Below are 57607 nucleotides of genomic sequence, written 5' to 3'. Positions count from 1 at the left end.
AACCAGCGGGGAGTCGACTGGCAGTTCACCACCGACGACGCACGCGTCAAACTCCGCCACCTATACCCCAAAGGTTAGATGCGACGGTCTACTAGTGCTGCGTCACGCAACCTTGGTCGGGTAATCGGTCCAGCTGCGGATGGGTGAGTCGGTGCCGAAGCCGGTCTTGGGTTGGGCTCGGGCGTTGCGCCAGCGGATGTAGGCGGCGATGGCGGCGTTCTGTTCGGCGTGGCTGTGGTGGTCGGTGCCGTTGAGGGTGAAGTAGCGCAGGGCGGTGAACTCGGCCTCGATCCAGTTCAGTCAGCTGGAGTAGGTCGGCAGGAACACCAGGTCGACATCATGGTCGGCGGCCCAGTCCCGGACGTCGGGGTGGCGGTGCGGCGAGAAGTTGTCGACCACGATGTGGAGTTTCTGTCCCGGCCACCTGGCGCGCAGGGACTTGAGGAGGTCGAGGAACCCGGCGTGTCGTTTGCGGCGCCGGATGCGGTAGTGGATCTTCCCGGTGGTCAGGTCGAGTGCGGCGAGCACCTCGGCGAAGCGTTGGACACCTCACGAGCCAGGCGCGTGGCGGGCGTCTGGTGGCAGTGATCAGCCACATGCGCGATGTCGCTGTTCACTTCGACGACATCCTGATGATCAACGCTACGCCGAGCGGCAGCACGGCGACCTGGCTCACCGCCGCCGAACGCGACGCGATGATCGAAGATGAAACGCGAGGGTTGCTCGTATAGCCGGTGCTGCTGTCATTAGCACGACGACCTTCGAGGTGCCGATCGGTCGGACGTGGCCGACGCGTGATCGTATCCCTCCATTGATGAGGGGCGACCGCGCCGACGCCCGTCACCCATGTCCGTACGACGGTGAGATCTGGACACAAGTGTTTGGCGGGATAACAGGTCGGGCGACTGTCATGCATCGCCGATGCGTCGCGCCCTGGGGTGTCCGGGTAACGATGGGGAGTGGTCTTCCGATCTTCTGGCTGTGGCTTCGGCCAAACGGTGGTGCACTTCTGAGCCGATCAGCTGGAACGGAACGGCGGTGCGGACCTATCGGCCCACGGCCGGACGTGCGGCTTGGAGGAGGTGCGGTTGAGCGAGATCGTCGGCGAACTGGCGCGTGTGCAGGATGCCCTTCACCGTCCGACACTGCGGCTCTTGGACGGGAAGTGGGCGGCATTCCGGGTTGCGGTCTTCCGTTGCTCCTTCTCCCGTGATCGGCGGTCGATCCAGGCCGACCGGCTCCACGTCCAGGTCGATGCGTTCCTTTCCGAGTTGCAGCGGGAAGGGGTAGAAGTGCCCCCGAACGTGAATGGTCGCGCGCTGTGCAACCAGTGGGTCGGCGACCAGTGGCTGTTCCGGGACAACGCCCCCGACAACAGCATCGTCTACTCGCTCACCTCATCGGCGCTGGAGGCGCTCGACCTCGTGCAGAACCTGTCCCGCGACCGTGTGCTCGTGTCGGAGTCGAGGTTGACCACGATCCTGGACACAGTCCGCAGATGGGCGCTGGAGGCCTCACCCGACGCGCAGGCCCGCATCGACCGGCTCACCGCGCAGATCCGGGAGTTGGAGGCCGAACGTGACCGGCTCGCGGCCGGCGGCGAGGTTGCCTCGGCGTCCGATGAACGGATGCTCGACGGCTACACCAACCTCATCGACTTGATCGGCCAACTGCCCTCGGACTTCAAGCGGGTCGAGGAGTCGGTGCTCGACATGCACCGCAAGATCCTCCGAGATCTCCGCGACGAGGAGCGTGCGGTCGTCGACGTGCTCGACGAGTACCTGGCCAAGCAGGACGAACTCGTGAAGGGCACTCCGGAAGGGCGCGCGTTCGACGGGGCCTTCGTCCTGTTGCGCGACGACGCGCTCCTGCTGGAGCTGCGGGAGAACGTCCAGGTCATCCTGGACCATCCGGCAGCTGCGGTGCTCGACGCCCGGGACGTACACGAGATCCGTGGCGCGGTCGCGGTCATCCGTCAGGGTATGAAGGACGTGCTCGCGCAGCGTCGACGGCTCACCGCCACCTTGAAGGAGCACATCGTCAACCACGACGCGCTACAGGAACGCGAACTCGACCGCGTGCTGCGCGCTATCGGGCGAGAGTTGGCGACGTGGATGGAGACGGCCGGGCCGCGCACCACCGTCCCGCTCGACCTGCTCCCTCCGACGCTGAAAGTCGGCCACTTCCGGGAACGGTTCTGGGATCCAGCCTCGGCCGCGCCACCACCGCCGCTTGAAGAGGTCGAGGACGACAGCCCGCAACCGCCGACGATCGAGGAGTTGCGGATGCGGGGCGGCCCGTCCCTGGACGAGTTGCGCACGGCACTCGTCGAGGCTTTCACGAGGGGTGACATCGACACGGTCGGCCGCTTGTTCAACAGGCTGCCCGTCGGACTGCGTCGCCCGGTCGAGATCCTTGGTCTGCTCCACCTCGCATCACGCGTCGACGCGCTTCGAGACGGCACCGGAACCGAGATCTTCGAAGCCATCCGCCCGGATGGCGAGCGCCGGGATTTCCTCGTCCCCACGGTGTCCCTCACCGCCGCCGAAGTGACCGCGCTCAAGGACGTCAGCCTCGAAGGAGCCGCTGATGACTGACAGCCGGCACGAAGACGAGCCCCTGTTCACGGACAGCGTCGCCGACGACGCCGATGACGAGGATTTCACCGGTGACCTCGACGACGCGTTCCCCGACGCCGACACCGACGATGGGGAGGGGGAGGGGGAGAGGGCGACGCTCGCGTTGTTCGAGGGCGACACCGGTGGCCTGTCGCTTGCCCAACGTCGCGCCTTGGTCGTCCTGCTGAAGAACAGATTCATCTCCGCCGCGCAGCACCCCGCGGAGTGGCGGGTCATCCGCGAGGACCCGGCGCCGATCAAATCGCGACTGAACGACATGTTCCTCGATCTGCACCTGGACCTGTCGTACGAGGTGGCGTTCAAACGGCAGGCGGCGTCCGAGAGTGGCGGGAGGGAATTCCCCACCCTGCTCCTCGATACCCCGTACACCCGCGAGGAGACCATCCTCCTGGTGTTCTTGCGGCACCGTTTCCAGAGCGAACGTGCATCGGGACACGAGGACGTCACCGTCGAGCGGGACGACCTGGTCGCGCACGTCGCTTCGTTCCGACCTGCCCATGCGACCAACCGGTCCGGCGACGAGTCCAGGGCGAACAACGCCGTCGACAACTTGGTCAAGGCAAAGGTCCTCAGCAAGACGAACGACGCCTCCCGGCTGCGGGTCTCCTCTGTCATTGCGGTTCTGTTGCCGTTGCAGCGGTTGCACGAACTGTGGGAGTGGCTCAAGCATCAGAACGGCGCCACGGACGACGAAGGGGCGGAAGCATGACAACGGGCGATGCAGACGCACCGCTGTTCTATCTCGCCGGGGCCACCGAGGGCACCACCCAGTGGAAGGTCGAAACGCTCCAACTCGTCAACTGGGGCGGCTTCCACGGACCCAGCACCGTGACCTTCGCACCCACCACGACACTGCTGTCCGGCGCGTCCGGGACCGGCAAGTCAACCCTGCTCGACGCGTATATCGCGTTGATGATGGACTCCAACGTCCCGTTCAACGGCGCGTCCAACGACGCCACCGTCGGGCGGGCCAGAAGTGCCGACCAACGCAGCCTCGTCTCCTACTTGCGCGGCAAAACGGACACCAGCCGGAACACCGAGGGCGACCTCGCCGACCAAGTGCTGCGCGGACAGAACTCCGCCACGTGGGGCGCCCTGGCCGCCACGTTCGTCGACGACAACGGACGTCGGTTCACCGTCGCACGGCTCTACTACGTCCCCCGTGCCGCCACCAAGGACAGCGACCTCACCCGCAAGCTGTGCACCGTCGACGGAACTGTCGACCTGCGCGACGTCGAGCCGTTCGCAGAAGGCAAGTTCGACAAACGGGCTGTCGAGGGTCGGTTTCCGAACCTGAAGATGTACAAGTCCTACGACGAGTTCTCCCAAGCGTTCTTCACCCGCCTGGGTATCGGGGCGAACGGCGACGGAGGGAAGGCGCTGCGCCTGCTCGCCCGCATCCAGGCCGGACACCAGGTCCGCACCGTCGATGACCTCTACAAGTCCATGGTCATCGAACTCCCCGGCACCTACGCCGCGGCTGACGACGCGGTCGACCACTTCAGGAACCTCGAAGACGCCTACAAGGCGATGGAAACCGAGCGAAAGAAAGCGGAGGTGCTCGCGCACATCCCGAAGCTGAACGACGACCGTGACAAGGCGTTGGCGGACGCCGCTCTCATCGACAGCCTGGGTATCCATCAGCCCGGGGACAGCCCACTGGCGTTATGGAAGCTGATCACCGAGGACGCCCTGCTGGAGGCCGCAGAGACAACCAACCGCTCACGGCGTGCCGAGGCCGAGAAGAAGAAGCTGGATGCCGAAGAACGACACACAGCCCTGGCCTCCCGGAAGAGCGCGGTCGAAGCGGCCCTCGGGGAGAACGAATCCCACGCGCTGCTCGCGAAGCTGGACGAAGCGATAACCAGGCTCGGGTTCGACCTCTCCTCGACCAGGACCCAGCGCGACAGTTTCGACCAGCTGACCGCCCGCCTCGATCTGGCGGTCACGAGCGCGGACGACTTCGCCTCGGCCCGGTCGCGGTCCCAGACGTTCATCAACGGCTTCGACGCCGCGCTCACGGACGTCAAGGAACGCGAGAACGCGCTTCGCGCCGCCATCTACGAGCCCAGCAAGGAGAAGAGCGAACTCGTCGGAGAACGCGCGTCCCTCGCCGAGCGCGAAGGACGCATGGAACGCGGCCTGCACGAGTCCCGTATGATCATCTCCAAGGCGACGGGTATCGCCCCAGGGGATCTGCCGTTCGTCGGTGAGCTCATAGACGTCCTCCCCGGGCAGAAGAAGTGGCGGAAGGCCATCGAGACGACACTTCTCGGCCTCGCCCGCGTACTGCTCATCGATGCCGACGACCTCGACCGCGTCTCCCGCGTCATAGACCCGCTCACACTCCCGCGTCGAATCAACTACGAGGGCGTCGACCTCACCCGGTTCAGTCCGCGCGACCTCAACCCGGACTACGTCTCCGGCAAACTGGCGTACAAGGACAGCCCGTTCACGACGTGGGTTCAAGAGCGTGTGTCCGCCGAGAACACAGACGCACTGTGTGTGGACTCTGCCCACGAACTCGGCGGCAGGGAACGCCGCGTGACCGTGAACGGCCAGACCCGCAAGGGAAGATCGGGCGCACACGGCGAGAGCAACGCGCCGTACGTCATCGGCTTCTCAAAAGAAGAGCGCCTCTCCGAGATCAACACCCGGATCGGCGAACTCGACGAGGTACTCCGCGATATCGACGCCCAGATCGAGGCACTGGACAGTGAGTTCAAGGAAATGCTCGCGAATAAAAGCGCCCACGAACACATCCTCGCAACACAGTGGCGCGACATCGACTCCAACGGCATCGAGGCCGAGATCGCCAGGTTGCAGAGCGAGCGAAAACTGATCCTCGACTCGGACGACTCGCTCCGGGAACTCCAGGAGGGCCTCGTCAAGCTCGCAGCGAACGTGAAGACAGCGGGCGGCGAGGTTTACACAGCGGAAACGGCTTTGAATAACACGCTCCAAGAGTTGGGTGAGATCGTCGACCGCAAAGACCGAGTCGTAGGCGAGATCCAGCGCATTGAGCGCGGTCAGGTCGTCACGCTCACCGAGGAGCAGTCAACCTACCTCGACCACGAGTTCCAGCAGGTCGCCACGGTAGGGGACCGCAAAGACTTCGCCGCAGGCACAAACCGGCTCAAGGCACGGCTCGTGGACAACGGCAAGCGCGCCCACAGCAAGGCCGAGGACATCAGACGCGAGCTGGAAGCGACGTTCCAGCGGTACCTCGACAATGACGATTGGGGCGACCCGAACCTGTCGGCGAAGGTCGAGAACTACCCATCCTTCCGGCGCATACTCGACACCATCCTCGCGACCGGCCTCCACGAACGCCGCCAGGAGTGGGCGAAGCGGCTCACCGACTGGTCCGGGCAGGACCTTGTGCCACTCGCGGGCGCGTTCAGCCACGCCATCGACGACATCCGCAACCGGCTCGACCCCGTCAACGCGATCCTCGCCCGGCTGCCGTTCGGTGCCCACCAACACCGACTCAAGATCGACCTACGCGAGTTGAACCGCGACGATATCGCGAAGTTCAAACGGGAGTTGAAGACGCTCTCCCGCGCCGACACCGACGACTTCTCCGACGAGCAGATCCAGAACTGGTTCAGGAGACTTCGCCGGTTCATGGCGAACATCCGCAAGGATGCCCCGGGCAAGAGCAACCGGGACTACTTCTTGGACGTGCGCAAGCATATCGAGATCACCGCGGTGTCCTACGACAGCGAGGGCCGTGAGCGGTCGACCTACGCGGCGCTCGGCGGGAAGTCAGGTGGAGAGACACAGGAGCTGGTTGCGTTCATCGTCGGTGCCGCCTTGCGGTTCCAGTTGGGCGACGAGGCCAACGAACGACCCCGGTTCGCGCCGGTGTTCCTCGACGAGGGTTTCGTCAAGGCGGACAGCGAGTTCGCGGGGCGCTCCTTGGCGGCCTGGAAGGGCCTGGGGTTCCAGCTCGTCATCGGGGCTCCGTATGGCCAGTTCACGGCTTTGGAACCGCACGCCGAGCACGTCCTGTACATGGCGAAGAGCAGCAAGGGCTTCTCGTCGGTGACCGCCCTCCCACCGGCCGACCGCGGTGCGGGCGCGTGGACCGAGGCCTCCGCGTGAAGACACCGGCCGATGTCCTCACCGACATCCGGCGGCGGCTCGACCGCACGTGGGCAGCCGACCTTGCGGGCGCGTCGACGTCGTGGCCACACCGGTTCCCGATCGGCACACCGAGGAAGTCGGAATTGGAAGCCGGCTGGGCCCGTACCTACCAGCCGCTGATCCGGCAGTGGCGCGACTGGGCGAAGATGCAGCCGGTTCAACTGCACACCGAACCCAAGCGGGTCTACACCACTACCCAGGACATTCCCGTACATGTCGAAGTCGCCGGACTCGACGCCGCGGCCCGGGTTGTCGGCGACGACTGGACGTTCCGACTGGCCCGGACACGGGACCGGCTCGGCTTGCTCGTACAGCGGTTCCCCGGCACACCGGAACTGGACCGCGTCGTCCGCGCGACCGACAAGTACTCCGATACCGACTTCGACCTGCTCCTCACCACCGCCGCCTGGTTCCAGGCCAATGACGCGACCGGGCTCACTCCCCGCCAGGTCCCCATCCCCGGCGTCCACGCCAAGTGGCTCAATACCCGCCAAAGCCTGATCATCGCACTCAGCGGGCGCGCGAACCTCGGCTTGCTCCCCAGACACCCCGCCCGCATCCACTTCACCTACCTCGACCCCGCCTACCGGGCCACAGGGGCACGTCACCACGATTCCGCCACCGTCGGCGACGCCTTCACCCCGCCCTACCGACCCGCAGTGGTCATCATCTCCGAGAATAAGGACACCGCCGTCCACTTTCCCCCGGTGGACGGCGGTGTCGCCGTCGAAGGCGATGGGTTCGGTGGGAAGACCGCAGCCGCCTTCCCTTGGCTCACCCAGGCACCCCATCTGTACTACTGGGGCGACATCGACACCCACGGCTACGAGATCCTCAACGGCTGGCGCGAGGACGGCGTCGCCGTACGCAGCATCCTCATGGACCCGGCCACCCACGAGACCTTCGAGCCCTACGGCACCAATACCGACCGGAACGGGATCTTGCTCCAACCCGGCACCCCCAAACCTCTGCCGCGCCTCACGCCCACGGAACGTGCGGTGTATGAGCGTTTGCTGGCCCCCGCGTGGCGCGGACACCGCCGCGTCGAACAGGAACGGATCCCACTGAGGTTCGCCGCCGAGACACTCACGGCCCACCTCTCATAGCGCCCGACACCCGGAGCGCTTCGCCCGCCGCCCCGGGCCACCCGAACCGCCCGACGTGGCCTGGAACCAACCTTGTACTAGCCGGCCTCAGACCGGTTCCGCCGCGAGAGTCACCCCGCCGTGCGGCCAGCCACTCACTTCAGTTGATCCGGGGTGGCCAATGGATGTGGTTCGCGGGTGTATGCCGCCAGTGCCCGGGCGACCTCGTGGGGTACGCCTTTGATGTAGGTCAGGGTGGAGCCGCCCTTGGTGTCGGTGTGGCCCGCATAGGCGCGTGCGACGGCGTAGCCGTAGCGGCGTTCCACCCAGGTCAGCGTGGTGTGTCGCAGCCAGTGCATGGACACGCCGAGCTTGGCCGCCCAGGGCAGGTTGTCCTTCACCCGCTTCCACAACAGGTCGTAGCGGCGCCCGGTCAGCGGTGTGCCGTCGGCGTGCCGCAGCAACTGCTCCTCCGGCTCTCGCACCCTGCGGGCCTCGGCGTGCTCGGCCAGGCTGGTCGCCAGTGTCGGGGTGATCGGTTGCCAGCGCTCGGTGCCGAACTTCTCGCGCAGCCGTACCGCACAGGACTCGATGTCGAGATCCGTCAACCGCAGACCCAGGGCCCCGGAGCGACGGCAGGCCGTCTCGGTGTGCAGCCGCAACAACAACGCGTTCAACACCGCGTCCCTGCTGGTGGCCACCACCACCTCGTTGATCGCCCGCATCTCCTTGCGTGTCAACGCCCGGCGCACGTTGGGCAGTCGACGCGGCAACTTCACCACCATGGCCGGATTGACGCCGTGCCGGAGCAGGCCGTCCGCGGCGGCCAGCCGGAAGAACATCCGCATCGCGCGGACCGCGCTCTCGCCCGCGTGCCGTCCCTTGCGGTGGTTGGAGCGCACCTCCGCCCCACGGATCGCCTGTTGCTGCAATGCCAGCACATCGGTCACGGTGACTTCGGCGAGCCGACGCCCGCCGAAGGCGACCACCGCACGACGCCAGTGTCGATGTCGTCGCGGCCGAACAGCTCCTCTTCCATCTCGCGGCGGAGCGTCGAGCCGATCTGGGCGTCGGCTCGGTAGTCGGTCAGCGGTTGGTGGAAGCCTTTGGGGATCACGGCCAGGCGGCGTGCGGCGTTGATGACGTGGCCTGAGCGTTCCTGGACGAGCAGGAGGTAGTCCGCTTCGCCGCGGAAGGGGTCGGCGGGACGTGCGATTGCGGTCAGGGCGAGGGTGCCACCCGCGCACATGCGGCCGGAGACGTCGAGGACCGAGGGAAGGTCGGGTAGGTAGGCGTCGCGGAGGGGGAGGGTTCCGGGACTGATCGGCTGGCCGGTGGTGAGCGCGTCGACCAGCTCGCCTTCGAGTAGGTCCATCGTTACCACGTACCCCACGAAGTTCGTCACGCCGACGCTGCCGCCGAGCTGGTGCCGCTGCACGCCCACGTCGAGCAGTCGATACAGCGGCATGTTGACCATGCGGTTGCCGAGGGCCAGGGCTTCGGCCAGCCGCTGGGCCGCGCGTCCGGCGCTCTCCTCGTTCATCGGCTGATGATCGTCCGGGGTTACGGTCGACAGCATAAGCCGGTCGTGGGCGGGGACGAGCGGGCAGTCGAGGTCGAGCCAGTCCGGGTGCGTGAACACGGTCGTGGACGCGCGGGTGGTGGAGCCGAAGCGGGCGGCGTAGCGGCCGTGACCGGTCGTGGCTGTGCCGTAGTAGTCGGCGAGTGCGCGGGCGGTGTCGCGTTGGTTCACCCGGCCTCGGCGGACGCCTCGGTCCTGAAGTGCGCGGACGTCGAGGCGGACGAGGCGCGCGGCGACGTCGCGCCGGGCGGTTCCCGGCTCCTAGCCCGCGTGCTGGTCGAGCCAGTCCAGCGCGGCGACGATGTTCGGGTCGGAGCTGAGCCGTAGTTCGGCGTCGGCTGCCGCGCCGTCCGGGAGATCGAGCTTCGGTTCGGCGATCAGCGCGGCGAACCTGGCCTTGACCGCTGCGTCGGCCTGGTCGTGGGCGGTGTCGAGGAGCTGTTGCATCTCGGACTTCGGTTTGAGGTCCGGTTTCTGGTGCCAGCCGGCGACCGTGCGGACGGCGATTCCCAGGTGCTCGGCGAACGCTTCGTTGGTGAGGCGCATTGCCGCCTGGAGTGCGCTGGCGGTCCGACCGGTCCAGCCCTCGTGCAGGCTCATCTTCTCGCTGTCCCCCCGGAGCGATGTGCACTGGTTGTGCAGTGGACGTGCATCGGTGATGCATGGGGCCGAAGGCGCTTCCGCAGTGGAATTGAGCCATGGAAAACAGCTCGCTCCACCAGCGGAAATGCATCGGGCTAGCGGCGGTCGCGGACGTGTTCGATCACGGTCGAGAGGTCCGACTTGAGGTCGTCCAAGCGGTCCGTGATGTCGTTGAGCCGCTGCTCGAAACCGTCCAAACGGGACCACAGGCTGTCGGCCGGGTTGGTGATCGGCTCGTCGGCCTCTGGTGGCCTACGCCCGTGCAGCACGGCGTCCAGGTGCTGCGGGTGCCAGCCGAGGGTTGTCGACAGGGACTCCAGCGTCCGCGGGCTGCGGCGGCGCTCGACTGTGTGGTGCTGGATCTCGCGGACGATCGCCTGCGAGACGTGCGAGCGTTCCGCAAGCTCCCGTTGACGCCAACCCAGCTCATTGACGCGCTGGTTGATGGCCTTGGCGACTGCCGCCCAATCCTCCGACACGTATTCCTCCGCGCTCCGCCTCAGCGCTGAGATTAGCCGTCTTCCGCTGTTCCGTGACGTGACACGGCGCATTTCGCGCCGGGGGCGATCAAACACGCCTTCCGTTGCGCTGAAATCAGCAATTTAGAGCTGAAATCGTCAGCTCGATTAGTCGAAGGGCATTTCTGATGCGTACTTCTCTGCCTTCTTCCGGCCACACCGTTCGTCAGGCCGCGTGGCTGCTCGGTGTCGAGCCGAGCACGGTGCACCGCGCCGTTCGGCTCGGGCGGTTGCCTGTGGTGTGGCGGCGCGGCCGGTTGGTGATCCCGGCGAACGTGCTGGTGCGGCTGCTCGGCGAGCCTCGTTCGGGAGGCACGCCGTGAACCTGGTCGCGATCGCGTGGGAGTTGGACCGGCTCCGGTGGGTGCCGAGTGAGGTGTTGGCCGAGGTCGTCGGGCGTGACGGCCTGTGCATGTGGGCGTTCACGGACTCGCCACCGTGGGCCGATGAGGAGTTGACCGACCGCGAGTTGGCCTCGCGGATGTGCGCCGGCTGCCCGGTGCGGGACGAGTGCTTGGAACTGGAGTTGCGCACCGCCGGTGAGAACACCGTGGGGGTGTGGGGTGCGCTGGCTGCCGAGGATCGGCGGGAGCTGTACCCCCACTGGCTGCGACGTGGTGAACGGGTGGAGAGGGGGCCGCGTTCATGAACGCTCTCAGTCTCACTCCTACTCAGGTGCTCGCGGGTGTCGGCGTGGTACTGGTGTTGCTGCTCGTCTGGCGGGCTGGTGCTCGGCGAGCGAAGGCCGCCGCGAATGCGGCACGGACGAGTGCACGGCTGGTGTCGCTCGCCGGTCGGGTGGCCCTGAACGCGGTGTTGATCGTGCTCGTGCAGTGGGTGGTGATCACCCATCGCGGTGACGGGTGGTTGCTCCTGGTGGTGCTCGTCGTGCCGGCGCTGTTCGCCTCCTACACGTTGACTCGGGCGCTGACCGTGACGACGTACGAGCCGTCTCGGCGTCGGGGTGAGCGGCGATGAGTGAGTCGGTCGAGCGGGTGGCTCGGCAGGTCGACCGGTTGTGCTGGACGGGGATCTTGCTCGGGTTGGCGTTCACGATGACGAACGTTCAGCAGTTCGCGGCGGCTGGTGCGCCGGTGTGGTCGCTTGCCTGGTGTGCGGCGTGGCTGCTCGACCCGATGGTGTCGCTGGTGCTCTTGGCGATCCTTCGGGCCGAGCAGGTCACCGCTCGGTATGGCGTCCGGATGGGTGGATGGGTGCGAGCGGCGAAGTGGTTCACGCTCGCGGCCACGTACGTCATGAACACCTGGAGTGCGTTCGTGGCCGGTTCGGCGGCGCTCGTGGTGCTGCACTCGGTGCCGCCGTTGGTGGTGTTCGTGGCGGCGGAGGCCGTCACGGAGTTGCGGGACAAGCTCGGCGTGGCCGTGAACGCCGCGCCGAGCGCTCCGCAGGCACCGGTGCCCACGGCTCCGCGGACGTCGTTCGCGGACTATCTCGCGTTGGCTCGGGCGGCGCGGACGCCGGACGTGAAGGTGACGCCGGCGTGGGTCCGGGAGGTCACCGGCTGCTCGCGTGGCCTGTCGTCACGGCTTGCGGCGGCGCTCACGGAGGATGGGGGTCGTTCATGAACGGCGACCTGGTGCCCGCTGAGCCGGTGCTCGATGGCGAGTTGGTCGGTGAACCGAAGACGTTGGTTCGGCGGTTCGGGAGCGGCTGGCGTCGGGCCGGCGAAACGTCGCAAGTAAAGTCATCACGATTGCTTCAGTGTTGGTCGAAAAAAATCACCACTTGGCTTGTGCGTCTCCCTGGCCGGTTCGTCGGCGGAATTGGCAGGGGAGCACTGGTGGCAGCTCGGGCGTGGCGGCGCTGGGTTCGGGTGCGGGACTACCGGGAGGCTGCGGAGCAGTCCGAGAAGTTGGCGGACAAGTTCGTGGAGATTCGCGCCTTGACGCTGTTCCGGTGGAGGGTGACCGGTGCCGTGGTCGGAGCGGTGTCCGGGGTGCTGCTCGTGCTGTACGTGCTTTACGGCTCGGTTGCCTTGTGGAGCGCGGCTGGGTTGGCGTCGGTGGTGCTGGCGATCGTGGGTCGGCGGAAGGACGGATCGCCGGGGCGCAAGGCGGTGTTGGGCGGGCCGCGGACGCTGGCTTGGACGATGGACTCGCAACTCCTGGTCGACGCGTTCCGGGACGCGAAGCTGATCGGCAAGGACGAGACCTTGCGGTTGGTCGAGCGCGCGGTACGAGTAGGGCGAGGCTGGGCGGTCACGGTCGATCTTCCGGCCACGCGGAAGGCTGCCGACGTCATCAAGCACCGGGACGCGCTCGCGTCGGCGCTGGCGGTGGACGAGGTACAGCTCATCGTGGAGCGGGTCCGTGGCCGCGGTGGGCACGCGGGGCGGGTGGCTCTGTGGGTAGCCGATGAGGACCCTTACGCCGGTCCGCCGTTGCGGACGCCGCTGCTGGATATGGAGCGGTGGGACGCGTGGCGGCCGGTGCCGTTCGGGCGGGATGCGCGGAACCGGCGGATTGATCTTCCGTTGGTGTGGACGTCGTTGCTTGTCGGTGCGATTCCCAGACAGGGCAAGACGTTCGCTACTCGGTTGGCGGCTGCTGGGCTTGTGCTGGACCGATACGCGCGGCTGTACGTGTTCGATGGGAAGGGCGGCAAGGATTGGGAGGCTGCCGAGCAGATCGCTTACAGGTACGTGTGCGGTGATGAGCTTGAGCACGCGTACACCGTGCGGGATCACCTGGTGGAGTTGGTGGCAGAGGTGCAAGCTCGATATGCCCGGATGGCCACTTTGGACGATGAGATCTGTCCAGAGTCGAAGATCACGCCGGCCATCTCGCGGGACGTGGACCTCGGGATGCCGATCACTGGAGTGGTGATCGATGAGGTTCAGGTGTTCCTGGAGAACGCGGCGCGGGAGCAGGTTGGCGGCAAGAAGACCACGCTCGGCGCGTACATCGCCGACCTGTTGACCTACCTCGTGCGGAAGGGGCCGGCGGCTGGTGTGGTGGTCATCCTGGCGACTCAGCGGCCGGACTCGAACACGATCCCGACGCGGTTGCGGGCGGTGCTCGGCTCGCGGTTCGCGTTGCGGGTGATGGACTGGCGGGACTCGAACATCGTGCTCGGCGAGCAAATGAACACCCGTGGATACGACGCTTCGACCCTGCTGCCGACTCACAAGGGCGTCGGCATCCTGCGGCCGGACGGTGAGACGGACGCTGGCGCGGACATGATCGCCATGACCGTGCGGACCTACTACATGCCCAACGCCGAGTGGCGGGTGATCTGTGCGCGTGGCTGTGCGCTTCGGGAGGCCGCGGGCACGCTCGCTGGTCATGCCGTGGGTGACGATGCGCCACGTCCGATCGACTCGTCGTCGGTCGTCAAGGCACTGGGGAGCGGGACGGCTGACGGGTGGGTGGTGGACCTGCCGGAACCGTTGGCGTCGGTCGTGGACTACCTCGGTGAGGAGCTGGACGAGCGGGAGTTCGTGCCCACGTCGGAGTTGGTCGAGGAGCTGGAGGTCGAGCCGGTCACGTTCGCTCGCGAGATGAGCGAGCTGGGGTGCAAGCCGCTGCGGCAGTACGTGCCGGACGGGGAGACCTCACGGCGTGTTCGTGGCTACCTGACGGCGGACATCCGGGCGGCTGTCGAGCGGGTGGCGGCTGATGAAATCGGCTCGCAGGGCGGTGATCAGGCATGACCGATGACGGCCGTGTCACCGTGCGCCTGCCGGATGAACTTCCTGTGCTGACGCCTGCTACCAGCCGCATATTGCTTGCCATACTGGTCGAACTGACCGAGGTGGAGGTCTTGGACGGACCTCCGGGAGGGGGTGACGGTGACTGTTGAAATCAGCCGAGACCCGTGGGCGACGCTGGACGAGCTGCTGGGCGTCGAGGTGGTCGAAGCGATCGAGGACGGTATCGGGCCGGTAGCGGTCTACGGGCGGTGCTCGACCGAGGACAACCAAGATCCGGAGACGTCGCGCGGGTGGCAGTTCAGCAACGCGCGGAAGTTCGTGGAACCGCTCGGTGGTGTCGTCGCTGAGGAGTTCTTCGACGTGGGGCAGTCGAGGTCCGTGCCGTGGGAGCGACGAGAGGAGGCGGCTCGACTGCTGGCGGCGCTCAAGAACCCGAACCGTGGGTGGAACGCCGTGGTGGTCGGTGAGGGCACGCGGTGTTGGTTCGGCAATCAGTTCTCGCTGGTCGCACCGAAGTTCGCCGCGTACGGCGTTGACCTGTGGGTGCCAGAGCTGGGCGGGAAGTTCGACGCTCGGAACCCCTCGCACAAGATGTTGATGAGCGTGCTCGGCGGTATGAGCGAGTCCGAGCGGCAGCACGTGCAGGCTCGTGTCCGCGCGGCTATGGATGCGCAGGTGGTCAATGAGGGACGGCACCAGGGCGGGCGCGCGCCGTACGGCTACGTCGTGGTGGACGGTGGTCCGCACCCGAATCCGCGGAAGGCGAGCGAGGGTTACCGGTTGCGGGTGCTGGCCATTGACGAGCCGTCCGCCGAGGTGGTGCGGCGAATCTTCGCCGAGTACCTGAGCGGTCGAGGCGACCGGGCGATCGCAACGGGCCTCAACCGGGATCGGATTCCGTGCCCATCGGCTCGGCGGCCCGACCAGAACCGGCACCGGTTGGCGGACGGCTGGCAGGGCAGCACGGTACGGGCGATTCTGGACAACCCGAGGTACACCGGGTTTGCGTTCTTCGGGCGGTGGGCGCGACAGGAGACGCTGCTCGACCCTGACGACGTGGCGGCCGGCTACGTGATCCGCTTCCGCCGGGCGAGCGCCGATCGGATCGTGCGGTCCCGCAAGCCTGCGCACCCGGCGATCGTGAGCGTCGAGGACTTCACGCAGGCACACCTGCTGCGCAAGTCGAAGTCCGCCGGTGGCCTGAAGACGGCTCGCAAGACCGAGCGCGCCGAGCGGCCCACGAAACGGCCGTACCTGTTCCGGGGCATCGTCCGGTGCACGGCGTGTGGTCGGAAGATGGAGGCCAGTCCACGGGCTCGCGGCGTGTACTACCGGTGTCCGGCTCGGACGCTCGCGCCCGGATCACCTGCGCTGGCCACACATCCGCCTACGGTCTACCTCCGCGAAGACGTCTTGCAGGAAGCGGTGAACGGGTGGCTCGGGCGATTGTTCGCGCCGGAGAACCGGGACCGCACCGTCGCCGCCCTGGTCGAGTCGCAGGGATCGAACGGCGCAGCGAACGGCAGGGAAGCGGCCAAAGCGCGGCTCGCCAAAGCGGAGGAGCAGTTGAGCCGGTTCCAAGAGGCGATCAAAGCCGGAATTGACCCGCTGGCACTGGTCGAGCCGATGAACGAGGCGCAGGCAGTTCGAGCTGCCGCGCGGGCGGAACTGGAGGAGACACCGGCACCGGACGCCCTGAGCGCCGCCGAGGTGCACGCGATGATCGACTCGCTGGGTAACGTCGGAGCGGCCCTGGCCGATGCTGACGTAGAGAGCGTGGCGAGCCTCTACAGGACGGTTGACCTGCACGTTCGTTACACGCACACGGCCCACGAGGCTGATGTAACCATCAAACCCGTGGGCCGTGTGAATAGTGCGCGTGTCCGAGAGGGCTTGTTGAACCCCCAAATGTGGGCTTCAGCCCATCCCGGACACCGCCACGGTGCCGCATAAGTCAAGCATAGCAACAACTTCCGCCCACTGTCCAGGTGGGCCACAGCCCACACGTCAATATGCTCAACACGCGGGGAATGTTCCCCTTTGCGCATTGCCAAACGGGCTCGCGCCGCTATTTCGATGCCGCACGCGATGGACGTGGAGGGTATTGATGACGGTGGTGGACAGTGCCGGCAATGGTCCATCCGTCAGAGACGGGCTGGTGAACGTGAAGACTGGTGCGGTCGAGTCTGCCGGGCCAGAGGTCATGATTTAAAGCTATTGCTGAGCGGCGTTCCTGGTAGGTGACTTGGCCGAGAGCGAGGTCGGCGGCGTTGAGTGCGGTGTGGAGGATGTCGGCGCGGATCAGGAGGGTGGAGTTCCCGGCTTCGAAGACATTGGGGGCGAAGGCGATGACGTCGTTGTCTGCTCCGTAGACGGCGCCGTCACGGGAGAGGGCGTTCGGCGTTAGGAGCCTGAGAAGGTGGGCTGTGGGGAGAGACACGGACACCGAGTCGGTGAGGGAGCAGTCATAGATGTTGCCTTCCCACATGTAGTGGTCCGTGGTGAGTAGGACTGGTGTGGCGATGTTGGTGTCGGTGGTCCACCCGTGCTGGTGCTCCCGGTCGGCGAGCAGGTCGGTGAAGGGAGGTTGGTCGGGGAACTCGCCGAGGAACGGCCCGTCGGTAAAGCTCTGGTTGTAGTGGTGAGGGCCGTAGGGCTGTAGCGGCGCTGCGAGGACACCGGCTACGTCGGTTCGGCGAATGAGGACGGTGTGATAAACGACTGCGTGGTCTGCCCAGACGCCCTTGGTGTCCAGGCGCGGCGCCGGTCCGTAAGCGTCCCAGTACCAGGCTACGGTGCCGTGAAGCAGAATCCACTCGTCGTTGTCGCGCAGGCGCAGGGCGCGGCCGGCGGGTGAGGCTGCGGCTGTGATGCCGGGGACGATGACGAGAGCGCTGGTGTCGAGCAGCGCTGTGCGGTCGGCGACCCAGGTGCACTGGAGGTCGAAGGTGGACAGATCGGGTGCCTCCGGCCTGGACAGGGGCAGCCACCAAGCGTCGGTCGGGATGTACTGGTCGTTGGCCGGGCTGGCGGGATTTCCTGCCAGTAGGTGGGAAGGGTCGATGTCGCGGGTGAAGGAGATCCGTGCGGCTGTGACGGGTTGACGGTCCGGGTGTTCGCTGGGCAGATGGGTGTCGGCGAGCCGGGCGAGGGCTTCGTGCCATGCCTGCCACTGGTACTTCTTGCCGATGCGTTCGCGCTTGCGCGAGGCGCGTCCTACGTTCTGCTCTTCGTCGAGTTCGTCGTCGAGGTCACGGAAGCGTTCGGGCGTCCAGCCGCGGTCGGCGACACCAAGGATGACGAAACGGCACACCATGTCGGTGTCGATCGGGTTTCGCTCTTGATGTGGTTCGTCCTCCGCCAGGTCTTCGGCGTAGGCGAGCAGGTCGGTGACGCTTTTGCGGAGGGGGTGGTCTTGGGGTAGGTCTTCGGCGAGTTGGTCCAGCATGCTGGCGCTTGGTGGTTCGGTGTCGCCGGGTGTCGCAGTCTTGTCTGTAGCGGTCCCTTGTTCGGGCGCGTTGCGGAGCTGGGTGGTGAAGGGGAAGCTGTAGGGATGGTTGGTGCCGATGATGTAGCGGCCAAAGTCGCCGCCTTCGCCGGCGCTGAGGTGGATCGAAGCCCATAGCGTGCCTCTCCGGGCGGGCTCGTCATCGGCGAATAGGGGGTAGAGGCGTTCCAGCTCGTCCAGATCGGGGATGTTCCGGCCGGGCCACGGGCTCGACCAAGGACCTGCTGCTCGGGTCCAGTCGGCATCGGTGATGAGGCCGCGTTGGTGAGCGAGACGGACGATGCCTTGGGCATAGTCACGGATCAGGATGTGCGGTAGCGGATCGCCTTGTCCGAACACCGTGTCGAGTGTCGCTGTGGCGGCTTCACGCAGAGGGGTGTCGGGTAGGCGGCGTAGGGCGACGCCGTAGGCGGCCGCGCAGACCCGTTCGAGGACGTAGAGGTCGTCCACACCGGCGGCACGTCGGATCAGTGGGGGTAGTACGGTCGGATGGACCGAGGCGATCTTGACCAGCCGGCGGGTGGCGGTGTCGCGTACGAACCGGTCGGAGTTGGTAAACGCCCACATCAAAGTAACGGCGCACGCGATTGCCGACTCCTCGCTCAAACCGCTCAGGATGTGTTCGTCCTCGGCGTCGACCCATGCGAGCAGCCCTGCGTACGGGCTTGGTTGTGCTCGTCGTCCAGCGGTGGCGGCGGTCCAGGTCATGTCCCGCCGCCACATCGGCATCGCCGCCAGTGTCGTGTGCAACCACTGGTGGTCGAGGCGGTGGTCGGGCCGGCACGCCAATGACACGGCGATGTGCGCGGCGGCTCGGGAAGCTTGGTGGTCGTAGCCCAGTAGCCGTCGCTCCAGCAGCGTGGCCGCCGTGTCGGTGATCGCGTTGGGTACCCGCAGCGGTAGTGAGGCGATCACTCGGTCCGGCAGCATCTTGCTCGTTTCCGGTGCCAGGACGTGAGTGAAGTCTGTCAGTTCGATACCGAGGCGTTCGGGCAATAGCAGGGTGAGTGCGTCGAGCGTGGTGTCGCCCGCGGTCAGATCCGCCACGATCCGGGTGAGGGCATCATGGTCGTAGCCACTGTCGCGGCGTGTCGACTCGAGGAGGGTGGAGGCGATCAGGTGATCGGCGAGGCGCTCGTAGGCGAACTGCACCGGTTGTGCGTCGGGCGTCTGCAGGCGTGAGCCGGTGAAGCTTTCGATGAGTACGCGTTCGGTCAGCAGGGCCAGGAACAGCGAGCGGGAGTGGCCACCTGTCGTCGGCCACACGCGTTCGGTGATGTCCTTGGCCTCTTGCCTGCTCAGCCAGCGCGTGCCTCGGCTGAGCATGGCCTTGGCCAGCTCACGGCAGGCGGTGACGACCACACGGTCGTGCGGGTCGGTGTCCAGTCGCTCGGAGACCACCTCGTCCCTGGTGGTGAGGTACTCGTCGAGAACGGTGCTCAGGCCCGGTGCGGCACCGGTCAGCAGGCTGGGATGACGTTGCGCCGTGCGGCAGAACAGTTCCAGGAACAGCGGTTCCCGGAACTCCTGGAGCAGCAGCGGTGTGGCGGGGCCGATGAGCCTGTAGTGGCGGAAGAACTCCCGTACGGCGTCGAACTCCACGCCATCGAACCCGAGGTGCGGGACGATCAGTGCTTCCTCGCGGATGTTGCGGGGAACGCAGGCGTTCTGGGCGATGGTCCGCACGCTCAGGACCACGCCGATCCAGTCGAACCTGCGGACTTTCTCCAGAAAGCCTGCCAAGCGTGTGGGCCAGATCCTCCTGCCGTCGCCTTCGTTGAGGGCATCGACTATCAGCAGTGCCCGGCGGCCGGCGGCCTTGGCCAGGGCGTTGATCGCGGCGAGGAACTCGTCGCTGGTGCCCGGCCATCCCAGGTTGGCTGTCGCTTGGGTCCACGGGTCACTCGTGTTGAGGAAGTGCTGTCCCAGGAGCAGGACGGCGGGTTGGCCGTTGTTGACGGCGGAGACGGCCGTGTCGGCCAGGAGGTGGCTCTTGCCTCGGCCGTGTTCTCCCGTGATGAGCAGGACAGGTTCGTTCCACGACTTCAAGGCCGCGTCATCCAACGACCTGGCGGCCTGTTCCAGGTGTTCCCAACCAGAGTCGACGGCGTCGCGGAAGTCGGACGATTCCCGGCTTTGAAGGGTGGGGTCGTCCGGGATCCGTCGGAGGGAGTCGAGTATCGCTGAGCATCGGGCCCGCCACAGGTCGACCGGCAGAACACCGGGCCCGGTTGGGGCGTCGACCGGCTCACGCAGAGCCTTCAGGTCTGCCACCAGGTGGTGAAGGCGTCCTTGCCCGGGTTCCATGGCGGCCGCCCGTCCGAGCGCGGTGTGGGCTTGGTGCAGCTGGGCGCGTAGCGGCAACAATGCGTCCTCGCGGCGCGCGAACCCGGCCATCCGCCGCCCAACGGGCACGTCCACGGTCAACTCGCGGTTGTACCGGGGCCCTAGGTTGCCTACCGCCTCGTCGAGGCGGTGACACAACCACTCGAACGCGACGTGTCCTCGCGGCTGGTTCGGCGTATTCGCCAGCGGGTCGAAGGGGATGTTCAGCGCCGCTCTGAGCTGGTGGGTTAGGCGCCAGGATCGTTCATGGGCGAGTTCCAGCCCCACGCTGATCAGGCGGTCGAGTGGCCCCCCTGTCGCTCCGGCGCTCTCCAGCAGATTCGTTGCCTGCCTGCGGTGTATTCCGGACTCAGGTGTGAAGTCAAGCCGCTGGACCTCCAAGACTCGGTAGAACCGCCGCAGCTCTTCCTGAGTGGCAGCTGTCCCCGATGTCTCTGTCCATCGCTGCTCGATGATGCCGTGGAAACGGGTCCAGGCGGCGACCTGTTCAGCAGTGCCTGCGGCGCCCTCCAGTGGCAACGTGTCCGGATGGCTCCGCAGACGGTTGAGAACCGTCGCAAGAGCATCGAATGCGCCACTTGAGGTGGCATCGGTCGCGATCACCAGGCGATCTCGGGTCAGGTCGACTCCGCGGAGCTCGACCCTGGTGCGCAGGCCGTTGCGGAACGCGTCGATCAACTGGTCGACCGCATTGCAGAGATCGCTGGAGGTGGCGACGAGCCGAGTCATGCCACGCTTAGCTTGGATGAGGACGAAGCCTCCGTCGTGCAACGCGACCCCGACGTCATCGACGGGTAGTCCCGTCTCGCAACCGACGGCCTGCACCCGGTTCGCTGGATCCAGGCCGAGGGCTGGGCCCTGGCCGGAGATCGCCAGAGCCGCCCACCAAGCGAAGACCTCGGCCTGGAAGCGCATGCCGCCGGCAGCGCGGGATCCACCTGCGGAAGCGACGCTGGCTCTGTCGTCGTGCCGACTGACCATGTGTCCGAACCTCTTGTGTCAACGAACCTTCGGGGAAGTGCTCTTGTGTCCGGGGGAAGTGTTCGGTGCAGCTACTGGAGTTCCAGCTCTCGTTGCAGCTCGATGGCGTCCGTGTCACCGGCATCTGCGAGCTCGTCAAGCAGTCTGAGCAGCCGAGGTTTGTGTCCGACGCTTGCGTCCTTGTTGACGATGAGGATGACGTACAGCCAGGCGGTGACGGTTTGGCAATCCTGACGGATAATGCGGGTGTTGTCGCCCAGGACGTCCAGGATCATGCCGGTAGCCGTAGGTGAGCCGAGCAGGCGGTACTGTGCCAGGCATGTGATGGCGTGATCGGCGACGTGAGGCTTACCTGCGAACGCCTGCGTCCAACGCTGCAGAACGGCACCGAGTGGTTGTCGTGGCCAGCCTCTGTCCTCCGGGCACTTGGGAAGCAGCGTCCGATCGAAGTCCTCCTCGTGGCTGTGGTGCGGATGCTCGCGATGGTCGTTACCGGAGAGGTCCCGGTTGGCGGGGAGCAGTCGATCGAGGATTCGTGGCCAGTATGTTTCCAGCAGCAACGCGCCGTGATCCGGTGTTGTGGCCTGCTTTCCGAGTTCCGTCAGCAACCCGCGGAGTTCTTCGCCGACGGGAGCGAAGCCGTCGAGGTAGCGGTCGAGCAGGTCGCTATCACCGCCAAGGATCTGCGCGGCAACATGGCGATCAAGCTCATCCCGCCAGTGCCTGATGCCGGAGTACAGGTGCCTGGCGTAGTGTTTCGGCCAGCCGAGGATGTCGTAGTCCACGAGCGCCCGCAGTACCTCCGCCATAGCCTGTCCGTGCATGCACGTGAGGCTTGCGGCCCGTATGAGAGCTGGCAGAGCGTCTGAGGCTTCGCCGACGTGGAGGACATCTTCACCTGATCCGAGAGCTTCCGCCAAGGGCTCCGTCAGCGTGACGCGCTGTCGCTGGCGTTCACTCCAGGGCCCGAGGCCGGCGTTGAGGACGATCTTCTTCAAGACCGCAACGGCGAGTGAGTGCAGTTGGGCGTCGTGCGTGTTGTCGCAGGAAGGGGCGAGCACGTCGGCGATCGCGTCGGCAAGTCGCCGCCTCACTTCGAAGGGTCGGGACTCGGCCAAGTCGAGGATCGCGGCTTCAACACGGTCGACGAGGTGTGCGCATCGATCGCGCAATCTCGGGTTCGCGAGCACACGGGGAAGGGCCGTGGCCGCCGCGCGGTCGGCGCCCATCGGCCATCGGGTACGCCTATCCTCAGAGTGCCGATCGTGGTCCTCGGCCGGTGAACCTTCCACGGCGTCGAGAAGCGTCAGCACGGTGTCCTCGATCAGCTGAGTGTCTTCGGCATCACCGTCGTCTGCGGTTGCCAGCAGCACGGCTGAGGCAACGGTGGACGCCGCCTCGTGGCGGGGGTGGATGGTGCCGAGGCGAGGATTGCCGAGCTCGTCGAGCTGTCGGAAGACCTCCATGAGGTCGTGCCACAAGGCGACCGGGTCCGCGTCCCCGTGCTCGTCACGCGCTTGTACTGCTTGAGTGGTGATGTCGGCGACCCGGAGGTGGAGCTGGAACGGCAGCCCGTTCTGCTTCAGACCGCGTTCGAGTTCCTCCGGGTAGTCCAGGGACACCTCCAGCATCCCTTCCCGTTCCGACGACCGCTCCAGTCGGTAGGCGTCAATGTCCAGACTGCGAGCCCTCTTCAGAGCAACGAGCATCCCGGGGTAATCATCGGCAGGTGCCTGGCCGAGATGCGCGGTGAGCTCATGGCGGGTCAGCTCGACGAGTCGATCACCGAGGGCACGAAGCTGGGTGCGACGTTCGGGACCGCTGCGGCCGACGAGGACCGCAGCGGCATGTTGCAGCCGTGGATCCCCTTCGTAGTCCCATACAAGGGGTTGCTGGAGGAACGGGTCCAACTCATCGGTCACCACGTCGAGACGGGCGAGGCTCAGAAACATGACGACTGCCGGCATCGCCAGACTGCGACTCGCTCCGAGTACCTGATCCAGGACGTCGCCGAGGGGACGTTGCTGCGTTTCCTGCAACGCCCATCGCGCGAGTGCCATGAGGGCCGACATCGCCGGGTAGGCGCCGTTCGTCGTCCCGCGGTACCAGCCCCAGGTCGCTGCGGTGCCGCGGTAGGTGATCGGCTCGGTCCATTCCGGGCGGTGGATCGTGAGCGTCATGCTGGGATCCGGACGGTCGTCGAACGAGCGCTCGACGGCGGTCCGGGCCGAGGTGGCGCTGTCGACGACCGCGCCGATGAGTTTGAGTCCGTGCTCGGGCGAGGTCTTGAGCAGTGCTTCGAAAGGGCCGTAGTGCGGTGCCGCGAAGCCCGTGTCCTGTGCCTTGAGGTAGCTGGGCGTGTGGTCGCGCACTCCGTCTTCGAGTTCCTCGCTGAAGGCGGACCTGGGTCTGCGTCGGCCGCGTCTGCGCCTGGCCGCAGGTGGAGTCTCCGCCGGATCGAGTCGGAGATCCTGGTCCAGGTAGTACCGGCCTGCGAGCAGTAGGAGCAGTTCGGGGTTCGCCTGCGCCGCGGCAGCGGCGACATCGGACACCTCGACGATCGATGACAACTCGCCGTTGCGGTGGGACAGACGGTCGAACACCGACTGAGTTTCACGAGTGGGGTGTCGGCCGAGCATGGCCAAGGCGGGCAGGACGGCGTTCAGCCGCGGCCCGTACGTGTCATCTTCCGACCACGCAGCGGCGGCCTGCGCCAGCCTTCGTGGATCGGCGATGTGGACCTCGATCGGAATACCGGCGCGCCATGCGGCGAGCAGCCAACGCTGGACGACGTCCGCGGCAAGGTGGGTGGCCTTCTGCGGCAGGGCTGGACCCGTGTTGCCGACAAAGTCCACGACAGGGGCGGCCAGTACGACGTCGAGTTGAAAGCCGTCGGCTTCGGGTTCCCGGACGGAGGTAGCCGCGAAGCTGCGTGTCACCTTGAGGAGCCGGCGGAGCTGCTCACCATCGCTTGCCAACAGGGTGAAGCGCAGGGCGTCGAGCAACGCACGGGGGTCGCTCGTCGCGAGCAGCGCTTCGTAGGGAACGCTGCGCCAGCGTGGCCCGTCCTGCTCTTGCAATTGTTGAGCGAGCACGACGGCTTCGCTCCACTGCTGTCGGATCGCCGCCTGGCCCTCGGCTTGGGCGTCTGCCAGCCGACGTTGTATCGCCAGACGAATGGCGCGCATGAGACGGCGTGGCTCGTCGACCCCGGTCAGTAGATGTCGATGATCGTCTTCCAGCAGTCTGTTGGCCACCGCGTAGTCCAACAGGATGTCGTGCGCGAAGCGGTGACGGTTGCGGTGCCTGACCAGCACGTTATCGCTGATCAGCCCGCTGACCGCGTCACCCTCGCAGGTAGCCAGGGTCGAGCCGCCGTCCATATGCAGGGATGCTTCGGCCAATACCAAGCAGGCAACGCTCCTGCCGTGGGGTGTACCGGCGCCCGATCGTTCGCCGCTGCCACGACGGATCACGTGTTCCCACACGTGGTCCATCACGTCCTCTTCGCCGAGGGGACGGTCGTCGAGCCCGCTGTCGACCCGGACCAGCAAGTCCACGAGATAGGGCAGCTGAAGAAGTCGTCTGCTTCTTGGGTGCCGCGTCAACGGTGTCAGCTGCGGGAACGCGTTGACGATCTCGCCTACCTCATCGGCGTCTGCGTTACCTACATCGATTCGTGCTGGAGGGGACGGCAGGCGGCGGCTCACCGCTGTTGCGGCTTCCGTACGGGCTGTGACGATGACGGTCCATGGAGGTGCTTTCTCAGGATCGACCGGCACGGCGCGGAGCACCGCAGTCAGCAATCGGGCGTTGTCGGTGAGCGCGTGTTCCGCACCGTCGATGAGCAGCACCCGCGCACCGGTGGTGGCCGCAGCCCGCAAGGCGGGTTCCAGCTCTGCGCCGAGTTCGGCTTGAAGATCGGCCAGGGTCTCCCGGCTGCGGCCAGTCAGGTTGACGATCACCGTACTCGCTGTTGCCGCCAAATCCTTAACCACGCGTCGGGCCAGGACAGATTTGCCGACACCCGCCGAGCCGGTCACCAGGACGAAGGAGCTCGCTTGAACCGCGGCCTTGATGCGGTCGACCGTCTTCTCGCGGGGCAGTTCGAGGCGGTCCGCGATGGTCCAAGCCGTCGCATCGAGCTCCCGCTGTGTCGCCGCGGCCAGCTTCGCCAACGCAGCACGCTGTCTCGGCTCGACCGTCAGCGCCACCTCACGACCCAACAGCTTCGCCCGCACCATCGCCCGGTCGATCAGACCTGCCTTCGGACCCACCGCCTGGGCAATCCCGGCCAGCTCCGTGAAGACGCCGAGCGCCGACTGTCCACCCGAGGGCAGCACATCCGCCAGGCGACCCACAGCGTCGATCGTGTCCCGGCCGTCCTGGCCGATCTCGAACTGCCACACGTACAGGGAGCGAAGCACTGTCAACGCCAGTGACCGGCAGTCGAGCGTTTCGAGCAACCTGCCCCGACTCCGCTGGGCCACGGCGACGGACTCGACAACGCGCTCGAAACGATCACAGACCTTCCGATCGGTCACACCGGGCCTGACGATCGCCTCGAACGACTCCAAGGTGAGATGCTGCGAGGCAACTTCAGTCAGTCTGCGCAACTGGTCCATGTGCTGCGAAGGGCTGGTTGCCAACCCAAGACGAAGCTGTCCCGACTCGATCTCTTCCGCGTTGTCTTCGATTGACTGGAGACACTGCTTCAATGAATCAATGAATGCGGGGTCCGACTGCACCGGAGTCATGGTGCGCTTAACCTGGTACTCGACCCGGAGCGCATTGCTCTCCGGCGCTGCCTGAAGGACGACGTCATCGAGAATATTACCGGCTTCCCGCCGTTGCAATCCGACGGCCACGATGGAGGCGGACAGGCCAGGTGCTGTGTCCCCGCGTAGGAGCTTCACCAGGTTGACGGCCGCGAACCGGTACTCGTCGATGGTGCCCGCGCCACCCGTGGCCTCTGGTGACACACTGGACCCGGCTCGACTGTTGACCATCGGCGGCTACCTCGATTGCGAGTTGCTGGTCGGCGGATCCTATACCGCCACCGGCACGATCCGCGATTGTCGAAGCAGTAGCGTGATCCCTGGGAGAGGTAGGACAGGTCGACTACCTTGCGGCCACATGGAGACTGTGGCGATGGTTGACGTTCCCAAGGACGCTGTACGCGGGTTCCTGCTGCGCACGCTGGACGAGGTATCCGTGCTGGCCGCTGGGGTGCCGCAGATGGCGGACTGGCGGGACGATCCCGTACTGGACGCTGTGTTGCCCTTGCTCCGGACCGTCTCAACCCATGTTGAGGCCACCCGCCTACTCGCTTCCGCGCCGGTTGACGTTGCCACCACCGCGCCGTTCAGCGTGCTTCGCGCGGCCATCGAGAGCGCCGCCACGGTCGTCTGGTTGCTGGGGCCGGATGAGTTGGTGGAACGGCAGCTGCGATGCCTGCGGTTGACATTGACCGACCGCGAAGATTTCGAGCGATTCATGGCTCGACGTTCGAAGGATCACCCCGGTGACATCGAAAAGTTCCGGGCCGACATCTTTCATTTCGCTCGTTCCCTTACGCGAAACCCTGACGTTCAGGTCGCCAAAATCTGGATGGCCCGGATATTTGAATACGTGGCCGAAGTGACTCCGGGGATCGGCGACGTGTTCGGCTCATGGCAGATGTGCTCGGCTTTTGCGCATGGCCGGTCGTGGTCGTCCGGCCTGTTGGCTCCCGATGCGGAGGATGGCGATTCTGAACGGGACGATGTCGCGCTCGCTTTCGTGATGGTCGACACGCGGCATCTGATCGCGCATGCCTTCCGGTTGTTCGTCGACCGTCAATCGTAGGGGTGCTGACGAGGTGCGGCGCTCCTCGGCGCCGCCCCGGCCGTGTCGAGGTACGGTGTCGTAGGACGGCGTTCCGCATCCCCGACCGAGCGACCCTAAGCTGACGTGCCATGGCAGGACATCCGCCCATCACATTCCGCGGTGCGTTAGGCATCTTGGGGCAGTACGACAGACCTTGGCTGGACAAGATCAACAAGCTCGCCGGTGGAGTTATCCTGGCCAGCGGTCTGGCACCTTCAGCTGCGGCCTTGTCGGCCGTATGGGGGTGGGTGGACCAGAAGAACGAGGCCGTGGCGCTGCTGCGGGGTGCGGTGGACGGTGCTGCTGCGCGGCTGTCGCGTACAGGTGGTCTGGAACGTCATCAGTTGGTGATCGCCGCGCACACCACCTTGGTGCTGAGTGCCTTCTTCGACGCCTTCGCCGAGTCGCCGTTGGGTGGGCTGTACGTGAAGGCGGCGGTGTCCGACCGCGAGAAGCTCCTGCTCGCAGGAGCTGTCGAGGAGCATGTCGACTCCTTCTTGGGCCAGCTGTACGGCCTGAGGGTTCCGACACCGTCCGCGGCGGCGGGATTCCAGGAGATGCTGCCGAGGGTGGAGCGTTGGGCTTACGAGCTGTGCGAAGGCGTCGACTGGTTCATCCGTGAGGTGGTTGAGGAAGCCGACGACGTCGTACCGGGTGTGGACATCGAGGTCGCCGAGCGTCTCGCGGCGTCGGCGAGGGACCGGTACAACTCCTACTACCTGGAGTATGCGGCGCGGGTGCCGGAGTTCGCCATCTGGGCCGACGCGGTCGAGCATGCCGCGACCCGTACGGCGATGGGACGTTTGGAACAGCTGCTGGCGCACGTGGCCGGTGCGCTGCCCGCGCGGGACCCGCGCGCCTTGGTGGACGGCGTCAATCAGGCGGTGTTGGGCCGTCCGGTGCTGGAGGTCCACAACGACGGTTACGGGATCGACGTGTCGTTCCCGACGGTGGAGCAGTTGTTCGTCGAGCCGCGGTGCCGGGTTACCGCTGCCGATACGACCAGCAGGATCGGTGACGAGAGCTGGTGGAGGTCCGCGCCGGTCGTCGATGACCTCCCACTGCTGGTGGCACGGCATCTGACCTGTGCTGACGCCATGAGCAGGCCGCTGGTGCTGCTCGGACACCCCGGCGCGGGCAAGTCGCTGGTCATGAAGGTGATCGCCGCGCGACTGTCCGAGCGGCACTACACCGTGGTGCGGGTGCCGCTGCGGCGGGTCGACGCTAACGCCGCAGTGGTCGAGCAGGTCCAGCAGGCGTTGGATCAGGCCACCCATCACCGTGTCCAGTGGGCCGACCTCGTCGATCACAGCGCGCAGACGGTCCGGGTGGTGCTGCTGGACGGGTTGGACGAGCTGCTGCAGGCCAGCGCCACCGACCGGGCGGACTACCTGCACAGGGTCGCCGAGTTCCAGACACGCGAGGCCGCCCTGGGGTATCCGGTGGCCGTCGTGGTGACCTCCCGGACGCTGGTGATCGACCGGCTGTCGCTCCCGCGCGGTGTTGTGGTGGTCAAGCTGGAGGAGTTCGACGAGCAGCGCATCGCACTGTGGGTAGGCAAATGGAACCAGTCCCGCACCGACCCGGACCTGCCGTGGATGTCGGCCCCGTGGGCGCTCACCCACCGGCAGTTGGCCGCGCAACCGTTGCTGCTGCTGATGCTGACCCTCTACCACGCCGAGCACGGCGCCGACGCGGTGGACGACCTGTCGTCCACCCAGCTGTACCGCGCGTTGTTCGACGACTACGCCCACCGCGAGGTGACCAAGCGGTCGGGTCGTGTGCTGCACGGCGGTGAGCTGGCCGAGGCGGTGCAGGCGCAGTTGCACACGCTGGCGGTGGCCGCCCTGGGCATGGTCAACCGCGGCCGGCAGGAGATCACCGAATCCGAGCTGAGCGCCGACCTGACGGCCCTGGAGCAGCACGCTCCCTCGGGGGAGCGGCTGCTGGGGCAGTTCTTTTTCATCCACAGCCCCGAGGCCCAGGATGTGGCTTCCCGGCGCAGCTACGAGTTCCTGCACGCCACCTTCGCCGAGTATCTAGTGGCCGTGCGCGTGGTTGAGGAGCTTCGGGACGTCGCCCAAGCGGCATTTGCCCGCCGGGTCCGCCACACACCCGACGACGACCTGCTGTTCGCGCTGCTGTCCCACCAGCCCCTGGCGGTACAGCACCCGGTGCTCGGGTTCGCCGACGACCTGCTCGGCTCCCTCGACCACGACGAACGCCATCGGATCCGCGACACCCTCGACCTGTTGCTGTCCCATCACCAGGCCCGTCGGCCCTCACGGCACTTCGCCGACTACCGCCCCACCACACCGAACACCGTGCGCGCCCTGGCCGCGTACTCGGCCAACCTGGTCCTGCTGCGCATCGGGCGAACCCTCACCGGACAGGACACCATGCTCGCCGACCTGTTCGCCGACGGTGACCCGTTGACCCGGTGGCGCGACACGCTCGATCTGTGGAAGGCCGGACTGGATGACACCGGCTTTCACGCCATGCTCGGCGCGGTCGACCTGGTCGACGGCGACGTGCTGGCACGTGAGGGCGTGCGCTCCAACGTGCCCGAGTACCGCGAACTGCACCTGGCCAGGCTGCGTGACGACCGCCGACTGCTGTCGGACCTGCGACTGGCAGCGATGATGCGCTCCCGTTCCTACCTGCATCTGCGTGGAGCACCGCAATCGAAGGCCGAAGAGTGGTACGACTTCGTCTGCGCCTGGCTGCGCGCCGGCCTGGCGGCCGATCTCGGGCAGCTCGCCCCCGTCACCTTCACCGACTCCCCAGGACCGCTGTCGGGCAATCAGCAGTCTGAGCTGTTCCCCTTGGGTCTGCGATTCATGGCCGTGCACGGCCATGTCATCAGCGACAAGCATCGCGGACTTCTCGTCGGATGGCTGAGCCGCCAACTCGGGCGCTTCGGTGAGAGCTTTGAACAGGCGGTGAGTTCGCTGATAAAGAGACATGGTACGGAAGAGATCTCGGAGGCCGTGAGGTCGTTGATCGCGGAACAGCGACTTTTTCCGAAGTTCCCTGAGGTTCCAACGATGCCATATTTCCGGGTAGTGATCGACGACGGTGAGGAGGTGAAGGTCTTCGCCATCAAAGATGACTATATCGAGACGAACGTGCCTCGACCAACGCGAACGATCGCAGCCTCTCGTAATGCCGCAGCGGCGAGTGAACGTCAGACGTAGGGGTTGGGCGCAACTTCCTATGCCGGCATGCCGCCATTCGAAGGTTGGTAATGCTCCGTTCGGGCGACATGTCGGTGATGGTGCGTCAGGCCGGTCAGGCGCAGTGGTCACGCAGACGTCCCAGTGCTCCGCGATGGAGGCGTTCACAGTGATCACGTCTACAGCCGATCAGGACCTGCTGAATGAGTGGTTGCAGGCCAAACAGTGCAAGGGAGAACGGAGGCGCTCGCAGGACCCGCACGTGCACTTGGGCTTGAGGTTTACGTTCTACGGGTGGATGTCGACCTCGGAGTACCAGGACCGGTATTCCTCGCGGTTGTGGCAGCGGGAGGTGTGTGAGCGCCTGATCGCCGGGCACGGCACGATCGAGGTGGAGTTCTTCGACGAGGGCGCCTCGCGGCGGCGTCGGTGGTCCAACCGGCCGGAGGCGGCCCGGTTGCTGGAGGCGTTGGCCGATCCGGACCGCGGGTTCGACGCGATCGTGGTGGGGGAGTACGAGCGGGCGTTCTGTGGTCGTCAGTTCGACGAGTTGGTGCCGCTGCTGCGCGCCGCCGGTGTGCAGGTGTGGTTGCCGGAGGTCGGCGGCCGGGTGGACCTGGATGACGGCGAGCACCGCAGGTTGATGACGTTTCTGGGTGCGCAGTCGGAGCGGGAGGTGATCCGGGCGCGCAACCGGGCGTTGGCGGCGATGAAGGCGCAGGCCGAGCTGGGCCGGTATCTGGGTGGTCGTCCGCCGTATGGGTACATGCTGGTCGACGGTGGCCCGCATCCGCGGCGCGCGGACGCGCGCTGGGGGCGGCGGGCGCGGAAGCTGGCGCCGGATCCGCGGACCGCGGGGCATGTGCGGTGGATGTTCGCACGTCGGTTGAGCGGGGTGTCGGTGGCCGGGATCGCCCGGGAGTTGAACGAGCGTGGTGTGCCGTGCCCGTCGGCGGCGGATCGGGAGCGCAATCGGCATCGCTCGGGTGTGGGGTGGAGTGTGCAGTCGGTGCAGACGATCCTGGAGAACCCGCGCTACACCGGCCGTCAGGTGTGGAATCGGGTCGCCAACGATCGAGACGAGGTCGATCTGCGCACCGGTCGGTCGGGGCAGGTTCCGAACCTGCCGCAGGACTGGGCGATTTCCCTAGAGGTCGTGCACACGCCGCTGGTGAGCATGCGCGACTTCACTGCGGTCCAGAAGGTGCGTGCCCGACGCCCCAATGGCGACGGTGGTGAACGTCGGTACCTGTTGTCGGGTTTGGTGGTGTGCGAGGTGTGTGGACGGCGGATGGACGCGCACTGGGTGCACGGACGCCCCGGCTACCGGTGCCGTCACGGCTACAGCAGTGCCCGACCGCGCCCGGTCGACGGTCCGAAGCCGGTGTACTGGCGCGAGGATCACCTGTTGGAGCGCGTCGCCGTCGCCTTGCCCGGATCGGCTGTCGTCCATGCGGCTGCCGCGGCGCCAGTGCGGGATGTGGGTGCCAGAGTGGTCTGCGAACGGGGGAGCGTCCGGGTGTGCGGGAATCGCTTCGACGAGGTGGGCATGCCATCACAGGCGTGATGGATCGTGGTGAGGCATGGTCCGAGCCTTCGAGGTGTCGGTGACACCGTCCCGTGTGGCCGGTTGTCGCGAGCCGGGATGCAGGTGTCGCTGATCTGCTGGGGTCCTGTGGTGGGTGATTCGTCGAGGGTCGGGTTCGCGTGTTGGGTGGCTCGGTTCGGGTTTTCTCCTGATTGCCGGAAGGGCGCGATGGCGATGTCGCGCGGGCTGTATGCCGTCGCTGGTCGGTACTCTTGGCGCATGGTCGAGCTGGTTGGCTTGGTGGGGTGCCGGTGATGGCGGTCGTGGCGGGTGTGCTCGCGGTCGTCCTGTTGGTGGGCTGCGGTGTGGCGATCGGCTTGGGTGGTGTCGGTGAGTTGGTGGCGCGGCTGACTCCGGTGGGGAAGTTGGCTGCGTTCGGGGTTGTGCTGGTGTTGGTGGCGGCTGCGGCGTGGACGCTCGGCTCCGCGGTGGGCCCGATCGGCGGAGAGCCGGCGACGGGGGTTTCGGAGGATCACACCGGCGACGGAGGACACGGCGAGTGACGGGGCTGTTCGGTGGTGCGGAGCAGCTCCGCACCACCGAACAGCCGCCGGGGAACTCGGCTCGTCCGCTCAGCTCGCCGGTCGGGCCGCCACGTCGTCGGTTCCGCTCCCGCGGCCGGTGCGTCGGCGGGCCAGGCCGAGCAGTCCGTCGAGGACGAGGAAGGCCAGCAGGCTCAGGCCGAGCAGGGGGACGGCCCAGCCGATGGCGATGAGCACGAGGGGCGCGGGGATGACGAACCACAGTGGCAGGTGCTGCCAGGTTCCCCGCTTGGGGGCGGTGCCCAGGGGTGCTCGGCGGTCGGCGCGGGTGGGACGGCGCTGCCACCACATCCGGTACCCGAGCACGATCAGGGTCAAGATGCCGGCGGCCAGCAGGAACAGGGCGATCTGGTTGGCCAGGCCGAACAACCGTCCCATGTGGGCCTGGATGCCCAGGGTCGACAGCTTGGCCAGGAAGGGGCGGTCGGCCCAGTCGGCGCGGGCGGTCGTGGCCGCGGTCTCCGGGTCGACGGCGATCTTGTCCAGGCGGACGGGCCAGGTGTTGTCGTTCTGCGCGGCGGTCCACGCGGTGCCGGGTTCGGCGGCGACGCTGAGTTGGAGCGGTCCGTCCAGCCCTGCGGCGCGTGCGGTGGCGAGGACCCGGTCGAAGGTGGCCGGGTCCACTGGCTCGGTGTCCTGCGATCCGCTGCTGTGTTCACCGTGTCCGTCGGAGCCGGTGCTGCCCGTGGCGCCGCCCAGGCTGGTGTCCAGGACGGGGGCCTTGGCGTTGAGGGCGGTCAGGGCGGCGCTGAAGTTCTCGCCGGCGTAGGTCGACCAGGTCAGGCCGGTGGCGGAGAGGAACAGCGCGCCGATCAGCACCCACATCCCCAGGCTTGCGTGCAGTGAACGGGTCTTGCGGACGCCCTTGGCGTCGGATTCCGGGACCAGCACCGCCTTGACCCGGCGACGGGCGGTGCGTTGTCGGGTCAGCCACAACACGACGCCGCCGAGCGCGATCAGCCACAGCCAGCTCGCGGCCAGCTCGGAGTACAGCCTGCCGGGTTCGCCGAGGTGCAGGTGCCGGTGCAGGTTGTCCAGCCAGGTGGTGACCGGGGTCGATCCGAACCAGGTGGTCAGCTGGCCTTGTACCTGCGCGGTGTGGGGGTTGACGTAGACGGTCTGGTTGTACTCCTCGTCGAGGCCGGGTAGGGAGAACACCACCTGGGTGGTGGCCTCGGGGTCGTCGGCCAGCAGCACGCCGGTGACCGTGCCGTCGGGCAGGGCGGCCTGGGCGGCGGCGACCTGCTCGGACACCGGGCGCGCCGCGCCGTCCGTAGAGGACGCTTCCAGCACGTCGTCGTAGAGCATGGTGTCGAGCTGGGGTGCGAGCGCGTAAAGCAGGCCCGACAGCGCGGCCACGACCAGGAACGGTGCCACCAGGACCCCGGCGTAGAAGTGCAGACGGCGCAACAACGGCACGACGGAGACCCGGGTGGTGGCGGGGGTTTCGTCGGTGCGTACGTCGTCGACGGGAGGAGCGGACACGGGACACCTCTGGTGGGGATGAGCAGGGAATACCTGCCCACTAGTCGTGCGGGGCGGCCACTTGGTTCCCGGCGATTTCGGGAACCTGCCGGGGTAACGCCGGTTCGGTGGTCCACGTGCTGGTAGTGGAGGGGTCAGGACGTGGTGTCGAGGGTGAACACGACCAGCGGCACGCCGTTGACGTCGGTGAACGAGCCGCGTTGCGCCCATCCCCGCGACCGGTAGAGGTGTCGGGCCGGGGCGTCGGGGTGGGTGCACAACCAGGCGCGGGGGTAACCCTGGACGAAGCGTTCCAGCAGTCGGCCGGCCAGCCCGTGCCCGCGGTGTCCTGGGGCGACCATCAGCTCCACGACCTCGATCGCCGGTGGGCGGAGCCGGTACCGGTCGGCGGGGGAGAGGGCGTTGTGGGCCCCGGTGTAGAAGGGTGTGTCCGGGACTTCGGGCGCGGACGGCCAGCCGTAGGCGACGGCGACCGGGTTCCCGTCGTGCCGGGCGACGACGCCGCGGACCCCGGGTCCGGCCATGTGCCGGGCCAGGCGGTCGGCGAACCCGGCGAAGCGGGCCTCGTCCTCGTTCCACGGCGGTTCGGCGAAGCAGGCGCGGTAGATCCGTTCCAGGGGTTGTGCGAGTGCGAGCAGGCCCGGCGCGTCGACTTCGGTGAGCACGTGGTGCCCGGTCGGGTCGCGGTGCGCGAGGTCGCCGGTCACCGCACGGCCACCAGCACGTGGTCGTCGCCGTACTGCCACACGACATCGACCTCGGTGAAGCCCGCCTCGCGCAGCAGCGCGGCGTGGTCGCCGGCGCTGAGTCCGTTGCCGTAGCCGCCGTGCGCGCAGGCCAGTTCCTCGGGGCTGAAGGCGGCGGTCAGGTCGGGGTCGGCGTGTACCGCTTCCCACCAGCGCCGCCACTCCTCGTTGCCGGTGACCCCGGCGCGTTCGGCGCGACGGTCCCGCACGTGCGCGGCGAACTCGCGCAGCGCGGGCTGGTCGTGGTGGAGGTGGTCGCCGTTGACCAGGACGCCGCCGGGGCGGATCACCCGCGCGAGTTCGCGGTAGAGGTCGCCGAGCGGTTCGGGTGCGATCCAGTGCAGCGCGGTGGTGGACACCGCGGCGTCCCACGTGCCGCCGACCCGGTCGGTCCAGCCGGGCGAGGTGAGGTCGGCGTGCAGGTAGTCGATGCCCTCGCCGGTGGCGCGGGCCAGTTCGAGCAGGAACGGGTCCGCGTCGACGCCGACCACGCGTCCGCCGACGCGGTCGCGCAGCCGGGTGGTCAGCGATCCCGGTCCGCACCCGAGGTCGAGCACCACGGGGGAGCCGACCCCGGCGCACGCCTTCGCCACCACGTCGCCGATCACCCGGAACCGCTCCTCGCGGTCGGCGATGTAACGCTCCTGCTGGCGGTCCCACCGCCGCACCCACTCACGGGCGACGGCGCTGTCGACACGATTACCCACGTCAACTCCCTCGGTGACGGACCGGTGCCGGGAAGACGGCGAGGTGCCCCGGATCGGTCGATCCGGGGCACCTGTCACGGCAGAGGAGGGCTTGTCGGAGCACCCGCTGCCGGGTTCGCGGCCCGCGGTCAGGCGGCGGGCAGGGTGGGCAGCCCGTTGCGGGCGAGGTCGAAGCGGCGGGTGACGTCGGTCCAGTTGACCAGTGACCACAGCTTCTGGACGTAGTCGGGGCGCACGTTGCGGTACTGGAGGTAGTAGGCGTGCTCCCAGGCGTCGAAGACCAGTAGGGGGCTGGTGTTCATGCCGATGTTGCCGTGGTGGTCGTAGACCTGCTCAACCACCAGGCGCTTCGACAGCGGCTCCCAGGCCAGCACGCCCCACCCGGAGCCCTGCACGGTGGAGGTGGCGGCGGAGAGCTGCTTGGCGAAGGCGTCGAAGGAGCCGAAGTGCTCGTCGATCGCGGCGGCCAGCTCGCCCTCGGGGCGGTCGCCGCCGTCGGGGGACAGGTTCTCCCAGAAGACCGTGTGCAGCACGTGGCCGGACAGGTTGAAGGCGAAGGTCTTCTCCAGGCCGACGATGCCGGAGAAGTCGTCCTTGTCGCGGAGCTCGGCGATGCGCTCCAGGGTGTCGTTGGCGCCATTGACGTAGGCGGCGTGGTGCTTGGAGTGGTGCAGCTCCAGGATCTCGCCGGTGATCGCCGGCTCCAGCGCGGCGTAGTCGTAGGGCAGGTCGGGTAGCTGGTACTGGCCCACGCGTGGTCACCTCATCGCTCGGTGTGCTGTTGCCATCAGATACTAACTGCAAGATATTTGCAACAGGATGAACGGTCGGGTACCGCGTGTCCCGGATGATGCTGTGCCGCTCGTTCGCGGACGGCGGGAACCAGAGGCGACCACCGGACGACTTGGTGGGTGTGTTGACATCCACGACTCGGCGCGTGTCGGCGGTTCCCCTGGTCCTGGTGGCGGTGGCCATCGTCGGGTGCGGTGCGGGGTCGGGCGCCTCCACTGCGCCCACCTCCCGTTCCGTGCCGCCGTCGGTGACCGCGGCCCCGACGACCTACCCGTTGACCATCCGCAACTGCGGCCGGACGGTGACGTTCGAGCGGGCGCCCAGCCGGGTGGTCCTGCTCAACGGGACCTCCGTGGCCGAGGTGGAGAGCTTCGTCGTGCTGGGCATCCAGGACCGCGTCCTGGCCAACAGCCAGTCCTACGGGGTGTCGGACGACCCGGCGATGGTGGAGAAGGTGAAAGCGGTCCCCACCGGCGGGTTGACGCTCAACCAGAACTTCGAGGTGCCGCGCGAGCAGGTGCTCGGCCTGCGACCCGACCTGGTGATCTCCCCGTGGGCGGGCGGCTTCGACGAGAAGATCGGCTCCATCAGCCGTGATCAGTTGGCCGCCGCCGGTGTCGCGAGCTACGTGACGCCGGTCAACTGCGGGTTCGGCGACCCGGCGGCGTCGCCGGAGGACCAGGAGCGCTACCGGGGGCAGTCGGTCGAGTCGTCGTTCGAGCTGCTGCTGGAGCTGGGCCGGATCTTCGACGTGCAGCAGCGGGCCGCCGACTACGTCAACGAGCAGCGCGCCCGCCTGGCCGAGGCCGAGCAGGCGGTGGCGGGCAAGCAGCGCAGGAACCTCCTGGTCGTCTACCCGGGGATGTCGATGATGAACAACAACGGCCTGCCCGCGGTGTTCGGCGGCGGGATCTACGACGACGTCATCGACCGCGCGGGCGGGGTGAACCCGTTCGCCGGCAGGACCAACGCCGAACTGGCCGAGATCAACGCCGAAGCGCTCGCCGCGGCACGGGTGGACCTGCTGGTGGTCGGGTTGTTCCAGCCCGGCGAGGACGCGCGGGTGATGGCCGAGGACCTGTTCGCGAAGTTCCCGCAGTGGGAGGCGTCCAAGGCCAGGCGGTTCACGTCGGTGTCGGACGGGATCTACCTGGGCCCGCTCAACGCGGTCGCGGTGAAGAAGTTGGCCGATGCCGCGCACGGCTGACACCTCGCCGGGGCTCAAGCGGCCACACCTGGTGTCCGGGCCGGGGTACGCGGCTCTGGTGGTGGGTCTGGTGGTCGCCACGGTGCCGGTGGTGGCGTTCGCGATCGGTGTCGGCACCGTGCCCGTCCCCGTGGGCGAGGTCGTCGGGGTGGTGTGGGCGCACCTGTTCGGCGACACCTCGGGGCTCTCGCCGTTGACCGACCAGATCGTGTGGCAGTTCCGTGCGCCCAGGGTGCTGCTGGCGGCGGTGGCGGGCGGGGCGTTGAGCCTGGCGGGGGTGTGCCTGCAGACGTTGGTGCGCAACCCGTTGGCGGACCCGTACCTGTTCGGGGTCACCTCCGGGGCGTCGTTGGGCGCGGTGGTCGCGCTGACCGCCGGCGCGGGCGCGACGGCGGGGCTGGGCGTGGCGGGGTCGGCGTTCGTCGGGTCGCTGATCAGCCTGGTGGTGGTGTTCGTCCTGGCCCAGCGGGGCGGGCGGCTGGTGGGCACGAGCCTGGTGCTGGCCGGTGTCGCGGTGGCCTACCTGGGCAGCGCGGCCACCAGCTACCTGCAGTTGCAGGCCAACCCCGCCGAGCTGCGCGGGGTGATGTTCTGGCTGCTGGGGTCGCTGTCGGGCGCCGGGTGGGACGACCTCGTGGCACCGGCCACCGCGACCGCCGTGGTGGCGGTGTGGCTGGCTACGCGCGGCCGGGCGATGAACGCCCTGTCGGTGGGCGACGACACCGCCGCCGGGCTGGGCGTGGACGTGCACCGGCTGCGGATCGTCCTGCTCGTCACCGCCTCGCTGCTCACCGCCGCGGTGGTCAGCAGCGTCGGCGGGATCGGGTTCGTCGGGCTGATCGTGCCGCACGCGGTGCGCCTGGTTGTGGGCCCGGACCACCGCAAGGTCATCCCGGTCTCGTTGGTGGCGGGCGCGCTGTTCCTGGTGCTGGTCGACCTGGTCACCCGCACGATCGACCGGCCCAACGAGATGCCGGTCGGGATCTTCACCGCAGCACTCGGGGCACCGTTCTTCCTCGTGCTGCTGCGCCGCCGCAAGCAGGCACTGCGGTGAGGGTGCGAGTCGACGGTGTGTCGGTGGTCTTGGATGACGCGCGGATCCTCGACGGGATCGACCTAGTGGCCGAGCCCGGCTCGGTGACCGGGCTGGTCGGCCCGAACGGGTCGGGCAAGAGCACACTGCTGCGCTGCCTGTACCGGGCGCTGCGACCTTCGGTCGGCACCGTGCTGCTCGGCGACGAGGAGGTGCGGCGGCTCAAGGCACGGCAGGTGGGCCGCCGGGTCGCGGTCGTGGCCCAGGACCACGACTTGGACAACGACTTCTCCGTGCGCGAGACCGTGGCGATGGGCCGCACCCCGCACCAGGGCCTGCTCGACCGGGAGGGCACGGCCGACCACGAGATCGCCGAGCGGTCGCTGGAACGGGTCGGCATGGCCTGGGCTGCGCACCGCCGCTTCGCGACCCTGTCCGGCGGCGAGCGGCAACGCGTCCTGCTGGCCCGCGCCCTCACCCAGCAGGCCCCGGTGCTGCTGCTGGACGAACCCACCAACCACCTCGACATCGGCGCACAGCTGGAACTGCTCGACCTCGTCCGCGACCTCGGACTGACCACGGTCGCCGCCCTGCACGACCTCGACCACGCCACCGCCTACTGCGACCGGCTGGTCCTGCTCGACGCGGGACGGGTGGTGGCCGCCGGAACACCGGGGGACGTGCTGACCGCCGAGCGCGTCACCACCGTGTTCGGCGTGCGCGGCGCGATCGTGCCGCACCCGCTGACCGGACGCCCGCACTTCGTCACCGCGTCGGTGAACCCGTGACGTGGTAGCCGCGTGGAGGGCGGGGAGTCCCGTTCCCGCCCTCCACGCGATGTCGCCGGTTCTCAGGAGCCCATCCGACACCCAGGTAGTCGGACGTGATCACCACGTGGTTCCCGGTGATCGCCGCCTGCCGTCGCCCATCGCACCGGAGGACATCGAGCCATGACCGATTCCCCGCCCCACGACGAGACGAACCTCGCTGCCGACGAGCACGGACCCGGGTCGGGTCCGGTGATCGGCGTCCTGCTCTACGACGGCTTCAGCCTGCTCGACCCGACCGGCCCGACCGAGGTGCTGTCGCGGGTGCCCGGCGCCACCACCGTGATGATCGGCGAACGGCAGGGCCCGATGCGCACCGACACCGCGAGCACGGCCGTGGTCGCGGACCGCTCCATCGACGAGGTCGACGCACTGGACGTCCTGGTCGTCCCCGGCGGGAACGAACGGGGCGTGATCGCGGCCATGGAAAGCCGGGCGCTGCTGGACTGGATCCGACGCGTGCACGAGCGCAGCACGTGGACGACCTCGGTGTGCACCGGCTCGATGATCCTCGCCGCGGCGGGTCTGCTCGACGGGCGCGAGGCGACCACCCACTGGGCGGGCGCCGACTACCTGCACACCCGCTTCGGCGTGACCTACCGACCGCAGCGATACGTGCGCTCGGGCCGGATCATCACCGCCGCGGGCGTGTCGGCGGGCATCGACATGGCGCTGCACGTGGCGGCGCTGCTCACCGACGACACCACGGCGAAGGCGATCCAGCTGGCCATCGAGTACGACCCGCAACCACCCTTCGACGCGGGCGACGCCACGCACGCCGACCCGGATCTCAAGGAACTGGCGATGCGGCTGATCGCCCAATCCCAGGTCTGACGGGGTGACACCGGCCGGATCAGCGATCCGGCCGGTAGCCGCGCAGCCTGAGGCTGTTGGTGACCACGAGCACCGAGGACAGGGACATGGCGGCCCCGGCGATGAGCGGGTTGAGCAGGCCGGACGCCGCCAGCGGCAGCGCGGCGGCGTTGTAGGCGAACGCCCAGGCGAGGTTGTCGCGGATGGTGGCCAGGGTGCGGTTGGCCAGCTCCACGGCGTCGGGCACGGCGTGCAGGTCGTCGCGGACCAGGATGACGTCGGCGGCGTGGGCGGCGACGTCGCTGCCGCGGGCCATGGCCATGGCCAGGTTGGCGGCGGCGACCTTGTCCGCCGGGCGCACACCGGACAGGACGTCGGTGATGCCGACCTCGGCGGCGACCGCGCGGGCCGCGGCCGAACCGTCGCCGGTCAGCAGCACGGTTGTCAGCCCCAGGGCGTGCAGGCGGGCGACGGCGTCGGCGGCCGAGGGGCGCACGGTGTCGCGCACGGCGATACCTCCCACCACGACGCCCTCGCGGGCGACGAGCACACCGGTCGCCGCGCCGAGGTCGTCCAGCCACCGGTGGGCCCGCGGCGGCACGGTGACGCCGAGTTCGGTCATCAAAGCGGCCGTGCCCACGACGACCGTGGCGCCGTCCACCTCACCGCGTGCCCCCGCACCCACCAGTGCCTCGAAGCCGTTCACGGCCGGCAGCGCGTCGCCCGCCGCAGTGACGACGGCCGCCGCCACGGGGTGCTCGGAGGCCGCCTCGACCGCGCCCGCCCAGCGCAGCACCTCGCGCTCGTCGGCCTCGCCGAACGTCGCGGTCGCCACCACGGCCATCCGGCCGGTGGTGATCGTGCCGGTCTTGTCCAGCACGACGGTGTCCACGGCGCGGGTGGCCTCCAGCGCCTCCGGTCCCTTGATCAGGACACCGAGTTGCGCCGCGCGGGCCACGCCGACCATCAGCGCCGTGGGGGTGGCCAGGCCCAGCGCGCACGGGCAGGCGATGATCAGCACGGCGACCGCGGCGGTGAACGCCTCCCGCGCGCCGTGCCCGGTGACCAGCCACCCGCCCAGCGTCAGCGCCGCGAGCACCAGCACCACTGGCACGAACACCGCGCACACCCGGTCCACCACCCGCTGCACGGCGGCCTTGCGCTGGGCGGCCTGCTCGGCCAGGGCGCTCATCTGCGCGAGCTGGGTGTTGGCGCCGACCTCGGTCACGCGGACGACGAGCCGCCCGGCGCGGTTGACCGTGCCGCCCACCACCCGGTCGCCGGGACCCACGTCGACCGGGGCGGACTCGCCGGTGATCGCCGCGGTGTCCAGCGCGGAGGTGCCCTCGATGACCACGCCGTCGGCGGGCAGCGCCTCACCCGGCCGCACGACGAACCGCTCGCCGACCCGCAGCAGCGCGGCCGGCACCGGCTCCTCCACACCGTCGCGCAGCACGCGGGCGTCCTTGGCCGCCAACCCCGCGAGGGCGGTGAGCAGCCCGACGGCGTTGCGCCGGGACCGGGTCTCGAAGTAGCGGCCGGCGAGCAGGAACGTGGTCACCCCGGCGGCGACGTCGAGGTAGACCGCGTCCGCGCCCTCGGCGGTGACACCGAAGCCCAGCCAGTAGCCGGGGCCGGTGGACCCGGCGGCCATCGACCACACCGCCCAGCCGAAGGAGGCCAGCACCCCCAGCGAGACCAGGGTGTCCATGCCGGCGGAGCCGTGGCGCAGGGTGCGCAGCGCGGCCCGGTGGAACGGCCACGCCGAGTAGGCCACCACGGGCAGCGCCAGCAGCACGCACAGCGGCTCCCAGCCGGTGAACCGCAGCGACGGCACCAGCGCCAGGCTGATCGACAGGTTGCCCAGCGGGATCGCGAGCACCGCGGCGACCACGAGCCTGCGGCGCAGGTCGGCCACGGCGGCGGTGTGGGCGGCGCGGTCGTCCTCGGCGCGGTGGCGCACGCGGGCGTCGTAGCCGGCCTTGCGCACCGCCTCCACGGCGTCGTGCGCTCCCAGCCCGGTGGGCAGGTGGACGATCGCGCGTTCGGTGGCGTAGTTGACCGAGGCGCGCACCCCGTCGAGCCTGTTGAGCTTGCGCTCGATGCGCCCGGCGCACGCCGCGCAGGTCATGCCGGACACGGCCAGTTCGACCGGCGCGTCCACCGTGGTGGTCATCCCGTTGTTCTCCTCAGTCCCGGCGACCGGCCAGGTCGGCGAGCATGGCGTTGTAGGCGGCGATCCGGTCGTCATCGCCGCTGTCGAGGCGGCGGTCGAGCCGGGTGGCTTCGCGGCGGTCGGCGGTGGCCCACTGGCGCAGCAGGGCGATGACCACGACCAGCATGGGCAGCTCGCCTGCGGCCCAGGCGATGCCGCCGCCGAGCCGTTGGTCGGTGAGCAGGTCGGGCACCCAGGGCAGCGCCAGGTGCCGGTAGTAGGTCTCGGCGATCACGCCCCGGGTGTTCATCAGGATCACGCCGAAGAAGGCGTGGAAGGGCATGACCGCGAACAGCAGTCCCAACCGGGCCAGGTGCGGCAGCGGGCGCGGTGGCCGGTCCACGCCGATGACCAGCCAGTAGAAGACGTACCCGGAGACCAGGAAGTGCAGGTTCATCACCTGGTGCGCCCAGTGGAAGCGCATCGCCTCGCCGAACAGGTCGGAGAAGTACAACAGGTAGAACGAACCGACGAACACCACCGCGGCGACCGCCGGGTGCGCCACGATCCGCGTCGCGCGGCAGTGCACCAGCGCTACCAGCCACGCCCGCGGCGCCGAGGGCAGGGTGCGCAGCGCCAGGGTGATCGGTCCGCCGAGCACGAGCAGCACGGGGCCGAGCATGTTCAGCGCCATGTGGGAGACCATGTGCAGGCTGAACGTGCCCGGCGCGAACCGGCCCAGCCCCGACGAGGTCACCACCAGCACCACCGCGCACCCCGCCACCCACGCCGCCGTGCGCCCGACCGGCCAGGCGTCACCGCGCGCCCGCAACCGGCGCACCCCGACCAGGTAGCCGGTGGCCAGCAACAGCGCGCCCACCCCCAGCACCAGGTCGAGCCGCCAGCCGAGCAGCAGACCCGCGGCGGACGGCGGGTCGGGCAGCTCGTAGCCGAGCACGGTCTGCTGCACCGACGGCCGCGCGACCAGCCACGACGGCGGCACCAGGTGCGTCAACCCCACCGACGCGCCGAGCGCCACGCCCAGCACCACCAGTTCTGCGCCCAGTGGCCGGGTCGCCTCCCACCGCCGGCGCACCAGCGGCACGAGCCCGCACACCGTCACCTTGACCGCCAGCAGCAGCCCGTAGCCCGACCACAAGCCGCCCGGACCCGCGGTCACCAGGCCCACCACCGAACCGCTGAGCACCAGCACCACCAGGCACACCGCGCTCAGCCGGCGGTAGCGGCGCAACACCTGCTCCCGGTTCGCCGCGCCCGGCCGCCGCAGGAACCCCCGCAGCGCCACCACCGAGCCGACCCACACCGCGGCGGCGGGCACGTGCCACACCACCGCGTCGGTGGCCAGGTCGTGCCACGCGCCCACCGACACGTGCCCGGCCACCACCGGCGGCAGCAGGCCCAGCACACCCACCCCGAACCAGAGCACCGCCACCGGCCACGTCAACGTCGACCGCGCCCCGACCGCCACCACCGACGCGGCCACCGCCGAGCACAGCCACGCCTTCGGCTCCTCCGTCGCCGCCACCAACTCGCCCAGGTGCGCCCACACCACCGCGGGCGGCTGCCCCGAGGCGTCCCCAGCCGACAGCGGCACCGCCGCGGCCGAGGCCACCGCCCACGCGGTCGCCGCCCCGGCCGCGAGCCGGACCGCGGCGTAGGCGTCGGCGGTCAGCTCCCGCGCGCGCCCGGCCGGCACGACGAACGCGGCGAAGGCCAACGCGCCGACCGCCACCACCGCACCCGCCTCGGCGGTGAACCGGACCACCCCGAACAGCCACGACGCCACCCGTCCCGGATCGGTGTCACCGAGCACCCCGTGCACGTCACCCGCCACCAGGACCACGCACGTGACGCAGGACACCGCCGCGCCGACCGCGAGCACAGCGGCCTTGTCAACCCTCACGACTACACCAGTCGGGCGAACAAGTCGCGGAGTTCCCGGAACTACTCCGAACGCCATCCGACCAACTGGACGAGAAGCCGAACCCGACCAGAAACGACGTACCCGATGTCACGCACGAGCCGCCAGAAGAACCGCAACATCATGGCCGCGCGCCGCGGTCCCTCCCTCAACCTCCTCCTCACCGGCGCCGTGGTCCTCGTCGCGGTCCTGGTGATCGGCGGGGTGCTGCTGGTCAACCGGTCCGGTGAGGAGGGTGCCGCGCCGAACGAGGCGCTGTTCCCGGTAGGCGCGCACACCTTGTCCAGGGTGGACGGTGACAAGGTGACCCTGGTCGAGTTCCTGGACTTCCAGTGCCCCGCTTGCGCCTCCTACTACACCAACATCACCAAGAAACTGGAACAGGACTACCATGGGCGCATCACGTTCGTGACCCGCAACTTCCCGCTGGAGATGCACCCGCTCGCGGTGCCCGCCGCGCGCGCCGCCGAGGCCGCCGCCAAGCAGGGCAGGTACGCCGAGATGTACCACGCCCTCTACGACAACTTCGACCAGTGGGCCGTGGACGGGCAGTCCACCAGCGCCGACGTCGGCCGCGCGACGACGAAGTTCGAGGAATACGCCACGAGCCTCGGGTTGGACCTGGAGCGGTTCCGCGCCGACATGGCCTCACCCGAGGTCCAGGCCGCCATCGACAGCGACGTCGCCGACGGCACGGAACTGGGCGTGAGCAGCACGCCGACGTTCTTCCTCAACGGCGAGCAGTTCCGGCCCACCGGGCGCACCGTCGCCGATATCGACCGCGAGCTGCGCGCGAAGATCGACGCCGCCCTGGCCGGGTGAACCGGGTGAACCGCCGCCTCGCCTGGCTCCACGTCACCGGTGGCGGCCTCGGCCTGGCCGCAGCCACCGCGTTGACCCTGGAGAAGATCGCCAAGCTGCGCGACCCGGCCTACGTGCCCACCTGCTCGCTCAACCCGGTCATCTCGTGCGGGTCGGTCATGGACAGCCCGCAGGCCGCCGCGTTCGGCTTCCCCAACCCGCTGATCGGCATCGCGGCGTTCGCCGTCGTGGTCACCACAGGGGTCGCGGTGCTGGCCGGGTTCGAACCACCACGCTGGTACCGGGTCGCGCTCAACGCGGGCACCGCGTTCGGTTTCGTGTTCGTGCACTGGCTGATCGTGGCGAGCCTGTACGACATCCACGCCCTGTGCCCCTACTGCCTCGTGGTCTGGGTCGTGACCATTCCGATCTTCTGGTACACGGTGAGTTCAACCGGTCGTCGCAACACTTCGATGGCGGAGGTGTTGGATGGGATGGTCGAGGAAGCAGGTGCCGCGGGCACCGAGCGGGGCTCGACGTCAGTGGGCTGCGGACAGGGCGATGCGGGCGCCGATGCGCTCACCCGGGCGGCCGGAGCCGTCGCGGGCGGTTCAGCGGGACTTCTGGCGCCTGATCGCCTCCGGGGTCACGACGGTCCAGGCCGCGGAGGAAGTCGGCGTGTCGTCGCCGGTCGGGATCCGCTGGTTTCGACACGCTGGCGGGATGACGCCGCTGAACCTCCACGATCCCACCGGTCGGTACCTGTCGTTTGCCGAGAGGGAGGAGATCGCGCTGCTGAGGGCTCAGGACAAGGGCGTGCGTGAGATCGCCCGCATGATCGGCCGCGATCCTGAGACCGTGTCTCGTGAGCTGCGGCGCAATGCCGCGACCAGGGGTGGCAAGGCGGTCTATCGCGCCGTGGTGGCCCAGTAGAAGGCGCAGCAGGCGGCGAAGCGCCCGAAAACGGCGAAGCTGGCGAGCGATGAGCGGTTGCGCGAGTATGTGCGGGACCGGCTCGCCGGCGATGTCCGTCGCCCTGACGGCACGGTCGTCGCGGGCCCCGGGACGCCGCCGTGGAAGGGGTTGAACAAGCCCCGTCGTCAAGACAGGCGCTGGTCGACGGCGTGGAGTCCGGAGCAGATCGCGCATCGTCTGAAGCTCGACTTCCCCGATGATGAATCCATGCGCATCAGCCACGAGGCGATCTACCAGTCCCTGTTCATCCAGGGGCGAGGCGCGCTCAAGCGTGAACTGGTCACGTGTCTGCGCACGGGCCGAGCGCTGCGAGAGCCGAGGGCCCGATCGCGGAACAAGCCGCAAGGACACATCACCGCCGACGTCGTCCTCAGCGAGCGCCCCGCCGAGGCTGAAGACCGAGCCGTCCCCGGCCACTGGGAAGGGGACTTGATCATCGGGACGGGCCGCTCGGCAATCGGCACCATTGTCGAGCGCAGCAGCAGGTCCACGCTCCTGGTGCATCTGCCGCGGCTGGAGGGCTGGGGCGAGACGCCGCCCGTGAAGAACGGCCCGTCGCTCGGCGGCTACGGCGCCGTCGCGATGAACGCCGCCCTGACGGTGTCGATGACGAAGCTGCCCGAGCAGCTCCGCAAGACCCTCACCTGGGACCGGGGGAAGGAACTGTCCGCGCACGCCCGGTTCGCTCTCGATACCGGCACGAGGGTGTTCTTCGCCGACCCCCACTCACCGTGGCAACGGCCGACGAACGAGAACACGAACGGGTTGCTGCGTCAGTACTTCCCCAAGGGCACCGACCTGTCGAGGTGGTCCGCCGAGGACCTCGAAGCTGTCGCCCTGGCCCTGAACAACCGGCCCCGCAAAGTCCTCGGCTGGAAGACCCCCGCCGAGGTATTCAGCGAGCAGCTACAGTTGCTCCAACAGCCCGGTGTTGCATCGACCGATTGAACTCACCCACCACCCTGGACACCTGGCCCGCGCTCGCACCGCTGCGCCGCCTCCACAGCGCCGTCCTGGCCCTCTGGTACGCGTTGATCGCCGGCCTGGTGCTGCACGCCTTCCGGGACTACTGGAACAGCCTGCTGTGACGGTGTCGCGAAGACCGGGCCCAGGGCAGCATCACCCCACGTCGGTGGCCTCGTCACCCGTGGCGCGCAGCAGGTCGTCGCGGGCGCGGGCGACGCGGGAGCGGATGGTGCCCACCGGGCAGCCGACGACGTCGGCCGCCTCGGCGTAGGACAGGCCCAGGACCTGGGTGAGCACCAGGGCTTCGCGGCGGTCCGGGGCCAGGGCGTCGAGCAGCATGTTGAGCTCGACGACGTCCTCGAAGCCGGTGTCGGCCGCCTGCCGGTCGGCCTCCTGCGCCCAGTCCGCGCCCGACGACAGCCGGGGGCGTGCCTGCGCCATGCGGATGTGGTTGACCACGACGCGGCGGGCGATGACCAGCAGCCACGTGCGGGCCGAGGAGCGGCCGGCGAAGCGGCGCAGGCTGGGCAGGGCGCGGGCGTAGGTCTCCTGCGCCAGGTCGTCGGCCAAGGCGACCTCGGACAGGTGGGCGACGAAGCGCCACACGTCGCGCTGGGTGGCGCGGACGAACCGCTCCAGGGCGTCGCGGTCGCCGGAACTCGCGGCCAGCGCCCAGCTGGTGACCTCGTCGTCGAAGGCTGTCACGATTCCGAATCGTAACCACACCCCCGTGGGGAACTAGTGAGCCGAATGGCCCGACTATTGGAACGTGGACTGCCAATCCTGCCGTGAAGCGCTCTCGGCCCGCCTGGACGGCGAGGCCGAGCCCGTACCTGCCGCCGAGACGGACGCGCATCTGGCACAGTGCCCCGCCTGCACCCGCTGGCAGGCGAGCGCACAGGCGCTGACCAGGACCATCCGCGTCCGCCCCGTGGGCGCGGAGCCGGACCTGGTCGACGCCGTGCTGGCCGCCGCCCCACCCGATCACCCCGCCGCACCCCGCCACACCGCCCTGACACCACGCCTGGCGCTGACCGCCGTTGCCATCGTCCAGCTGTGGCTCGCCCTGGTCCAACTGCTGGCCGGAGCCACCGGCGGGCACGCCGGGCACGGGATCTCCACCCACCTGTTCAACGAGGGCGCCGCCTGGAACCTCGCCCTGGGCATCGGCCTGATGGTCGCCGCCGTGAACTCGCACCGCGCCGCCGGGCTGCTGCCCACCCTGGGTGGTTTTGTCGCGGTGCTGCTGGCCTTCTCGGTCAGCGACCTGCTCGACGGCACCGCGACCACCACCCGGGTCGTCTCCCACCTGCCGCTGGTGGCCGGTCTGGTGCTGCTCTACCTCGTCGCCCGCGCCCACCGGGAGCCGAGTCCGGGCACGCCCGCCAAGCACGACCGCGACGACCTCGACCACCACGACCACGACAGCGCCGACACCGTCCCGAGCCCCGCCGGGCGTCGCGGGCAGTCGCGGCACCTGCGACCCACCGCCCACCACCGACGAGCCGCCTGACCCCGAGGACACGCCGGGTCGGTCGCCCTTCCACCGCCCCGGCGTCACACACCGCCGCGAACACCCGCGCCGGCCGGGCACCCCTTCGCCCGGCCGGCCCGGGCCTTCCGGACGTCCACTCGTCACGGACCCGGCGCGGCCGCAGCCCACCGTCCAGCCGGGCCGGTGATGTGGTGCGCGCACCACTGGACCTCCTCGTCGCCGATCAGGCGCGCCAGACGGTGCCCCGGCGCTCGTACTCCAGGAAGGTCTCCGCCTGCTGAGCCGACCGCGCGCCGAGGAAGCGCTCAACGAGCCACAGCCCCACGTCCAGGCCTGAGGTGACGCCGCCGCCAGTGATCAGGTCGCCGTCGTCGACCACGCGGGCGTCGACCACGATCGCGCCCCGGGCCGCGAGGTCGGCCTTCGCGCGGTGGTGGGTGGTCGCGTTGCGGCCCTTCGTGATCCCCGCGGCCGATAGGACCATGACGCCGGTGCAGATGCCCACCGGGAGCGCATCGATCGAAGCCAGGCGGCGCAGGAACTCCCGGTCGGCCATCAGCCGGGGCACACCGGGGCTCGTCGGATCGGTGTAGCGTCCCCCGCCGGGCACCACCAGCACGTCCGCCTCGTGCGGGGACCACCCCTTGGCCACCTCGACGCGTGCGCCGAAGCTGCACGTCACGGTGCCGGGCCGCCCGGTGGTCACCAGGGTGGTGGTCAGCGCGCCGCCGCTGAGCCCGCCGGCCAGGCCGAGCACCTCGGCCGGTACGGCCCAGTCCTGCTCCTCCACGCCGTCGAACATCAGCAGCTGGACGCGCAGCGGGTTCGCCGCCGACGCGGTCAGGATGGCCGCGGCCGAACCGCCCAGACCACCGGCCGACAACGCCGAGGCACGCAGGAAAGAACGACGTTCCACGATCACCCTCCCGGGTTGGTGCCGTCCGCCGGTCGGCGTGCACGCCGCCCGGCATCGACGCGGACGTGGTGTGGTTCTAGCCTCGCGCCCGGATTAGGGGTATGACGCCGCCGGCAGCGGCCTGGGCGTGGTGCAGGGCGAGTTCGGCGGTGGGGCCTTCGGCGAGCACGATGCCGGTGCAGGAGCGCTGGTCGGTCAGGTGCTCCACCACATCGCCCGGACTCGCGGTCGGGTACCACTCCGGGGTGCCGGGCAGGCCGGTCAACCTCTCCAACCCCGACCAGCCCTCCAGCACCCCGGCCTCGCGTGGGTAGATCGCCACGAAGCCGGTTGCGGTGCCGTCGCCGGTCGCGCCGTCGAGCAGGTCAGGTCGTTGGCCGAGGGCGACTTGGACCATCGCGTCGTAGGCGTTGGTGCCCAGAGCCCTGCACAGGGCTTCGCCGACGAGCGCGCCGCCGATGCGGGCGTTGATCTCGACCACCTCGGGGCCGGTCGTGGTGAGGACGAACTCGGTGTGCGTGAAGCCGTTCTCGTGCCCGGCGGCTTTGAGCACGTGGCCGATCCAGTCGTCGAGTTCGGCGAGTGCGCTGTCGGGGAAGGCGACGGGGAACGCGGACGCTTCCTCGCGGCGCGCGGGTTCGGGGGACAGCACGCGGCTGAGCACGCCCAGCAGTCGGGTCTTGCCGCGCCAGGAAAGGGTCTCGGCGCTGTAGAGAGGGCCTTCGAAGTACGGTTCGGCAGTCAGTCGGCCCTTGAGCGGGGTGTCGGCGGCTTCGCGCAGGGCGGCGTCGCGCTCGGCGACACTGCGGCACAGCCACACCGCCCGGGACGAGGTGCCCGCGGAGTCCTTGACCACCAACGGGAAGTCCTCCGCGGTCGCCGGGTCGAGCGGGCCGGTGCGGCTGAGGCCGTGGGCGTGCAGCCGGGCCCGGACGGCGGCCTTGTCCCGCAGCACGTGCACCGCCGCGGGCGCCGGTCCGGGCAGGCCCAGGCGCGCGGCCAGCTCCGCGCCGGGCAGGGCCCAGGTGTCGGTGGAGCTGATGAGCCCGGCCAGGTCGGGCAGCTCGCGCAATGCCTGCTCGCAGGCGGTGACGTCGGTGGTGTCGACGTCCACGACCCGTACGCGGTTGCCGCAGCGGGACAGCTCGTGGCGGTAGATCCAGCGGTCGCCGGTGAGCAGGACGAGGTCGTGCCCGGCGGCGCGGGCGGCGTCGGCGAGGCGGCCGAGGCCGAAGGTGAGGGCTTCCAGCAGCACGACGGTCACGGCACGAGGTCCTTCCGGAGTTCTCGGGGGCGTTCCTGCACGGGGACGGTCGGTCTGTAGGGGCGGCGCGCCCACTCGATCGCGGCCCAGGGCGGGGACAGCTCGTCCAACGAGGAGATCTCGACCGGGGCCAGCAACTCCGGGTCGAGGGCTTCGCGCCAGCGGGTGAAAACGCGGTCGGTGTAGCGGTGGCCGGTGTCCGCGCCGATGACCACGTGCGTGCGCGAGGGGTTGCGCTCGGCTTCCCACCGGGCGACCAGGTGGGCCGCGCCGGTGGACAGGCCGGCGAATACGGCGTGGGTGCGCATCAGGCCGATGGTGGCGGCCATGGCGTGCTGGAAGTCCAGCCAGTGGATGCGGTCGTAGAGCCGGTGGTGGACGTTGTCGAAGTGGATGGCGCTGCCGATGCCGGCGATGATCGCGTCGGGGTCGGTGAAGTGCTCGCTGCCGAAGGTGACGCTGCCGAAGGGCTGCACGCCGACCAGCCGCGTGAGCGGGTCGTGCTCGCGCAGCGCCCGGGTCAGGCCGCCGGTGGAGGCGCCGGTGCCGACGCTGCCCACCACGGTCAGCGGCTCGCCCGGCAGGGCGGCGCGCAGCAGGTCGGCCAGCTCGGCGTAGCCGAGGTGGTGCACCGGGTCGTGGTACTGGCGCATCCAGTGCAGGTCGGGACGCCGGGCCAGCAGCTCGCGCACCCGCGCCACCCGCCTGCTCTGGTCCAGCCGCAAGTCGTCCGACGGGGGCATCTGGTCCACGGTCACGCCCAGGATCTCCAGCTGGGCGCGCATGGTGTCGTTGACCGTGGTGGAGGCGACGATGTGGCACCGCAGACCGTAGCGGTGGCAGGCCATCGCCAGGGCCAGCGCGTAAATGCCGCTGGAGCTGTCCACCAGGGTTTGCCCAGGGCGCACGACCCCGGTGTCCAGTAAGTGCCGGACCGCACCGAGCGCGGCGTACACCTTGAGGGTTTCGAAGCGGACCAGCACGGTGTTCGGCGAAAGCCGGATCAGGGACGGTGCCTTGACGGCGTCGGTGATGTGCTCGTGGACCGGCGGGGCTACGGCGTCGTGGTCGAGCACGGTCCTCACCTCCCGACCGGTCGTGGGCAGGAAGCCACCGCCGGTGGGACCGTCGCGCGGGTCAGGGTCATGATCGAGCCCTTCCGGTGTGGGGCATGTCGTCGAGCGGCGGCGGCGAGGGCGCGCGAACCGCTACCGTGCGCACGGTGGTGCGGGTCGAGCCGGCCGGTCCACCGGCCGCACCGCTTCCAGTCCTACTGGTCGTCCGCAGAACCTGGTTGGTTCCCCGGGCGATGGAATTCGGGCGTGGGAATCGGAACTCCTGCCCGTCGTGGAACGACCAGTTCTGCGTCGGGGCCGGTGCGTGAGGCGACGGGAGCAGGAGGCTGCGCATGGGTTGGGACGGTTGATGGGTACTGGAATGTCCTCCAGTGCGGGAACCCGAAGGCGTTTCCCGGGAAGTGGGATGGCCGGTCTCACGGGAGCGCAGGTGGCGTTGCTGGTGGGCGGGTGCCTGGTCAACGTCGGTACCTTCGCGGTCTACCCGTACCTGGCCGTGCTGCTGCGCGATCGACTGGGAGTCGGGATGGCGCAGGTCGGGGTGGTGCTCGGGGCGGCTACGTTGGTGCAGTTCGCCAGTGCGCCGCTCACGGCCGCGTTCGCCGAGCGGATCGGGCTCAAGCGCTGCCTGCTGCTGGCCACGTTCGTCTACGGGCTGGCTGCCCTGACCTACCTGGTCGGGGCGGAGGAACCCGGGTTGACGGTGCTCGCGCTGTTCCTGAGCTGTGGTGCCGGGGCGCTTTACTCGCCCGCCTACCGGGGCTACCTGGTGCACTCGGCGACCGAGGAGCAGCGTCCGCGGGTGCTGTCGTCAGGCAACGCGGCGGGCAACCTGGGCATCGCGCTCGGGCCGGTGGTCGGGGCGTTGTTCCTGGACCAGCCGGGTCGGCTCTTCGCGATGACCACGGTGCTCTACGCCGTGCTGGCGGTGGCGCACTTCTTCCTGCGCCCGGAACGGACGACCGATTCCAGGCCCGACGTCGAGCCGTTCCGCAGGGTGCTGCGAGGTCTGGCCGGGATCCCGTTCGCGGTGACCGTGCTGACCCACTACCTCTACATGCAGTTCTACCAATACCTGTCGACCTTCGCGGAGGGACGGGTGCACACGACGGCCTACGGGGTGGTCATGGCGGGGTACTCGCTCGGGTTGGTGGCGGTGCAGCCGCTGGTGGCGCGACGGGTCGGTCGCGTCGGCTACCCGGTGGCCATGGCGGTCGGCTTCTGCTGCATGGCCGCGGGCATGGCGGCCTTCGCCAGCGGAGGGGTGGCCGGTCTCGCCATGGGCGTCGCGGTGATGGCGGTGGGTACCGCGGTGTTGTTCCTCAAGAACGACCTGGAGGCGTTGGCGGGGTCGCGGCGGTCGGCCACGGTGACCTTCGGGCAGCAGCGGCTGGCGGTCGGGGTGGGTTCCCTGCTCAGCGGGGTGGTCGGTGGCGCGGTGTACGGGCTGTTCGAGGAGGCGGGGCTGCTGTCGGGGTTCTGGTTGGCGGTGGCCGCGCAGTGCCTGCTGCTGCCGCCGCTGGTGCTGGTGGTGGCCCGCAGGGCGGCCGGGAGGGGGTGACCCGCCGACGGGCCTACGGGATTACGAAGCCGGAGTAGCCGGCTTCTCGTAGACGGTGACGTAGTTGCCCTCGGCGCGGAACGGCTCACGGCGCCAACCTCCCCATCGGTGCACGCGCCGCAGCCCGGCCAGGCGTGCCATGAGGTCGAGTTCCGTCGGCCAGGCGTAGCGCATGAACGCCGGCGCCAGCTTGATCCCGTGCTCGGTGATCAGCACGTGGTGTCCCTCAAAGCGCTGTTCGACCGGGTCATGACGGACCGCTGCCAGCCGCACCCGGTCCAAGCCCACCTGGTGGGTCTCCAAGGTCTGGTTGCGCTGATAGCGGGCGACGTCGGGCATCGGGCACTCCAGGACGAATCGGCCGCCGGGCAGCAGGCGCTTGGCGGCGTTGGCGAAGCAGCGCACCTGTTCTTCCTGGTCCTGGAGGAAGAAGAAGGTGGAGAACACCACGAACACCATGGCGAACAGGTCGTCGGTGCCGTCGTCGACGTCGGCCATGTCGCCGATCACGACGGGGATGCGGTCACCGCCGGGCTTGGCCCGCATCCGCGCCACCATCGCCTCGGAGGCGTCCACGCCCCGCACGTCGACGCCCGCCTCGGCCAGCGGGATCGTCACCCGCCCGGTGCCCACCGCGAGTTCGAACACCGGCCCGGACGGTCCTTCCTCGACCAGTTCGGCCAGGCCGCGCACCGCGTCGGTGGGGTCGTGGGCGGCGTGCCACTCGTCGTAGACGTCGGCGTTGAGCTCGCCGTAGGTCTCCGGTCCGAAGCTGTGCATGAGGTCTCCTCCAGAGGGCCGGTTCCGGCGGCCGGGCGCGTGGTGCGGGCAGCGTTCGGCGGCCACGGCACGTCCACCAGGTCGGCCGGCCGACCCACTAAGTTCCCGGCTCGTGCGGAATCGTCACCGCCTATGTGTTTCCCCGATCCTCGGGAACCGGATGGCGGTGCGGCACGACTTCTACGGTGGTGGCCGGTTCGACAGCGGCCCGGAGCGGGAGGAACAGGGTGCGCGGTGTCAGGTAGTGGCACGGGGGTCGAGGACGAGGTCGAGGTCGTCGCACCGCCGCGCGGGACCGGGGCACGTGGGCGGGCCGGGTACGTGGCGGGGTTGTTCGGGCTGCTGGTCCTGCTGTTGCTGGGCGCGGTGGTGGTGCTGATCGCGCAGGGCTCGATCGCCATCCCGATCGGGGCGGTGCTGCGCGTCCTGACCGGCCAGGACGCCGAGTCCGAGGTCAGCCGCACGATCGTGCTGGACGCGAGGCTGCCGAAGGTGGTGGCCGGGCTGCTGGCCGGGGCCGCGCTGGCGGTGGGCGGTGCCCAGATGCAGACGTTGTTCCGCAACCCGCTGGCCGACCCGTTCGTGCTCGGCGTCAGCTCCGGCGCGATCCTGGGCGCCTCGGTGGTCATCCTGGGCACCAGCGGCGTGGGTTGGCTGTCGGGGCTCGGCGTGGTCAGCCAGCTGGGGGTGACCGGCGCGGCCGTGGCCGGGGCCGCCGGGGTGCTGCTGATCGCGCTGGGCATCGCCCGCCGCGTCGGCGACCCGGTCGTGGTGCTGGTCGTGGGAGTGATGCTGGGCTACCTGGCCGGGGCGGTGGTGGACATGCTGGTCTACTACACCGACCCGGACCGGTTGCAGGCGCTGGCGACGTTCACCCGCGGGTCGGTGCGCAACGTGACCTGGAACGAGTTGCAGGTCATCGCGGTGTCGTGCGCGGTGGTGCTGGTGCTGTCGGTGTTCCTGGCCCAGCCGCTCAACGCCCTCCTGCTCGGTGACCGGTACGCGGGCAGCCTGGGGATCAACGTCCGGCGGGTGCACTTCCTGTCGCTGGCGAGCGTCGCGGTGCTCTCGGGCATCACCACGGCCTACTGCGGGGCGATCGGGTTCGTCGGCCTGGCGGCACCCCACCTGGCCCGGGGCCTGCTGCGCACCGCCGACCACCGGCTGGTGCTGCCCGCCAGCGCCCTGATCGGCGCGGTGATCGTGCTGGTCGCCGAGTACGTCGCGGGCGGCAACGGTCTGACCCGGACCTCGCTGCCGTTGAACTCGGTGACCGCGTTCGTCGGCGCGCCGGTGATCCTGTGGGTGCTGCTGTCCGGCCGGGCGAGGAGGCAGGCGTGACGACCGAGAACCCCCGGCCAGCCCTGCAGGCGGTGGCGGTGAGCGCGGGCTACCGGCGGCGGCGCCGGCACCCGGAGGTCACCGTGCTGCGCGACGTGCACCTCGCGGCCCGGCCCGGCGAGCTGATCGCGCTGATCGGCCCCAACGGCGCGGGCAAGTCCACCCTGCTGCGCACCCTGGTGGGCGCGCAGCCGCCGCTGGCGGGCCACGTCCTGCTCGACGGCCGCGACCTCGCGACCCTGTCGCCCCGGCAGCGTGCCCGGCGGCTGGCGGTCACGCTGACCGAACCGGTCGACGTGGGGCAGATGAGCGTCGAGGCGGTGGTGGCGCTGGGGCGGATGCCCTACCGGTCGTGGATCGGCCGGGAGAAGGACCGCGACCGCGCTGCGGTGGACCGGGCGTTGGTCGACGCCGGGGTGGCCGACCTGCGTGACCGCCCGCTGACCGACCTGTCGGACGGCGAGCGGCAGCGGGTGATGGTGGCCCGCGCCCTGGCGCAGGAGCCGGCGGTGCTGGTGCTGGACGAGCCCACCGCGTTCCTGGACGTGGCGCGGCGCATCGAGTTCGCGGCGATGCTGACCCGGCTCGCCGCGACCACCGGCGCGGCGATCGTGCTGTCCACCCACGACCTCGGGTTCGCGCTGCGCCGCGCCGACCAGGTGTGGCTCGTCGGCGGCGACGGCACGGTGACCGCGGGCGCACCCGAGGACCTCGCCTACGGCGATGCGGTCACCCGCACCTTCACCGGCGAGAACATGTCCTTCGACGACGCCGCGGCCACCATCGTCGTCGCCGACGACACCGAACCCGGCGCCACCGTCCAGGTCGTCGCCGACGGGAGGCTGCGGCAGTGGGCGGAGCACGCCGTGCGCCGCGCCGGGTGGGAACCGGTCGCCGACCCGTGCGGCCACGTCCTGAGCATCGAGCACGGCACACCGTGCCGCTGGACCGTCAACGGCGCGCAGGGCGTCGGCTTCGACTCCCTGGTCACCCACCTGCGCGGCCGCACCGCGCCACTGCCCGAAAACGCCCGGACCGGGTGAACACCCGCTCCCACCGCCCGACCCCACCACGCACCCGCAGGAGAGCAGCACCGTGAACACACTCATCCGCTCGGCCGTCGCGCTGCTCGCGCTGCCCCTCGCCCTGGCCGGCTGCGGAGGATCGAGCCCTGACGCGTCGGGCGGCCAGGCAGGCGCGGGGGACTGCGTCACCGACTACGCCGAGGGCCGGGACTACTTCCCGGATAAGGCCACCGTCACCGAATCCGAGCTGTGGAAGATCAGCTACCACAACTCCTACAAGACCATCACGCTCACCGACACCGAGAACTCCGACGGCCCCGAGCTCAAGTACGTCCTCTACCAGTGCGGCACCCCCCAACCCGAGGCCACCGGCGACCTGGAAGGCGCGCTGATGGTCCAAGTGCCGGTCACCAACGTCTCCGTGACCTCCTTCAATGCGCTGGCCATGGTCGACCGGTTGGGCAAGAACAAGACGATCACCGGCCTGAGCGGCCAGCTGCTGGGCAACGCCGAGAAGGACAAGTGGTACGGCGGCGTCGCCGAAGCCGCCGGCAGGCCCATGTCGATCGGGGAGTACACCGACTTGGACAAGGAAGCCGTGCTGGGCCTGAAGAACCAGGTCATCCTCATGTCCGGGTTCGGCAAGGGCTTCGACGACATCAGCAACGCCCGCGCCGCCGGGATGCCCGGGGTCAGCGTGTCCAACCGGCTGGAGCGCCACGCCCTGGCCTCCGCCGAGTGGATCAAGATGGTGGCCGCGTTCTACAACGCCGAAGCCGCCGCCAACACCGAGTTCGACACCATCAAGAGCAAGTACGAGCAGGTCGTCTCCACCGTCTCGGGCAAGATCGACAACCGCAAGGTGGGCTACCTCTGCGTCGCTCCCGAGCGCGGTTGCGAGTTCATGCACGGCCACGGCGCCGAAACCCTCGTCGGCCGCCTGCTCACCCAGCTCGGGGTGGACAACGTCTTCGCACCCGACAACCCCGCCCCCAACGGCCGGCCCTACGACTTCGAGAAGGCCGTGGGCACCGCCGCCGAAGCGGACTTCTTCATCGTCTACGACCCCATGAAGATGACCCGAGCCGCCCTCACCGCCGACCCGCGCACCAACCAGTTCAGGCCCTTCAGGGAGAACGCCTTCATCGCCGGTGTGGACGAGAACTTCGAGGAGTGCCGCGCCAAGACCTACCTCGACGTCGACGTGCTCATCCGCGACTTCGCCATCGGACTCGCACCGGACCTGTTCCCCGGCGCCAAGGGCACCTGCTTCGCCGGCGCCTCCTGAGGTGTCCGGGGGGGGGGGGGGGCGGGGCGCGGCGCCGCCCGCGCGGGGGGGGGACCTCGGGGGGGCCGCCCGCCCCCCCCCGCCGCGGGGGTGTGGGTGGGGGGGGGGGGGCGGA

At 69.0% G+C, this 57607-nt stretch carries 44 protein-coding genes and 2 pseudogenes; 28 read left to right on the top strand and 18 right to left on the bottom strand.

The annotated features are described in order from the left end of the window. Positions 1-300: 300 nt before the first annotated feature. On the bottom strand, positions 301-528 hold the full coding sequence (locus ACFXGA_RS01265) for a transposase (RefSeq protein ID WP_378083170.1): 228 nt from the start codon (positions 526-528) through the stop codon (positions 301-303). Between the two features lie 50 nt (positions 529-578). Between ACFXGA_RS01265 and ACFXGA_RS01260 the strand changes: the two genes are divergently transcribed. The 5 genes from ACFXGA_RS01260 to ACFXGA_RS01240 all read left to right on the top strand — a co-directional run bounded on the left by ACFXGA_RS01260 (position 579) and on the right by ACFXGA_RS01240 (position 7894). Next, on the top strand, positions 579-731 hold the full coding sequence (locus ACFXGA_RS01260) for a hypothetical protein (protein ID WP_378083168.1): 153 nt from the start codon (positions 579-581) through the stop codon (positions 729-731). Between the two features lie 357 nt (positions 732-1088). Next, positions 1089-2597 (top strand): DUF3375 family protein, encoded by a 1509-nt coding sequence (locus ACFXGA_RS01255; RefSeq protein ID WP_378083167.1) that lies wholly within the window; start codon positions 1089-1091, stop codon positions 2595-2597. After that, positions 2590-3348: a DUF4194 domain-containing protein gene (locus ACFXGA_RS01250; protein WP_378083165.1), complete on the top strand. Its 759-nt coding sequence runs from the start codon at positions 2590-2592 to the stop codon at positions 3346-3348. The genes ACFXGA_RS01255 and ACFXGA_RS01250 overlap by 8 nt, the downstream gene beginning before the upstream one ends. Then, on the top strand, positions 3345-6746 hold the full coding sequence (locus ACFXGA_RS01245; protein WP_378083163.1) for an ATP-binding protein: 3402 nt from the start codon (positions 3345-3347) through the stop codon (positions 6744-6746). The genes ACFXGA_RS01250 and ACFXGA_RS01245 overlap by 4 nt, the downstream gene beginning before the upstream one ends. Beyond that, positions 6743-7894 carry a Wadjet anti-phage system protein JetD domain-containing protein gene (locus ACFXGA_RS01240; protein WP_378083161.1) on the top strand — a complete coding sequence of 384 codons (1152 nt, stop codon included), beginning with the start codon at positions 6743-6745 and terminating at the stop codon, positions 7892-7894. The genes ACFXGA_RS01245 and ACFXGA_RS01240 overlap by 4 nt, the downstream gene beginning before the upstream one ends. 134 nt (positions 7895-8028) lie before the next feature. Here the strand turns inward: ACFXGA_RS01240 and ACFXGA_RS01235 are convergent, their stop codons facing one another. From ACFXGA_RS01235 to ACFXGA_RS01220, 4 genes are all read right to left on the bottom strand, one after another. Continuing rightward, positions 8029-8862, bottom strand: a complete 834-nt coding sequence (locus ACFXGA_RS01235; RefSeq protein WP_378083159.1) for a tyrosine-type recombinase/integrase — start codon at positions 8860-8862, stop codon at positions 8029-8031. Next, positions 8820-9626, bottom strand: a complete 807-nt coding sequence (locus ACFXGA_RS01230; protein ID WP_378083157.1) for a hypothetical protein — start codon at positions 9624-9626, stop codon at positions 8820-8822. The genes ACFXGA_RS01235 and ACFXGA_RS01230 overlap by 43 nt, the downstream gene beginning before the upstream one ends. A gap of 90 nt (positions 9627-9716) precedes the next feature. Continuing rightward, on the bottom strand, positions 9717-10055 hold the full coding sequence (locus ACFXGA_RS01225; protein ID WP_378083155.1) for a hypothetical protein: 339 nt from the start codon (positions 10053-10055) through the stop codon (positions 9717-9719). A 137-nt stretch (positions 10056-10192) separates the two neighbouring features. Further along, entirely contained in the window at positions 10193-10576 is a 384-nt protein-coding gene (locus ACFXGA_RS01220) for an XRE family transcriptional regulator (protein WP_378083152.1), read from the bottom strand. Between the two features lie 167 nt (positions 10577-10743). Here ACFXGA_RS01220 and ACFXGA_RS01215 point away from each other — a divergent pair, with 167 nt between their 5' ends. From ACFXGA_RS01215 to ACFXGA_RS01190, 6 genes are all read left to right on the top strand, one after another. Beyond that, positions 10744-10938: a helix-turn-helix domain-containing protein gene (locus tag ACFXGA_RS01215; protein ID WP_378083150.1), complete on the top strand. Its 195-nt coding sequence runs from the start codon at positions 10744-10746 to the stop codon at positions 10936-10938. Then, complete coding sequence (locus ACFXGA_RS01210) at positions 10935-11264, top strand: WhiB family transcriptional regulator (RefSeq protein WP_378083148.1); 330 nt, start codon at positions 10935-10937, stop codon at positions 11262-11264. The genes ACFXGA_RS01215 and ACFXGA_RS01210 overlap by 4 nt, the downstream gene beginning before the upstream one ends. Continuing rightward, positions 11261-11593 carry a hypothetical protein gene (locus tag ACFXGA_RS01205; RefSeq protein ID WP_378083146.1) on the top strand — a complete coding sequence of 111 codons (333 nt, stop codon included), beginning with the start codon at positions 11261-11263 and terminating at the stop codon, positions 11591-11593. The genes ACFXGA_RS01210 and ACFXGA_RS01205 overlap by 4 nt, the downstream gene beginning before the upstream one ends. Continuing rightward, positions 11590-12201, top strand: a complete 612-nt coding sequence (locus ACFXGA_RS01200; protein ID WP_378083145.1) for a hypothetical protein — start codon at positions 11590-11592, stop codon at positions 12199-12201. Before ACFXGA_RS01205 ends, ACFXGA_RS01200 begins: the two co-directional genes overlap by 4 nt. Then, a complete protein-coding gene (locus ACFXGA_RS01195; RefSeq protein ID WP_378083143.1) occupies positions 12198-14288 on the top strand; it encodes a cell division protein FtsK in 2091 nt (696 codons plus the stop codon). Before ACFXGA_RS01200 ends, ACFXGA_RS01195 begins: the two co-directional genes overlap by 4 nt. A gap of 138 nt (positions 14289-14426) precedes the next feature. Continuing rightward, positions 14427-16241, top strand: a complete 1815-nt coding sequence (locus tag ACFXGA_RS01190; protein WP_378083141.1) for a recombinase family protein — start codon at positions 14427-14429, stop codon at positions 16239-16241. Positions 16242-16356: 115 nt separating this feature from the next. Here the strand turns inward: ACFXGA_RS01190 and ACFXGA_RS01185 are convergent, their stop codons facing one another. Both ACFXGA_RS01185 and ACFXGA_RS01180 read right to left on the bottom strand, forming a co-directional pair. Continuing rightward, positions 16357-21123 carry a hypothetical protein gene (locus tag ACFXGA_RS01185; protein ID WP_378083139.1) on the bottom strand — a complete coding sequence of 1589 codons (4767 nt, stop codon included), beginning with the start codon at positions 21121-21123 and terminating at the stop codon, positions 16357-16359. A 71-nt stretch (positions 21124-21194) separates the two neighbouring features. Then, a complete protein-coding gene (locus tag ACFXGA_RS01180) occupies positions 21195-26132 on the bottom strand; it encodes an AAA family ATPase (protein WP_378083137.1) in 4938 nt (1645 codons plus the stop codon). A gap of 127 nt (positions 26133-26259) precedes the next feature. Here ACFXGA_RS01180 and ACFXGA_RS01175 point away from each other — a divergent pair, with 127 nt between their 5' ends. From ACFXGA_RS01175 to ACFXGA_RS01160, 4 genes are all read left to right on the top strand, one after another. Continuing rightward, the gene (locus tag ACFXGA_RS01175; protein WP_378083135.1) at positions 26260-26970 is read left to right on the top strand and encodes a hypothetical protein; all 711 of its coding nucleotides are present in this window, start codon (positions 26260-26262) and stop codon (positions 26968-26970) included. A gap of 110 nt (positions 26971-27080) precedes the next feature. After that, entirely contained in the window at positions 27081-30188 is a 3108-nt protein-coding gene (locus tag ACFXGA_RS01170; RefSeq protein WP_378083134.1) for an NACHT domain-containing protein, read from the top strand. 277 nt (positions 30189-30465) lie between these two features. Next, positions 30466-31734 (top strand): recombinase family protein, encoded by a 1269-nt coding sequence (locus tag ACFXGA_RS01165; RefSeq protein ID WP_378083132.1) that lies wholly within the window; start codon positions 30466-30468, stop codon positions 31732-31734. Positions 31735-32009: 275 nt separating this feature from the next. Further along, positions 32010-32258: a hypothetical protein gene (locus tag ACFXGA_RS01160; protein ID WP_378083130.1), complete on the top strand. Its 249-nt coding sequence runs from the start codon at positions 32010-32012 to the stop codon at positions 32256-32258. Positions 32259-32327: 69 nt separating this feature from the next. Here ACFXGA_RS01160 and ACFXGA_RS01155 read toward each other — a convergent pair whose 3' ends face one another. The 4 genes from ACFXGA_RS01155 to ACFXGA_RS01140 form a co-directional block, all read right to left on the bottom strand. After that, the gene (locus ACFXGA_RS01155) at positions 32328-33782 is read right to left on the bottom strand and encodes a PepSY-associated TM helix domain-containing protein (protein ID WP_378083127.1); all 1455 of its coding nucleotides are present in this window, start codon (positions 33780-33782) and stop codon (positions 32328-32330) included. Between the two features lie 134 nt (positions 33783-33916). Next, complete coding sequence (locus ACFXGA_RS01150) at positions 33917-34489, bottom strand: GNAT family N-acetyltransferase (RefSeq protein ID WP_378083126.1); 573 nt, start codon at positions 34487-34489, stop codon at positions 33917-33919. Beyond that, complete coding sequence (locus ACFXGA_RS01145) at positions 34486-35235, bottom strand: class I SAM-dependent methyltransferase (protein WP_378083124.1); 750 nt, start codon at positions 35233-35235, stop codon at positions 34486-34488. The genes ACFXGA_RS01150 and ACFXGA_RS01145 overlap by 4 nt, the downstream gene beginning before the upstream one ends. A 128-nt stretch (positions 35236-35363) precedes the next feature. Next, on the bottom strand, positions 35364-35987 hold the full coding sequence (locus ACFXGA_RS01140) for a superoxide dismutase (RefSeq protein WP_378083123.1): 624 nt from the start codon (positions 35985-35987) through the stop codon (positions 35364-35366). Between the two features lie 185 nt (positions 35988-36172). On the opposite strand from ACFXGA_RS01140, the gene ACFXGA_RS01135 reads away from it, so the two are divergent. The 4 genes from ACFXGA_RS01135 (at position 36173) to ACFXGA_RS01120 (ending at position 39928) form a co-directional block, all read left to right on the top strand. Beyond that, on the top strand, positions 36173-37234 hold the full coding sequence (locus ACFXGA_RS01135; RefSeq protein ID WP_378083121.1) for an ABC transporter substrate-binding protein: 1062 nt from the start codon (positions 36173-36175) through the stop codon (positions 37232-37234). Continuing rightward, positions 37218-38288: a FecCD family ABC transporter permease gene (locus ACFXGA_RS01130; RefSeq protein WP_378083120.1), complete on the top strand. Its 1071-nt coding sequence runs from the start codon at positions 37218-37220 to the stop codon at positions 38286-38288. The genes ACFXGA_RS01135 and ACFXGA_RS01130 overlap by 17 nt, the downstream gene beginning before the upstream one ends. Positions 38289-38311: 23 nt before the next feature. Beyond that, positions 38312-39055: an ABC transporter ATP-binding protein gene (locus ACFXGA_RS01125; protein ID WP_378083119.1), complete on the top strand. Its 744-nt coding sequence runs from the start codon at positions 38312-38314 to the stop codon at positions 39053-39055. 162 nt (positions 39056-39217) lie between these two features. After that, a complete protein-coding gene (locus ACFXGA_RS01120) occupies positions 39218-39928 on the top strand; it encodes a DJ-1/PfpI family protein (protein WP_378083117.1) in 711 nt (236 codons plus the stop codon). Positions 39929-39947: 19 nt separating this feature from the next. Here ACFXGA_RS01120 and ACFXGA_RS01115 read toward each other — a convergent pair whose 3' ends face one another. Beyond that, positions 39948-42083 carry a heavy metal translocating P-type ATPase gene (locus tag ACFXGA_RS01115; RefSeq protein WP_378083115.1) on the bottom strand — a complete coding sequence of 712 codons (2136 nt, stop codon included), beginning with the start codon at positions 42081-42083 and terminating at the stop codon, positions 39948-39950. A gap of 13 nt (positions 42084-42096) precedes the next feature. Then, on the bottom strand, positions 42097-43986 hold the full coding sequence (locus ACFXGA_RS01110; RefSeq protein WP_378083113.1) for a cytochrome c oxidase assembly protein: 1890 nt from the start codon (positions 43984-43986) through the stop codon (positions 42097-42099). Between the two features lie 105 nt (positions 43987-44091). Here ACFXGA_RS01110 and ACFXGA_RS01105 point away from each other — a divergent pair, with 105 nt between their 5' ends. From ACFXGA_RS01105 to ACFXGA_RS01090, 4 genes and pseudogenes are all read left to right on the top strand, one after another. After that, positions 44092-44826 (top strand): DsbA family protein, encoded by a 735-nt coding sequence (locus ACFXGA_RS01105; RefSeq protein WP_378083112.1) that lies wholly within the window; start codon positions 44092-44094, stop codon positions 44824-44826. Between the two features lie 5 nt (positions 44827-44831). After that, positions 44832-45260: pseudogene (locus ACFXGA_RS01100) on the top strand (vitamin K epoxide reductase family protein); the annotation flags it as partial. A gap of 118 nt (positions 45261-45378) precedes the next feature. Beyond that, positions 45379-46728 (top strand): annotated as a pseudogene (locus ACFXGA_RS01095) (IS30 family transposase). Next, complete coding sequence (locus ACFXGA_RS01090; RefSeq protein WP_378083109.1) at positions 46725-46868, top strand: hypothetical protein; 144 nt, start codon at positions 46725-46727, stop codon at positions 46866-46868. The pseudogene ACFXGA_RS01095 and the gene ACFXGA_RS01090 overlap by 4 nt, the downstream one beginning before the upstream one ends. Before the next feature lie 31 nt (positions 46869-46899). On the opposite strand, the gene sigC is transcribed toward ACFXGA_RS01090, so the two are convergent. After that, positions 46900-47451, bottom strand: coding sequence for an RNA polymerase sigma factor SigC (sigC, locus tag ACFXGA_RS01085; RefSeq protein WP_378083107.1), 552 nt, complete (start codon positions 47449-47451; stop codon positions 46900-46902). Positions 47452-47515: 64 nt separating this feature from the next. Between sigC and ACFXGA_RS01080 the strand changes: the two genes are divergently transcribed. Further along, a complete protein-coding gene (locus ACFXGA_RS01080; protein ID WP_378083105.1) occupies positions 47516-48259 on the top strand; it encodes a zf-HC2 domain-containing protein in 744 nt (247 codons plus the stop codon). A gap of 205 nt (positions 48260-48464) precedes the next feature. Here the strand turns inward: ACFXGA_RS01080 and ACFXGA_RS01075 are convergent, their stop codons facing one another. The 3 genes from ACFXGA_RS01075 to ACFXGA_RS01065 all read right to left on the bottom strand — a co-directional run bounded on the left by ACFXGA_RS01075 (position 48465) and on the right by ACFXGA_RS01065 (position 51497). Beyond that, the gene (locus tag ACFXGA_RS01075) at positions 48465-49157 is read right to left on the bottom strand and encodes a DJ-1/PfpI family protein (protein WP_378083103.1); all 693 of its coding nucleotides are present in this window, start codon (positions 49155-49157) and stop codon (positions 48465-48467) included. Between the two features lie 76 nt (positions 49158-49233). Next, complete coding sequence (locus ACFXGA_RS01070) at positions 49234-50421, bottom strand: ATP-grasp domain-containing protein (protein ID WP_378083101.1); 1188 nt, start codon at positions 50419-50421, stop codon at positions 49234-49236. Further along, positions 50418-51497: a pyridoxal-phosphate dependent enzyme gene (locus ACFXGA_RS01065; protein ID WP_378083098.1), complete on the bottom strand. Its 1080-nt coding sequence runs from the start codon at positions 51495-51497 to the stop codon at positions 50418-50420. Before ACFXGA_RS01065 ends, ACFXGA_RS01070 begins: the two co-directional genes overlap by 4 nt. A gap of 406 nt (positions 51498-51903) precedes the next feature. Between ACFXGA_RS01065 and ACFXGA_RS01060 the strand changes: the two genes are divergently transcribed. Next, entirely contained in the window at positions 51904-53058 is a 1155-nt protein-coding gene (locus ACFXGA_RS01060) for an MFS transporter (protein ID WP_378083096.1), read from the top strand. Positions 53059-53079: 21 nt separating this feature from the next. Here ACFXGA_RS01060 and ACFXGA_RS01055 read toward each other — a convergent pair whose 3' ends face one another. Beyond that, a complete protein-coding gene (locus ACFXGA_RS01055; RefSeq protein ID WP_378083094.1) occupies positions 53080-53838 on the bottom strand; it encodes a class I SAM-dependent DNA methyltransferase in 759 nt (252 codons plus the stop codon). A 234-nt stretch (positions 53839-54072) separates the two neighbouring features. Between ACFXGA_RS01055 and ACFXGA_RS01050 the strand changes: the two genes are divergently transcribed. From ACFXGA_RS01050 to ACFXGA_RS01040, 3 genes are read left to right on the top strand one after another with little or no spacing between them, the layout of a single operon-like run. Next, the gene (locus ACFXGA_RS01050) at positions 54073-55179 is read left to right on the top strand and encodes a FecCD family ABC transporter permease (RefSeq protein ID WP_378083092.1); all 1107 of its coding nucleotides are present in this window, start codon (positions 54073-54075) and stop codon (positions 55177-55179) included. Beyond that, entirely contained in the window at positions 55176-56222 is a 1047-nt protein-coding gene (locus tag ACFXGA_RS01045; protein WP_378083089.1) for an ABC transporter ATP-binding protein, read from the top strand. The genes ACFXGA_RS01050 and ACFXGA_RS01045 overlap by 4 nt, the downstream gene beginning before the upstream one ends. A gap of 52 nt (positions 56223-56274) precedes the next feature. Continuing rightward, positions 56275-57492 (top strand): ABC transporter substrate-binding protein, encoded by a 1218-nt coding sequence (locus ACFXGA_RS01040; RefSeq protein ID WP_378083088.1) that lies wholly within the window; start codon positions 56275-56277, stop codon positions 57490-57492. Positions 57493-57607: the final 115 nt, after the last annotated feature.

Source organism: Actinosynnema sp. NPDC059335, assembly GCF_042752395.1.
Classification (GTDB): domain Bacteria; phylum Actinomycetota; class Actinomycetes; order Mycobacteriales; family Pseudonocardiaceae; genus Actinosynnema.
Note: the sequence above shows the minus strand (reverse complement) of the source record. Positions and strands in the feature narration are given on the sequence as shown.

Bases quoted from the DNA above. Each gene is read 5' to 3' on its own strand.
- ACFXGA_RS01180 (WP_378083137.1), bottom strand. From the start codon at position 26,132: ATGGTCAACAGTCGAGCCGGGTCCAGTGTGTCACCAGAGGCCACGGGT.
- ACFXGA_RS01165 (WP_378083132.1), top strand. From the start codon at position 30,466: ATGTCGACCTCGGAGTACCAGGACCGGTATTCCTCGCGGTTGTGGCAG.
- ACFXGA_RS01250 (WP_378083165.1), top strand. From the start codon at position 2,590: ATGACTGACAGCCGGCACGAAGACGAGCCCCTGTTCACGGACAGCGTC.
- ACFXGA_RS01200 (WP_378083145.1), top strand. From the start codon at position 11,590: ATGAGTGAGTCGGTCGAGCGGGTGGCTCGGCAGGTCGACCGGTTGTGC.
- ACFXGA_RS01170 (WP_378083134.1), top strand. From the start codon at position 27,081: ATGGCAGGACATCCGCCCATCACATTCCGCGGTGCGTTAGGCATCTTG.
- ACFXGA_RS01160 (WP_378083130.1), top strand. From the start codon at position 32,010: ATGGCGGTCGTGGCGGGTGTGCTCGCGGTCGTCCTGTTGGTGGGCTGC.
- ACFXGA_RS01175 (WP_378083135.1), top strand. From the start codon at position 26,260: ATGGAGACTGTGGCGATGGTTGACGTTCCCAAGGACGCTGTACGCGGG.
- ACFXGA_RS01205 (WP_378083146.1), top strand. From the start codon at position 11,261: ATGAACGCTCTCAGTCTCACTCCTACTCAGGTGCTCGCGGGTGTCGGC.
- ACFXGA_RS01195 (WP_378083143.1), top strand. From the start codon at position 12,198: ATGAACGGCGACCTGGTGCCCGCTGAGCCGGTGCTCGATGGCGAGTTG.
- ACFXGA_RS01130 (WP_378083120.1), top strand. From the start codon at position 37,218: ATGCCGCGCACGGCTGACACCTCGCCGGGGCTCAAGCGGCCACACCTG.
- ACFXGA_RS01120 (WP_378083117.1), top strand. From the start codon at position 39,218: ATGACCGATTCCCCGCCCCACGACGAGACGAACCTCGCTGCCGACGAG.
- ACFXGA_RS01105 (WP_378083112.1), top strand. From the start codon at position 44,092: ATGTCACGCACGAGCCGCCAGAAGAACCGCAACATCATGGCCGCGCGC.
- ACFXGA_RS01185 (WP_378083139.1), bottom strand. From the start codon at position 21,123: ATGGTCAGTCGGCACGACGACAGAGCCAGCGTCGCTTCCGCAGGTGGA.
- ACFXGA_RS01060 (WP_378083096.1), top strand. From the start codon at position 51,904: ATGGCCGGTCTCACGGGAGCGCAGGTGGCGTTGCTGGTGGGCGGGTGC.
- ACFXGA_RS01245 (WP_378083163.1), top strand. From the start codon at position 3,345: ATGACAACGGGCGATGCAGACGCACCGCTGTTCTATCTCGCCGGGGCC.
- ACFXGA_RS01115 (WP_378083115.1), bottom strand. From the start codon at position 42,083: ATGACCACCACGGTGGACGCGCCGGTCGAACTGGCCGTGTCCGGCATG.
- ACFXGA_RS01215 (WP_378083150.1), top strand. From the start codon at position 10,744: ATGCGTACTTCTCTGCCTTCTTCCGGCCACACCGTTCGTCAGGCCGCG.
- ACFXGA_RS01055 (WP_378083094.1), bottom strand. From the start codon at position 53,838: ATGCACAGCTTCGGACCGGAGACCTACGGCGAGCTCAACGCCGACGTC.
- ACFXGA_RS01225 (WP_378083155.1), bottom strand. From the start codon at position 10,055: ATGAGCCTGCACGAGGGCTGGACCGGTCGGACCGCCAGCGCACTCCAG.